General features: G+C 61.9%; 55 protein-coding genes, 1 tRNA gene and 4 pseudogenes. 38 read left to right on the forward strand and 22 right to left on the reverse strand.

Features of this window, described 5'->3' with window-relative positions:
• Window positions 1-232 precede the first annotated feature (232 nt).
• Together rpoH and NKH57_RS22600 are read right to left on the reverse strand one after the other, a co-directional pair.
• Complete coding sequence (gene rpoH, locus NKH57_RS22595; protein ID WP_023757412.1) at window positions 233-1,144, reverse strand: RNA polymerase sigma factor RpoH; 912 nt, start codon at window positions 1,142-1,144, stop codon at window positions 233-235.
• A 189-nt stretch (window positions 1,145-1,333) separates the two neighbouring features.
• On the reverse strand, window positions 1,334-2,374 hold the full coding sequence (locus tag NKH57_RS22600; RefSeq protein WP_352947440.1) for an RluA family pseudouridine synthase: 1,041 nt from the start codon (window positions 2,372-2,374) through the stop codon (window positions 1,334-1,336).
• Window positions 2,375-2,400: 26 nt separating this feature from the next.
• Between NKH57_RS22600 and NKH57_RS22605 the strand changes: the two genes are divergently transcribed.
• The 7 genes from NKH57_RS22605 to tolA all read left to right on the forward strand — a co-directional run bounded on the left by NKH57_RS22605 (window position 2,401) and on the right by tolA (window position 6,228).
• Window positions 2,401-2,778: a fimbrial protein gene (locus NKH57_RS22605; RefSeq protein WP_352947443.1), complete on the forward strand. Its 378-nt coding sequence runs from the start codon at window positions 2,401-2,403 to the stop codon at window positions 2,776-2,778.
• 29 nt (window positions 2,779-2,807) lie between these two features.
• Complete coding sequence (locus tag NKH57_RS22610) at window positions 2,808-3,215, forward strand: VOC family protein (protein WP_352604816.1); 408 nt, start codon at window positions 2,808-2,810, stop codon at window positions 3,213-3,215.
• 91 nt (window positions 3,216-3,306) lie between these two features.
• A tRNA-Glu gene (locus tag NKH57_RS22615) sits at window positions 3,307-3,381 on the forward strand.
• A gap of 211 nt (window positions 3,382-3,592) precedes the next feature.
• Entirely contained in the window at window positions 3,593-3,769 is a 177-nt protein-coding gene (locus NKH57_RS22620) for a Flp family type IVb pilin (RefSeq protein ID WP_023757409.1), read from the forward strand.
• 344 nt (window positions 3,770-4,113) lie between these two features.
• Entirely contained in the window at window positions 4,114-4,695 is a 582-nt protein-coding gene (locus NKH57_RS22625; RefSeq protein ID WP_352947447.1) for a VOC family protein, read from the forward strand.
• Window positions 4,696-4,716: 21 nt separating this feature from the next.
• Complete coding sequence (locus NKH57_RS22630; RefSeq protein ID WP_352828340.1) at window positions 4,717-5,580, forward strand: glutathione S-transferase family protein; 864 nt, start codon at window positions 4,717-4,719, stop codon at window positions 5,578-5,580.
• A gap of 279 nt (window positions 5,581-5,859) precedes the next feature.
• Entirely contained in the window at window positions 5,860-6,228 is a 369-nt protein-coding gene (gene tolA / locus NKH57_RS22635) for a cell envelope integrity protein TolA (protein ID WP_023757406.1), read from the forward strand.
• A 60-nt stretch (window positions 6,229-6,288) separates the two neighbouring features.
• Here the strand turns inward: tolA and NKH57_RS22640 are convergent, their stop codons facing one another.
• On the reverse strand, window positions 6,289-6,492 hold the full coding sequence (locus NKH57_RS22640; protein ID WP_352604765.1) for a hypothetical protein: 204 nt from the start codon (window positions 6,490-6,492) through the stop codon (window positions 6,289-6,291).
• Window positions 6,493-6,821: 329 nt separating this feature from the next.
• Here NKH57_RS22640 and NKH57_RS22645 point away from each other — a divergent pair, with 329 nt between their 5' ends.
• Window positions 6,822-7,058 carry a hypothetical protein gene (locus NKH57_RS22645; RefSeq protein WP_023757403.1) on the forward strand — a complete coding sequence of 79 codons (237 nt, stop codon included), beginning with the start codon at window positions 6,822-6,824 and terminating at the stop codon, window positions 7,056-7,058.
• Between the two features lie 150 nt (window positions 7,059-7,208).
• On the opposite strand, the gene NKH57_RS22650 is transcribed toward NKH57_RS22645, so the two are convergent.
• Window positions 7,209-7,562 carry a hypothetical protein gene (locus NKH57_RS22650; protein ID WP_023757402.1) on the reverse strand — a complete coding sequence of 118 codons (354 nt, stop codon included), beginning with the start codon at window positions 7,560-7,562 and terminating at the stop codon, window positions 7,209-7,211.
• Between the two features lie 190 nt (window positions 7,563-7,752).
• Here NKH57_RS22650 and NKH57_RS22655 point away from each other — a divergent pair, with 190 nt between their 5' ends.
• The 10 genes from NKH57_RS22655 (at window position 7,753) to NKH57_RS22700 (ending at window position 23,104) form a co-directional block, all read left to right on the forward strand.
• Complete coding sequence (locus NKH57_RS22655; RefSeq protein WP_352947453.1) at window positions 7,753-12,318, forward strand: PAS domain-containing protein; 4,566 nt, start codon at window positions 7,753-7,755, stop codon at window positions 12,316-12,318.
• Between the two features lie 509 nt (window positions 12,319-12,827).
• Window positions 12,828-13,883, forward strand: a complete 1,056-nt coding sequence (gene pstS, locus NKH57_RS22660; RefSeq protein WP_352604761.1) for a phosphate ABC transporter substrate-binding protein PstS — start codon at window positions 12,828-12,830, stop codon at window positions 13,881-13,883.
• 64 nt (window positions 13,884-13,947) lie between these two features.
• Entirely contained in the window at window positions 13,948-14,931 is a 984-nt protein-coding gene (gene pstC, locus NKH57_RS22665) for a phosphate ABC transporter permease subunit PstC (RefSeq protein ID WP_023757399.1), read from the forward strand.
• 3 nt (window positions 14,932-14,934) lie between these two features.
• Entirely contained in the window at window positions 14,935-15,786 is an 852-nt protein-coding gene (gene pstA / locus NKH57_RS22670; protein WP_352604759.1) for a phosphate ABC transporter permease PstA, read from the forward strand.
• The gene (gene pstB, locus NKH57_RS22675; RefSeq protein WP_352727549.1) at window positions 15,783-16,586 is read left to right on the forward strand and encodes a phosphate ABC transporter ATP-binding protein PstB; all 804 of its coding nucleotides are present in this window, start codon (window positions 15,783-15,785) and stop codon (window positions 16,584-16,586) included. The genes pstA and pstB overlap by 4 nt, the downstream gene beginning before the upstream one ends.
• A 25-nt stretch (window positions 16,587-16,611) precedes the next feature.
• Window positions 16,612-17,319, forward strand: a complete 708-nt coding sequence (gene phoU / locus NKH57_RS22680; protein WP_023757396.1) for a phosphate signaling complex protein PhoU — start codon at window positions 16,612-16,614, stop codon at window positions 17,317-17,319.
• A gap of 19 nt (window positions 17,320-17,338) precedes the next feature.
• Window positions 17,339-18,028 (forward strand): phosphate regulon transcriptional regulator PhoB, encoded by a 690-nt coding sequence (gene phoB / locus NKH57_RS22685; protein ID WP_352947458.1) that lies wholly within the window; start codon window positions 17,339-17,341, stop codon window positions 18,026-18,028.
• Window positions 18,029-18,564: 536 nt separating this feature from the next.
• A complete protein-coding gene (eglC, locus tag NKH57_RS22690; protein WP_352947461.1) occupies window positions 18,565-19,977 on the forward strand; it encodes an endo-1,3-1,4-beta-glycanase EglC in 1,413 nt (470 codons plus the stop codon).
• A gap of 64 nt (window positions 19,978-20,041) precedes the next feature.
• Window positions 20,042-21,781: a type I secretion system permease/ATPase gene (locus NKH57_RS22695; RefSeq protein ID WP_352947463.1), complete on the forward strand. Its 1,740-nt coding sequence runs from the start codon at window positions 20,042-20,044 to the stop codon at window positions 21,779-21,781.
• 3 nt (window positions 21,782-21,784) lie between these two features.
• Window positions 21,785-23,104 (forward strand): HlyD family type I secretion periplasmic adaptor subunit, encoded by a 1,320-nt coding sequence (locus tag NKH57_RS22700; RefSeq protein ID WP_352947465.1) that lies wholly within the window; start codon window positions 21,785-21,787, stop codon window positions 23,102-23,104.
• 136 nt (window positions 23,105-23,240) lie between these two features.
• Here the strand turns inward: NKH57_RS22700 and NKH57_RS22705 are convergent, their stop codons facing one another.
• Complete coding sequence (locus NKH57_RS22705) at window positions 23,241-24,485, reverse strand: ROK family protein (protein WP_023757391.1); 1,245 nt, start codon at window positions 24,483-24,485, stop codon at window positions 23,241-23,243.
• A gap of 269 nt (window positions 24,486-24,754) precedes the next feature.
• Here NKH57_RS22705 and xylF point away from each other — a divergent pair, with 269 nt between their 5' ends.
• The 4 genes from xylF to NKH57_RS22725 all read left to right on the forward strand — a co-directional run bounded on the left by xylF (window position 24,755) and on the right by NKH57_RS22725 (window position 29,966).
• On the forward strand, window positions 24,755-25,795 hold the full coding sequence (gene xylF, locus NKH57_RS22710) for a D-xylose ABC transporter substrate-binding protein (RefSeq protein ID WP_352486460.1): 1,041 nt from the start codon (window positions 24,755-24,757) through the stop codon (window positions 25,793-25,795).
• 144 nt (window positions 25,796-25,939) lie between these two features.
• Window positions 25,940-27,271, forward strand: coding sequence for a sugar ABC transporter permease (locus NKH57_RS22715; RefSeq protein ID WP_023757390.1), 1,332 nt, complete (start codon window positions 25,940-25,942; stop codon window positions 27,269-27,271).
• Between the two features lie 95 nt (window positions 27,272-27,366).
• The gene (locus NKH57_RS22720) at window positions 27,367-28,167 is read left to right on the forward strand and encodes an ATP-binding cassette domain-containing protein (RefSeq protein ID WP_352828366.1); all 801 of its coding nucleotides are present in this window, start codon (window positions 27,367-27,369) and stop codon (window positions 28,165-28,167) included.
• 152 nt (window positions 28,168-28,319) lie between these two features.
• Window positions 28,320-29,966, forward strand: coding sequence for a CHASE domain-containing protein (locus tag NKH57_RS22725; RefSeq protein WP_352947470.1), 1,647 nt, complete (start codon window positions 28,320-28,322; stop codon window positions 29,964-29,966).
• A 94-nt stretch (window positions 29,967-30,060) separates the two neighbouring features.
• Here the strand turns inward: NKH57_RS22725 and NKH57_RS22730 are convergent, their stop codons facing one another.
• The 5 genes from NKH57_RS22730 to NKH57_RS22750 all read right to left on the reverse strand — a co-directional run bounded on the left by NKH57_RS22730 (window position 30,061) and on the right by NKH57_RS22750 (window position 33,344).
• On the reverse strand, window positions 30,061-30,306 hold the full coding sequence (locus tag NKH57_RS22730) for a YMGG-like glycine zipper-containing protein (RefSeq protein ID WP_352604741.1): 246 nt from the start codon (window positions 30,304-30,306) through the stop codon (window positions 30,061-30,063).
• 132 nt (window positions 30,307-30,438) lie between these two features.
• Window positions 30,439-30,570, reverse strand: a complete 132-nt coding sequence (locus NKH57_RS22735; protein ID WP_352947473.1) for a hypothetical protein — start codon at window positions 30,568-30,570, stop codon at window positions 30,439-30,441.
• A gap of 344 nt (window positions 30,571-30,914) precedes the next feature.
• Window positions 30,915-31,946: a sensor histidine kinase gene (locus NKH57_RS22740; RefSeq protein ID WP_352947476.1), complete on the reverse strand. Its 1,032-nt coding sequence runs from the start codon at window positions 31,944-31,946 to the stop codon at window positions 30,915-30,917.
• A 187-nt stretch (window positions 31,947-32,133) separates the two neighbouring features.
• Window positions 32,134-32,298, reverse strand: coding sequence for a DUF1328 domain-containing protein (locus NKH57_RS22745; RefSeq protein ID WP_006203859.1), 165 nt, complete (start codon window positions 32,296-32,298; stop codon window positions 32,134-32,136).
• A gap of 251 nt (window positions 32,299-32,549) precedes the next feature.
• Window positions 32,550-33,344 carry a response regulator gene (locus NKH57_RS22750; protein ID WP_023757383.1) on the reverse strand — a complete coding sequence of 265 codons (795 nt, stop codon included), beginning with the start codon at window positions 33,342-33,344 and terminating at the stop codon, window positions 32,550-32,552.
• Window positions 33,345-33,566: 222 nt separating this feature from the next.
• On the opposite strand from NKH57_RS22750, the gene NKH57_RS22755 reads away from it, so the two are divergent.
• The gene (locus tag NKH57_RS22755; RefSeq protein ID WP_352947480.1) at window positions 33,567-33,770 is read left to right on the forward strand and encodes a NepR family anti-sigma factor; all 204 of its coding nucleotides are present in this window, start codon (window positions 33,567-33,569) and stop codon (window positions 33,768-33,770) included.
• Window positions 33,771-33,773: 3 nt separating this feature from the next.
• Window positions 33,774-34,325, forward strand: a complete 552-nt coding sequence (locus tag NKH57_RS22760) for a sigma-70 family RNA polymerase sigma factor (RefSeq protein WP_023757381.1) — start codon at window positions 33,774-33,776, stop codon at window positions 34,323-34,325.
• Window positions 34,326-34,367: 42 nt separating this feature from the next.
• Here NKH57_RS22760 and NKH57_RS22765 read toward each other — a convergent pair whose 3' ends face one another.
• Together NKH57_RS22765 and NKH57_RS33860 are read right to left on the reverse strand one after the other, a co-directional pair.
• Window positions 34,368-34,772: a response regulator gene (locus tag NKH57_RS22765; protein WP_050589472.1), complete on the reverse strand. Its 405-nt coding sequence runs from the start codon at window positions 34,770-34,772 to the stop codon at window positions 34,368-34,370.
• Between the two features lie 28 nt (window positions 34,773-34,800).
• Window positions 34,801-35,133, reverse strand: coding sequence for a hypothetical protein (locus NKH57_RS33860; protein ID WP_502907330.1), 333 nt, complete (start codon window positions 35,131-35,133; stop codon window positions 34,801-34,803).
• Here NKH57_RS33860 and NKH57_RS22770 point away from each other — a divergent pair.
• The 3 genes and pseudogenes from NKH57_RS22770 to NKH57_RS22780 form a co-directional block, all read left to right on the forward strand.
• Window positions 35,038-35,274: pseudogene (locus tag NKH57_RS22770) on the forward strand (Crp/Fnr family transcriptional regulator); the annotation flags it as partial. The gene NKH57_RS33860 and the pseudogene NKH57_RS22770 sit on opposite strands and share 96 nt — an antisense overlap.
• A gap of 126 nt (window positions 35,275-35,400) precedes the next feature.
• Window positions 35,401-35,727, forward strand: a complete 327-nt coding sequence (locus NKH57_RS22775; protein WP_352828382.1) for an ElaB/YgaM/YqjD family protein — start codon at window positions 35,401-35,403, stop codon at window positions 35,725-35,727.
• Window positions 35,728-35,739: 12 nt separating this feature from the next.
• Window positions 35,740-36,198: a hypothetical protein gene (locus NKH57_RS22780; RefSeq protein WP_352947484.1), complete on the forward strand. Its 459-nt coding sequence runs from the start codon at window positions 35,740-35,742 to the stop codon at window positions 36,196-36,198.
• Window positions 36,199-36,261: 63 nt separating this feature from the next.
• On the opposite strand, the gene NKH57_RS22785 is transcribed toward NKH57_RS22780, so the two are convergent.
• A complete protein-coding gene (locus NKH57_RS22785; RefSeq protein WP_352604735.1) occupies window positions 36,262-37,794 on the reverse strand; it encodes a sensor histidine kinase in 1,533 nt (510 codons plus the stop codon).
• Window positions 37,795-37,931: 137 nt separating this feature from the next.
• Between NKH57_RS22785 and NKH57_RS22790 the strand changes: the two genes are divergently transcribed.
• On the forward strand, window positions 37,932-38,105 hold the full coding sequence (locus tag NKH57_RS22790; protein ID WP_023757374.1) for a hypothetical protein: 174 nt from the start codon (window positions 37,932-37,934) through the stop codon (window positions 38,103-38,105).
• Window positions 38,106-38,134: 29 nt separating this feature from the next.
• Here NKH57_RS22790 and NKH57_RS22795 read toward each other — a convergent pair whose 3' ends face one another.
• Window positions 38,135-39,055: a diacylglycerol/lipid kinase family protein gene (locus NKH57_RS22795; RefSeq protein WP_352727538.1), complete on the reverse strand. Its 921-nt coding sequence runs from the start codon at window positions 39,053-39,055 to the stop codon at window positions 38,135-38,137.
• Window positions 39,056-39,334: 279 nt separating this feature from the next.
• Between NKH57_RS22795 and NKH57_RS22800 the strand changes: the two genes are divergently transcribed.
• Window positions 39,335-40,582: a PRC-barrel domain-containing protein gene (locus tag NKH57_RS22800; RefSeq protein ID WP_352947489.1), complete on the forward strand. Its 1,248-nt coding sequence runs from the start codon at window positions 39,335-39,337 to the stop codon at window positions 40,580-40,582.
• A 66-nt stretch (window positions 40,583-40,648) separates the two neighbouring features.
• Here NKH57_RS22800 and NKH57_RS22805 read toward each other — a convergent pair whose 3' ends face one another.
• Window positions 40,649-42,199, reverse strand: coding sequence for an alkaline phosphatase family protein (locus tag NKH57_RS22805; protein ID WP_352947492.1), 1,551 nt, complete (start codon window positions 42,197-42,199; stop codon window positions 40,649-40,651).
• A gap of 228 nt (window positions 42,200-42,427) precedes the next feature.
• Between NKH57_RS22805 and NKH57_RS22810 the strand changes: the two genes are divergently transcribed.
• The 4 genes from NKH57_RS22810 to NKH57_RS22825 all read left to right on the forward strand — a co-directional run bounded on the left by NKH57_RS22810 (window position 42,428) and on the right by NKH57_RS22825 (window position 45,490).
• Complete coding sequence (locus NKH57_RS22810; RefSeq protein WP_352947494.1) at window positions 42,428-43,360, forward strand: VOC family protein; 933 nt, start codon at window positions 42,428-42,430, stop codon at window positions 43,358-43,360.
• A gap of 4 nt (window positions 43,361-43,364) precedes the next feature.
• Window positions 43,365-43,985 (forward strand): alpha/beta hydrolase, encoded by a 621-nt coding sequence (locus NKH57_RS22815; RefSeq protein WP_352947497.1) that lies wholly within the window; start codon window positions 43,365-43,367, stop codon window positions 43,983-43,985.
• Between the two features lie 3 nt (window positions 43,986-43,988).
• Entirely contained in the window at window positions 43,989-44,288 is a 300-nt protein-coding gene (locus NKH57_RS22820) for a GNAT family N-acetyltransferase (RefSeq protein WP_023757367.1), read from the forward strand.
• A gap of 143 nt (window positions 44,289-44,431) precedes the next feature.
• Window positions 44,432-45,490 carry a dipeptidase gene (locus NKH57_RS22825; RefSeq protein ID WP_352947499.1) on the forward strand — a complete coding sequence of 353 codons (1,059 nt, stop codon included), beginning with the start codon at window positions 44,432-44,434 and terminating at the stop codon, window positions 45,488-45,490.
• Window positions 45,491-45,496: 6 nt separating this feature from the next.
• Here the strand turns inward: NKH57_RS22825 and NKH57_RS22830 are convergent, their stop codons facing one another.
• Both NKH57_RS22830 and NKH57_RS22835 read right to left on the reverse strand, forming a co-directional pair.
• A complete protein-coding gene (locus tag NKH57_RS22830; RefSeq protein ID WP_352727534.1) occupies window positions 45,497-45,754 on the reverse strand; it encodes a hypothetical protein in 258 nt (85 codons plus the stop codon).
• Window positions 45,755-45,756: 2 nt separating this feature from the next.
• A pseudogene (locus NKH57_RS22835) lies at window positions 45,757-46,019 on the reverse strand (aminomethyl transferase family protein); the annotation flags it as partial.
• Window positions 46,020-46,106: 87 nt separating this feature from the next.
• On the opposite strand from NKH57_RS22835, the gene betI reads away from it, so the two are divergent.
• From betI to NKH57_RS22850, 3 genes are read left to right on the forward strand one after another with little or no spacing between them, the layout of a single operon-like run.
• Window positions 46,107-46,820, forward strand: a complete 714-nt coding sequence (betI, locus tag NKH57_RS22840; RefSeq protein ID WP_352947502.1) for a transcriptional regulator BetI — start codon at window positions 46,107-46,109, stop codon at window positions 46,818-46,820.
• A gap of 24 nt (window positions 46,821-46,844) precedes the next feature.
• Entirely contained in the window at window positions 46,845-47,093 is a 249-nt protein-coding gene (locus NKH57_RS22845; RefSeq protein ID WP_352947504.1) for a hypothetical protein, read from the forward strand.
• On the forward strand, window positions 47,090-48,400 hold the full coding sequence (locus NKH57_RS22850) for a flavin monoamine oxidase family protein (protein ID WP_352947506.1): 1,311 nt from the start codon (window positions 47,090-47,092) through the stop codon (window positions 48,398-48,400). The genes NKH57_RS22845 and NKH57_RS22850 overlap by 4 nt, the downstream gene beginning before the upstream one ends.
• On the opposite strand, the pseudogene NKH57_RS22855 reads toward NKH57_RS22850, so the two are convergent.
• Both NKH57_RS22855 and NKH57_RS22860 read right to left on the reverse strand, forming a co-directional pair.
• Window positions 48,364-48,480: pseudogene (locus tag NKH57_RS22855) on the reverse strand (Fe3+/spermidine/putrescine ABC transporter ATP-binding protein); the annotation flags it as partial. The gene NKH57_RS22850 and the pseudogene NKH57_RS22855 sit on opposite strands and share 37 nt — an antisense overlap.
• Before the next feature lie 108 nt (window positions 48,481-48,588).
• Window positions 48,589-49,792, reverse strand: a pseudogene (locus NKH57_RS22860) (aromatic ring-hydroxylating oxygenase subunit alpha).
• A 430-nt stretch (window positions 49,793-50,222) separates the two neighbouring features.
• On the opposite strand from NKH57_RS22860, the gene NKH57_RS22865 reads away from it, so the two are divergent.
• Complete coding sequence (locus tag NKH57_RS22865; RefSeq protein WP_023757357.1) at window positions 50,223-50,633, forward strand: hypothetical protein; 411 nt, start codon at window positions 50,223-50,225, stop codon at window positions 50,631-50,633.
• A 113-nt stretch (window positions 50,634-50,746) separates the two neighbouring features.
• Here the strand turns inward: NKH57_RS22865 and NKH57_RS22870 are convergent, their stop codons facing one another.
• Together NKH57_RS22870 and NKH57_RS22875 are read right to left on the reverse strand one after the other, a co-directional pair.
• Complete coding sequence (locus tag NKH57_RS22870) at window positions 50,747-52,834, reverse strand: ATP-binding protein (protein WP_352947508.1); 2,088 nt, start codon at window positions 52,832-52,834, stop codon at window positions 50,747-50,749.
• A gap of 79 nt (window positions 52,835-52,913) precedes the next feature.
• On the reverse strand, window positions 52,914-53,687 hold the full coding sequence (locus NKH57_RS22875) for a response regulator (protein WP_198032173.1): 774 nt from the start codon (window positions 53,685-53,687) through the stop codon (window positions 52,914-52,916).
• 45 nt (window positions 53,688-53,732) lie between these two features.
• On the opposite strand from NKH57_RS22875, the gene NKH57_RS22880 reads away from it, so the two are divergent.
• On the forward strand, window positions 53,733-54,434 hold the full coding sequence (locus tag NKH57_RS22880) for a response regulator transcription factor (protein WP_023757354.1): 702 nt from the start codon (window positions 53,733-53,735) through the stop codon (window positions 54,432-54,434).
• Window positions 54,435-54,506: 72 nt separating this feature from the next.
• Here the strand turns inward: NKH57_RS22880 and NKH57_RS22885 are convergent, their stop codons facing one another.
• On the reverse strand, window positions 54,507-54,674 hold the full coding sequence (locus NKH57_RS22885; protein WP_023757353.1) for a hypothetical protein: 168 nt from the start codon (window positions 54,672-54,674) through the stop codon (window positions 54,507-54,509).
• Between the last annotated feature and the right edge of the window lie 189 nt (window positions 54,675-54,863).

Consider the following 54,863-nt stretch of genomic DNA (forward strand, 5'->3'; position numbering starts at 1 on the left):
CCAAAACATCTTGCAAGCCCATCCTCTCGACAAACCCATCGCCAGCAAGATGCGAAGAGCCAGATGGAACAGAGACTTCCTCTTCAAGCTCTTTACTCATATGCGATAGCCCTGCCCGCAAGGGGGATCGGATGTCGCCCTGGTTTTCGCCAATCGCCGGCGCAAACGTTAGACACAAAAAAGGCGGCGCCAGTTTCCTGACGCCGCCGTTGTTTCATTGCCGATATCGGCTTTACGCCGCCGGTTGGGCTTCGATGGTGCGCAGCGCCTGGGTCTGACGCTTGGCGGCGGCCTTGACCGCATCCTGCACCTTCTCAAAGGCGCGCACCTCGATCTGGCGCACGCGCTCGCGGCTGATGTCGAACTCGGACGACAGCTCTTCCAGCGTCAGCGGCTCCTCGGCGAGGCGACGGGCCTCGAAGATGCGCCGCTCGCGCTCGTTGAGCACGGCAAGGGCGCCCGACAGCATGCCGCGCCGGTTCTCCAACTCGTCCTGCTCGATCAGCATCTCTTCCTGGCTTTCGTGGTCGTCGACCAGCCAGTCCTGCCATTCGCCGGACTCACCTTCGCTCGCCCGGATCGGGGCATTGAGCGAGGCGTCGCCCGACAGGCGGCGGTTCATCGACACCACTTCGGCTTCGGAAACGTTCAGCCTGGTGGCGATCTCGGCAATCTGGTCGGGCTTCAAGTCGCCGTCATCGAGCGCCTGGATCTTGCCCTTCACCTTGCGCAGGTTGAAGAACAGGCGCTTCTGGTTGGCGGTCGTGCCCATCTTGACCAGGCTCCACGAGCGCAGGATGTACTCCTGGATCGAGGCCTTGATCCACCACATGGCATAGGTCGCGAGGCGGAAGCCACGCTCCGGTTCGAATTTCTTGACGGCCTGCATCAGGCCGACATTGCCTTCCGAAATCACTTCGCCGATCGGCAGACCGTAGCCGCGATAGCCCATGGCGATCTTGGCGACGAGCCTGAGGTGACTGGTGACGAGCTTGTGCGCAGCGGTGGTGTCCTCATGCTCGGCGTAACGCTTGGCGAGCATGTACTCTTCCTGCGGCTGCAGCATGGGAAAGCGACGGATTTCTTCCAGGTAGCGGCTGAGGCCGCCTTCGCCGGAAACGATACTGGGTAATGATTGGGCCATGATAGCGCCCCCTCTCTATTGGAGTGATGCCCCCGAAACGCGGCGGGCATATGGCGCGAGCACCAAACGGCTCGCTCGCGACGTCAGTGGTTATACAGGAACAAAACCAGAAAAGACAGGCATTTGTTCAACGCGAAACAGTGTGTCACGTTAAAGTGAACAATGTCACTCAAGTTTTCTGGAGCAGGTTCAGAGCGTGCGAAAGCCGCATACGAGTTCCTCCATGTCCCTCGGTATAGGCGCTTCGAACCTCATCGACAGATGGGTACTCGGGTGGCGAAATGCAAGGAGCCAGGCGTGCAAAGCTTGCCGGGGAAAGGTCTTGACCTGACTTTTCAGCGGTTCGGGCAGCCGGTTGGCCTTGGTGCGGAAGGCCTGACCATAGTCTGGATCGCCGATCACGGGATGGCCGATATGCGCCATGTGGACGCGGATCTGGTGGGTGCGGCCGGTTTCGAGCCGGCACTCGACCAGACTTGCCGTGGCGAATTCCTGCTGTGTCTCGCCGAAGCGCTCCTGGACGGCAAAGTGGGTAACCGCATGGCGGGCATCGTCGCGTCCTTCCGGCACCACGGCACGGCGCACGCGATCGGCGGCGCGGCCGAGCGGCGCATCGACCTTTCCGGTCGGCCTCTGCGGTATGCCCCAAACCAGTGCCAGATAGGCACGTTCGAGATCGCCGGTCAGGCCGTGATCGGCGAAGGCTTCGGACAGCGACTTGTGGGCGCGGTCGGTCTTGGCGATCACCATGACGCCGCTGGTCTCCTTGTCGAGGCGGTGCACGATGCCCGGCCGGCGCACGCCGCCGATGCCGGAAAGGCTGTCGCCACAGTGATGGATCAGCGCATTGACCAGCGTGCCGGTCCAGTTGCCGGCGCCGGGATGCACGACAAGCCCCGCCGGCTTGTTGATGACGATCAGTTCGTCGTCCTCATAGAGCACATCAAGCGCGATGTTTTCGCCTTGCGGCTCCGCCGGTTCCGGCTCTGGCATGACGACCGACACGCTTTCACCCGGCGTCATCTTGCGCTTGGTTTCGTCGACCGGTTTGCCGTCGACGCTGACCGCGCCCTGCCTGATCAGCATCTGCACGCGGCTGCGCGACATGTCCCGGCCGAGGCTTGCCGCCAGCCACTGGTCGAGGCGTTGACCCGCCGCATCCGCGCCCGCCACCAGCACGGTGGGTGCCGCCTCTATCAATTCAGGGGCCTCTTCGCTATGAGCGCTCATCGAAAACCGTTCCGGAATGTTCTGCTATGGCCATCGCCGAGGAAGACCAGGAAAAGCCGCTCGACCCCGAGGTCGAAAAGGTGCGCAGGAAACTCGTCCGCTTCGTCGGGATCAATCTCGGCCTGCTGTTCCTCGCCCTTATGGTGGTGATCGGCGCCCTTGTCTACAAAGCGCGCAACGCACCGCCGGCGAACCCGCCGCTGGCTGGCGATGTCCAGACCCCCGCCGGCGAACCGATCAACGGCGATATCGTGCTGCCGGTTGGTGCCAAGGTGATCAGCCAGTCGCTGTCCGGCAATCGAGTCTCCATCGATGCCGAGCTAGCCGACGGCAGCCGCACGATCTTCGTCTACGACATCACCGAGCGCCGCCTGATCGGGCGCTTTGCGATCCGAAACAAATGAGCGGCAGTAACGATCAGCAAGCCTCAGGCATGACCGGGTTCGCTGAACACCGCCGCGTCGCGACCGTTGCCCTGGTCGTCGCCGATTATGACGCGGCGATTGACTGGTATGTCGAGCGGCTGGGCTTTCTGCTCATCGAGGACATCGATCTCGGCGGCGGCAAGCGCTGGGTCACAGTGGCGCCGGCCAACGGACAAGGTGCCAAGCTGCTGCTGGCCGAGGCTTCCGACGAGGCACAGAGTAGAAGCATCGGCAACCAGACCGGCGGGCGGGTCTTCCTGTTCCTCGAAACCGACGATTTTGCCCGCGACCATGCAGCGATGCTGGAGAAGGGCGTCGAATTCCGCGAAGCGCCGCGCGTTGAGGCCTACGGCACGGTGGCCGTTTTCGCCGATCTCCACGGCAATCTCTGGGACCTGATCGAGCCGAAACGATAGCGCTGGGACCGGTTTTTTCTGCAATGCGCTAAAGCGGCCGAACCCCAGTTGCTTTTTCCAAGCCGTCAGCCTATATCGCCGGTTCTTGAACGCGCCCATCGTCTAGCGGTCAGGACACCGCCCTCTCACGGCGGGAACAGGGGTTCGATTCCCCTTGGGCGTACCAAGGATTTCAATAAATTTTGCAGCATGCCGTCGCTCCATCCCGAGCGCCCCACCATGTGGCCGCAACCTTGAAGAGCTGGATGGCACCCGCGGCTCCAGTCTTCATTTCATTTCTCTGGCAAATATTAACGGACTCGCAACCGAGAACCTTAACTGCCCCGCAACTCGCAGGGGGTATATTAGTGTTGCCTTTAGTAGCGCAGGAGATTGAAATGCGGAAAATAATCTACCGTTTCGCCGGGGACGAGTCTGGCGCGACCGCGATCGAGTATGGCCTAATCGCGGCTCTTATCGCGCTGGCGATCATCACCGGCGCCGGCGCGCTGGGCAATTCGCTCAACGGCATGTTCACGAATATCGGCACGACGGTTAACAGCAGCGGTTCGTAAGTCGGGTACACCTTTCCGTTCGACCGCACCGGCTGGATATCCCGATTTCGACCTCCAAATGCGTAGCGTGTAACGCCAATATCCGGTCGCAGCACGCTACTTTCTGTGCTGGCGACGCCGGGCAAGTCCCGCAGCGGGGCCCGCAAATCTTCCTCACCGCGCAAGTGCTGACGGCTAGCCGGCCCGCATTACCCTTTGCGTCGCCACTTTCGTCGCTTCTGGCGCAGCAGGGCCGATTGCTTTAGCATCGCATCATGGATCCTGGGGCACGGCTCCGCCGACGCCGAGAACGCCGGGTGCCGGGCAGATCCGGACGGGCGGTCGATGCCACGGGGAGAAGGCCAATGCAGAAACTGCAATCGCAGGGCGTTCATCACATCACGCTGGTCGGCGCAGGGCGCCAGACCTCGATTGATTTCTGGGAAGGCGTGCTCGGCATGCCGTTCATCTTCGAGCAGCCCAACCTCGACAAGGCGAGCGAAAGCCATCTCTATTTCGATCCGGGCGACGGCCGGCTGATCACTATCTTCACCGATGAGAGCCGCGTGCCGGAGAAACGGCGCACGCCGACCGATCCGGGTTGCGTCCACCACATCGCCTTTTCGGTGTCGCGCGTCACTTTCCTGCAGGCGGTCGCCCGGCTCGACGCGCGCGCCATCAAGCACAGCGGCGTCAAGGACCGCGGCTTCATGGATTCGATCTATTTCGAGGATCCGCTCGGCCTGCTGATCGAACTGGCCGCCTACCGCTTTGAGCCGCCGGCCGGCTTCACCCATGCCGACGTGCTGATGGAAGCGCACAGGCTGCGTGTCGCGCGCGGCGACTACAACATCGCGGAAGTGCACCTCGCCGATGCGATCCAGTCGCTCGTCGAGCGTTCCCGCGCAACCTTGTCGGAAGACCGGGCACCGAAGAACCCATACTGAACAGACCAGAGGGAGGAACATATGGCCAAGACAGCGACGAACAATGCCAGGAAACCCGCGGCCAAAGCGGCCGCCAAGCCGACTGCAAAAGCTGCGGCAAAGCCAGCGGCCAAGCCAACTGCCAAGCCCGCCGTCAAGGCGACGGCAAAAGCCGCCCCAAGAGCCAAAGCGAAGCTAGCGAAGAGGCCTGGCGTGAAGCTCAGCATGCTGAAGCCCAGCGTCAACAACATGACGGTTCGGGTGTTTGCGCGCGCGGCCGGGCTGGATGCCGCCGAGACCGATGCCTGGGGTCAGACCCGCTCACCGGAATTCATGGCGCGAAACCCCGCCCATTTAACGCCGATGATCGAGGACAAGGGCCTCCCCAGGGGCGTGTTGTGGGAAAGCTGCGCGATCATGCAATACCTCTCCAACAAGCACGGGCTGGAGAAGTTCTATCCGAAGGCGCCGGCCAAGCGGGCGATGATCGATAGCGCCATGTTCTACCTGGTTGGTACGCTCTACCCCTATGTGGCGCGCGCCACCTATCCGTTTCTCGGTTTTCCGCAATATGCCGGCGAGGTCGGTCACAGCGATGCCCACCCGGACAAGAAGTCCGAAGCCCAGAAGGCCGCGATGGCCGCGATCGCCGAGCCGCTGGAAGTCTTTCACAGCTTCTTCAGGGACGGCAAGCCGTTCATCGGCGGCAAGAATCCATCCATCGCCGACATCCGCCTGGCGGCGACACTCGAATTCCTGGCCGTCATCGACTACGTCCTGCCCAAATGGGCGAAGGACTACGTGGCGGCGATCGAGAAGAAGCTCGGCAATGCCTATAGCGAGCCGGCCGGCGACGTGCGCGGTTACATCGCCTATGTGAAGTCGCAGGCCAAGGTCCAAGGTTAGGGATTCGTTAACCAAAGCCCTGTCTACTGCCAGCAATTCACCCCGCGACCACGGATGTACTGGCGCCGAGTGGAAGGAAAGGTCGGCGCAACGCCGGCCTTTTTGCTTTCGTGCGCCATCGCCGCGCGATCTAGCCGCGATCAGGCCACACGAGCCTCGGTGTCGCATTTTTGGCGTCAACTTTTTGCCGACAGATATTGTCATCGCTTGCTTTGGCCCTACCATCCATTTTGGCAGTCCGGCATGGATTGTCGGTCAGGCGTGAGATGAGGGCTGGCGATGAATAGCGTTGCGAGGTGGCTTGCCGCTGCGGGCATGATGCTGGCGAGCGCCGTTCATTCTTCAAATGCGGCTGAACTCAACACCATGAACGATGTCGGGACCGCGATCCAGGCATGCTGGACACCACCGGCGGACGCCGGAACCGCCAGCGTAACCTTGAGCTTCAGCTTCAAGCGGGACGGCACGCTGATCGGCCCACCGAGGCCGACGGCCGTCAAGGTGGAAGGCGATGCCAAGGCGAAAAACTCGTTTGTCGACGCCGCAACAACGGCCTTGCAGAACTGTCTGCCGCTGACGCTTTCGCCGAAGCTGGCGCAAGGAATTGCCGGCAAAGTGTTCACGTTGCAGTTCTCTTCTCCCAAGTGAGCCTGCAATCAGCGCACGCCGCTGTGCCGTAGCGGTGCGCACAGTTAATCCCATGCCGGCTTAGTGGTGGCTGCGCCTTGCTTCGGCATGCCGGGCAAGGTCAGGCGTTTCGAAGACATAGTCGTTCCAAGCCGACTCCGGAACCCGGCCGGCCAGATAGCATTCCAGCAACAAGCTTTGCTCGGGGTTGAGAGGCCTTGGCTCCAGCCCCAGCGAGTGAAACAGATTTCTTGTCAGGTCCGAGACCGTGAAGTGGATCGACATCTGCGTTCTCCTTAGGCCATTCAACTCCGAAGACGGGGCAAAGGTTTCAAGACCAACCGGCGGCAACGGCGGTTTATCACGGGCTCCTCGCGCCGCAGGCCTTCGACGATCGTTGCCACCCCTACGCGCTGAGCGAACGCCAGCCTTGAAACCGACCAGATGGCCCCACTCGACACGCGCGAGCCCTACACCGAGGTGCCGGCGGCCATCAGATACCGCGTGAATTTCAAGGCTTGCGACTGTCAAACGCTATTGCAGCGAACCCTGTTGCGATCCGGAACAGAGAGGCGTTCACAGCGTTGTGATCGACATCAGCCAGGAGAAACGCCATGGCCACGTTCAGGGAAATGCGGGTGCTGGAGATCGTCGAAGACGACTCCCTGACCACCGAACAGAAAATCGCTGAACTGCGCGAGATCGAATCCGAGGCGCGCGGGCTGCAGCGGGCGGCCACGGAGAGCCCGATGGACGACGATGATGGCTGGCAGGACGATTTGCGTCAGGTTCGTCTTGCACTCGACAAGCTCGGTGCGAAACAGCCGAAAAAGGGTGCAGCCTCGCTGTGAGGCAGTTCGCCCAAGCTATTTGCCGATCGCTTGTTGTTTGAAAGCGATCTAAAGCGCGTCGCGGTTGAACGGATTCAGGCGACGCGCTTTAGGTATTGTTTTTATGCATGTCGTTTTCCCAAAACCGAGGTCACTTTTGGGCGACATGCATTAGTCGCAGACCATGCGAGCTCTCTTGCCGGGTTCGCTGACGTTCCTGCATACCAGCGGCTTCGCCGGGGTAGACAGGGAGGCTGACGCGGGCAGGCTCGTCTGGTGCCGTCTCGGCGCGGCATGCGTCATCACTTTGCGGTCGGAAAATCGCCTCGACGGTTGTGGCGCCACCGGAAAGGCACTGTTCTCGACCTCGGAAGGCCCGTAGTCGACATTCGGGGGTGGCCGGTCCCAGAATCGCCGGACATCGAGCGGCCTCGGGATGACGACGGTGCCATCATAACTGCGCGAGCAGCCGCTGCCCAAAAGCAGCGCCAGCCCCATGAAAAAAGGCACGATCCATCCAGACATCAGCATTACCCCTGCTAGCGCTTATATAACGGCTTCAGTCCCGCCGACAACCGGATGGAACAACGCACTCGCGTCGACCAATTTGTCCGACGAATCCGTTATGGTTAGCGGATCGTTAATGCTTATCGGGCACATTCCGCCGACGAACCGCGGAGGAGGGTTCGGCCTTGGGTTGTCGGGGTGGGATTGCATGGCGGAAGCGGACGAAACAACCGGCGCGCGCGGCATGCGTGGACCTCGCAAACCCACAGCGCGTGGCGACGATGCATCATCGCCCGCCACTGGTATGGATTCGGTCGACGTGCTTCGCCAACTGGTCGAAGCCGGTTCGGACTGGGTCTGGGAGATCGATGCCGAACTGCGCTTCTCCTGGCTCTCGCAAAACTACCAGGCAGCCACCGGCCTCGATCCGGCAAACGTGCTTGGCCGCTTTCGCTTCGACTTCCTCAACCAGGTTCTGAACGGCGACCGCAGCGGCGCCGCCCATCTGGAGGATCTGCAGGCGCACCGGCCGTTTCGCGACTTCGTCTATGAACTGAAAGGTGGCAGCGCCGACTGCCGCTGGGTTTTGACATCAGGCTTTCCAAGGTTCGACGGCGAGGGTAAATTCATCGGTTATCGCGGCATCGGCCGCAATGTCACGGCACTGGCCGGTGCCTTCCAAACCCCGTGGCAGGGACCATCGGCGAGCGGCGAACTCGAGCAGCATCTGGTCGATCTCGAGCGGACGATGGACGCCATGCACATGGGCGTCGTGCTTCTCGACGCCAGGCTCGACACGTTGATCGTCAACAAGGCCTATCGCGACCTTTCCGGGATTCCCGACGGTGCCTTGACCGTTGACGCTCCGTTCAGCCTGTTGATGGAACTCAACCGCCGCAACGGCATCTACGGCGACATCGACGAACCGCAATGGCGGCGCTACCTCGCCACCCGCATCGAGGAGATTCACGCCGGTTCCGTAGCGCCTCGCGAGTTTTCCCATGCCGACGGCAGGACGATGATGTTCTCGGTGACAGCGCTGTCCGGGGGCAAGCGCCTGTTGACCTACTATGAGGTCACCGAAATCAAGCACCGCGATGCCGAGATCGAGAGCGCCAACGCCAAGGTCGCCGAGACCTTCGCCAATCTCCGCACCATGGTCGATCAGATGCCGATCGGCATCCTCGTCCTCGATACCGATATGCGCGCCGAAGTCATCAACCGTGCCTTCTACGATTTCTGGCAGATCGACGCGCGGCGTGCCGAGATCGGCTGCAGCTTCCGCGACCTGATGGATGCCAGCCGTGACATTGACCCGTTTGGTTCCGAAGACGCGGCATGGCAGCGGCATATCGCCGAGCGCGAGGCGGAAATCAGGGCGGGCACCGCCGGATCGCGGCAGTTCCCGCGCAATGACGGCCGCACGCTGATATCATCGATGGCGCCGCTGGCCGGCGGCAAGCGGCTGATCTCCTATGTCGACGTCACCGACATGAAGAATCGCGAGGCCGAGGTTGCCGACGCTCTGGAGAAAGCGCGACTGGCCGAAGCAGTGATCAATGCCGTCAAGGATCCGATCTTCGTCAAGGACGACCATCTGCGCTTCGTTTTCGTCAACGAGGCGTTCGCCGCTTTGTTTGGCCAGACGCCGCAAGCCATGCTCGGCAGGCCCGGCGGCGATTTCCTGCCGGCGAATGCTGTGGCGCTTTTCGAGCAGAGCGAACGGGACGTGCTTGCCAGCGGACGCCCGTACGAAGTGGAAGAAAATTTCGAGGCCGATGGCGCCAGCCGTTCGCGCATCGTCAGGAAAAGCCGCGTCGGCATGGCCAGCGGCCGCAATTACGTTGCCGGTTTCCTGTTCGACATTTCCGACATGAAGCGCCGCGAGACCGAAGCCGAGGATGCGCGCAAGCATCTCGCCAGCGTGCTGGAATCCTTGCCGGCGGCCGTCATCATCTATGATCGTGACGACAGGTTCGTGTTCGCCAACCGCAAGATTCACGATACGCTTCCGGCCTTGAGGCCGGCATGGCAGCCCGGCTGCACATTGCGCGAGGCGCTCGTCCTCGGCCATGCCAACGGCTATTTCCGCAGCAGCGGCGATCCGCAAGTCGACAAGCTCTACGACGACGATCCCGATCGCTGGCTGGATGCGATCCTCGCCCGCTACCGCTTGCCCAATTCCTCGTTCGAGCGCCACAACCCCGATGGCCGCTGGTATCAGGTCTATGACATGCGGACCGTCGATGGCACATTCATCGGTGTTCGCGTCGACATCTCCGAGATCAAGAGCCGCGAGGCGGCGTTGCGCGATTCGATGCGCCAGATCGATCTGTTCCGGCATGTGCTGGACGAGCTCCCGGTCGCCGCCTTCATCAAGGCGCAGGACCTGAGCATCGAGTTCGTCAACAAGGCCTGGTGCGCGATCACCGGTTTTGCCAAGGAGGATGTCATTGGCCGCACCGACCGCCAGCTGTTCGGAGTGCAGGACGCCGATGGCTACAGCGATGACGACACGCAAGTCGCCGTGACAGGCACCGTCAAGGAGGTCGAGGAACCCGTCACCCATCGCGACGGCACGGTTCGACAATTGATGACGCGCAAGAGCCGGCTGGTGGCGCTGGACGGATCGGTGCATCTGGTCGGTTCCAGCACCGACATCACCGACGTCAAGGCGCGCGAGCGCGCGCTGGAAGAGAGCATGCGCGAGAACGAGGTGTTCCGCAGCCTGATCGACAACGTGCCGGTATCGATCTACGCCAAGCGCTCCGATCTCAGGCAGTTCTACGTCAACAAGGGTTGGAGCGATCTCACCGGCTTCGGCAAGGACGAGGCGATCGGCAAGACCGATATCGAGATATTCGGGTCGGACGGCGAAGCGTTCGTCGATAGCGACCTTGCGGTGCTGCGCACCGGTGAGACCCAGGAGGCCGAGGAGACGGTGACGCTGGCCGACGGCAGCGTCCGGCATCAGTTCGCGCGCAAGGGGGCGATGATCGCGTCCGATGGCTCGCTCTACCTGATCGGCTCGACCACCGATATCACCGAGTTGAAGACGCGCGAGGTCGAACTGCGCGAAGCGCGGCAGCGCGCCGTTCTCGCCGACCGCGCCAAGTCGGAATTTCTCGCCAATATGAGCCACGAGATCCGTACGCCGATGAATGGCGTGCTCGGCATGGCCGAACTCTTGGCCAAATCGGATCTCGACCCGAAGCAGAAGACGTTTACCGACATCATCGTGAAATCGGGCAACGCGCTGCTCACCATCATCAACGACATCCTGGACTTCTCCAAGATCGACGCCGGTCAGTTGGTGCTCGATCCGGCGCCCTTCAATCTTGCCGAGGCGATCGAGGATGTGGCGACACTGGTGTCGACACGCGCCAAGGAGAAGGATCTCGAGCTCATCGTGCGCGTCGAGCCTCGCCTCGAGAGCCTGTTTGTCGGCGATGTCGGCCGCATCAGGCAGATTGTCACCAATTTGCTCGGCAATGCAGTGAAATTCACCGACGAAGGTCATGTGCTGGTCGACGTCACAGGCGAGAGGGTTGCAACCGGAACGAAGCTCACCATCTCGGTCACCGATACGGGCATCGGCATCCCCGAGGAAAAACTGAAACTGGTGTTCGAGAAATTCAGCCAGGTCGACACCTCGTCGACGAGGCGGCACGAGGGAACCGGCCTCGGCCTTGCCATCACTTCGCGGCTCGTCGAGCTGATGGGCGGCGACATCGGTGTCGAGAGCGCCGAAGGCAAGGGCTCGACCTTCTGGTTCACGGTCACGCTGCCGAGTGCCGGACAGCAGAACGGGCAACGCATCATGCCGATCGACGTGACCGGCGCGCGCGTACTGATCGTCGACGACAACGCGGTCAACAGAGCCATCCTGACCGAACAAATGACATCGTGGACGTTCGATTCCTGCGCGGCCGAGAGCGGCGCCGAGGGCCTCAAGGTGCTGATCGCCGCCGCTGCCTATGGCGTGCCGGTCGATTGCGTCGTGCTCGACTACCAGATGCCTGAGATGAGCGGCGCCGAAATGGCGCGGATCGTGCGCAACACCGCCGGCCTTGCCGGCACGCCGATCATCATGCTGACCTCGGTCGACCAGTCGCTCGCCAACACCGGCTATCGCGATCTCGGCATCGATGCCCAACTGATCAAGCCGGCGCGCTCATCGGTGCTGCTGGAAACGCTGGTCGCAACCATCCAGCGGCATCGCCACAACACGACCGGCAGCGACGCCCTGCCGCTCGCAGGCACCGTCCCTTCGGGCGATATGGTGCCACCACAGCCGTCCGCGCCGGCAGAACAGCGGGCGCTGCTGCAGCCTCCCTCGCTACGCCCTCGGCTGCTCGCGACGGGTCGAGACGACAGGCTGGATATCCTGGTGGCAGAAGACAATGAGGTGAACCAGATGGTGTTCACCCAGATTCTCGGCGAGACCGGTTTCGGTTTCGAGATCGTCGGCAATGGCCGCAAGGCGCTCGACGCCTTCGGCCGGCTCAATCCGTGCATGATCCTGATGGATGTCTCGATGCCGGAGATGAACGGGTTGGAGGCGACCGCCGCCATTCGCCGGCTGGAGGAAGAAACCGGCACTCATGTGCCGATCGTCGGCGTCACCGCGCATGCGCTGAAAGGCGATCGCGAACGCTGCCTGGAGGCAGGCATGGACGACTACCTGTCCAAGCCGATCAGCCCCAGGGCCCTGCTCGAGAAGGTCGAGCGCTGGATCGGCGCCAGCCGCCAAGTTCAGCGTAACGCCGGGTAAGGGGTTCTCGCCGTGCCGGTTCGCGAGAACCAGGCAAAGATTCGCGACGCGTCCCACGCGCAGCACTATGGCGCGATCGCACCATATCAAAACTGTGCCTGATCAAGACAATGGCCATATTCGAATTCCGCTCTTCCCAGTTACGGGCGGGAGCAGCGACCGCCAGCATGGAACAGCGTCAACCTACCCCAACGGACCCTGTTTTTCGGCGATGGCCCGGCCACGACATCGTGGCCGCGAGCAACGCGCTCCCGTCCGGCTTTTTTATAAGGCCGGCTAATCCCAAAACGCCGGCCAGCCTCGGGCCAAACGCAGCAAGTCCCTGATTTCGAGGACAAAGCCGGGCTCCATCAGGAGTGCTGGTCAGGCCACAATTTGTTCATCCCGATCATGCGTTACCGGGGTGACATCAAACTGTCATGCGACTGTAATAATCGAAGGCTATTGGCCTCAGCGGGCGCCGAGAGGAATGGCGCCGAGAGACCATCTTCCGAACAGGAGCAGGCCACATGAGACATTTCATCCGCTCGGCGGCCGTTGCGATCGCAATGGCTACGGCGTCCACTTTCACCCTTTCCGCGGCAATGGCAGCTGATCTTTCCGGCGCCGGCTCGACCTTCATCTATCCGGTGTTCGCCAAATGGGCCGACACCTACAAGAAAGACACCGGCGTCGGCCTCAATTACCAGTCGATCGGTTCGGGCGGCGGCATCAAGCAGGTCATCGCCAAGACCGTGACCTTCGGCGCCACCGACAAGCCAATGTCCGACGCCGACCTGGAAAAGAACGGCCTCGTGCAGTTCCCGATGGTGATGGGCGGCATCGTGCCGATCGTCAACCTGACCGGCATCAAGCCGGGCGAACTTGTTCTTGACGGCGCGACCCTGGCCCAGATCTACCTCGGCGCCATCACCACCTGGGATGATGCGGCGATCAAGGCGCTGAACCCGAACCTGACCCTGCCGTCCACCGCGATTGCCGTCGTGCATCGCTCGGACGGCTCGGGCACGACCTTCAACTTCACTAACTATCTGGTCAAGCTGTCGCCTGACTGGAAGGACAAGGTCGGTTCGGACACAGCCGTCGAATGGCCAACTGGCGTCGGCGCCAAGGGCAGCGAAGGCGTTGCCAATACCGTCAAGCAGACCGACGGCGGCATCGGCTACGTCGAGTATGCCTATGCCAAGCAGAATAGCCTTTCCTACTCCAAGCTGGTGAATGCCGCCGGCAAGGTCGTCGAGCCGTCGCTCGAATCCTTCGGCGCGGCTGCTTCGAATGCCGATTTCAAAGGCGCGAAGAACTTCAACGTCATCATCACCAACGAACCCGGCGACACCAGCTGGCCGATCGCTGCTTCGACCTGGGTGCTGATCCACAAGGTTCCCAACGATGCCGCCGCCACCGGCGAAGCGCTGAAGTTCTTCGCCTGGGCCTACAAGGACGGCAAGGATACCGCCAAGGCGCTCGACTATGTCTCGATCCCCGACAGCGTCGTCGACTTGATCAAGACCTCCTGGAAGGCCGACATCCAGGCCGACGGGAAGCCGGTCTTCGCAGGCGAGTAACATCCTTCGAAGGAGCGCCGCGGCGCGGCGCTCCTTTCCCTCAACTCAAAGAGCCGAGCTTCACATGAGCGCTGTCCAGGAAGCCTTGCCAGCCATTCGAGGTTCGCGCGACGCGATCGTCAGACGATTCGCGCTGACCGACGCAATCTTCCACGGGATGACCCGGGCCGCCGCCATATTGGTGCTGGTCCTGCTTGGCGGCGTCGCGATCTCGCTGTTTGCCGGATCCTGGCAAGCCCTGTCGACCTTCGGCTTCTCTTTCCTGACCAGCGAAAGCTGGAATCCGGTGACGGAGAAATTCGGCGCGCTGGCACCGATCTACGGCACCATCATCACGTCGGCCATCGCCATCCTGATCGCCGTGCCGCTCGGCATCGGCATCGCCATCTTTCTCACCGAGCTTTGCCCGCGCCCGCTGCGGCGGCCGATCGGCATGGCGGTGGAACTGCTGGCCGGCATCCCCTCGATCATTTACGGCATCTGGGGCCTGTTCGTGCTGGCGCCGTTCCTGCAGACGACCGTGCAGCCCTTCATCATCGGCGTGTTCCACGGCATTCCCGGCCTCGGCAGCCTGTTTGCCGGTCCGCCCTATGGCATCGGCCTGCTGACCTCGTCGCTGATCCTCGCCATCATGGTGCTGCCCTTCATCACCTCGATCACCAAGGACGTCTTCGACACGGTACCGCCGGTGCTAAAGGAATCGGCCTACGGCATCGGCTGCACGACCTGGGAAGTGACCCGCCGCGTCGTCATTCCCTACACGAGGATCGGCATCATGGGCGGCGTCATGCTCGGCCTTGGCCGCGCGCTGGGCGAAACCATGGCGGTCACCTTCGTCATCGGAAACGCGCACCGCATCTCAACCTCGCTGTTCGCGCCGGCAACGACGATCTCCGCGACCATCGCCAATGAGTTCACCGAAGCCGTCGGCGACCTCTACACCTCTTCGCTGGTGGCGCTCGGCCTGATCCTGTTCGTCATCACCTTCCTGATCCTTGCCATCGCCCGCTACATGCTGATGCGCATCGACGCCCGCACCGGAGCCTGACCGATGTCGACAGCCACATCGCTTCACCAGAGCCGCAAGAGGAAGAATGCCGTGATGATGACGCTGTGTGTCACCGCGGCGGGCATCGGACTTGCCTGGCTGGCGCTCATCCTCGGCGCGCTGGTCTACAAGGGCGCGGCCGGCCTGTCCCTTGACGTCTTCACGCAGATGACGCCGCCTCCCGGCGACGCCGGCGGCCTGCTCAACGCCATCTATGGCAGCGTGGTCATGACGATCATCGCCGTCATCGTCGGTACGCCGATCGGAGTGCTGGCCGGCACTTACATGGCCGAATACGGTCGCTTTTCCAGGCTGACCACCGTGGTGCGCTTCATCAACGACATCCTGCTGTCGGCGCCGTCGATCATCATCGGCCTGTTCGTCTACGAACTTATGGTGCGGCCGATGGGGCATTTCTCGGCAATCGCCGGTGCTGTCGCGCTCGCCATCCTCGTCATTCCGGTGGTGGTACGCACCACCGAAGACATGCTCAATTTGGTGCCGAACGCCTTGCGCGAAGCCGGCACCGCGATCGGCGCACCGCGCTGGGTGGTCATCAAGTCGGTCGCCTACCGCGCCGCGCTATCGGGCATTGTCACCGGCATATTGCTGTCGATCGCCCGTATCTCCGGCGAGACGGCACCACTGCTCTTCACGGCGCTCAACAACCAGTTCTGGTCGAGCAATCTCAACGCGCCGATGGCCAGCCTGCCTGTCACCATCTTCCAGTTCGCTCTCAGCCCCTACGAGGAATGGCAGCAACTGGCCTGGACCGGCGCACTCATCATCACATTGACGGTTCTTGCGCTCAGCATCGTTGCGCGCAGCCTGACCGGACGCAGAGAGGACAAATGAGCCAGATGTTGTCTCCAGACATGACGATCGCCGCCGAGGCCACCGCCAAGGCCAAGATCGAGGTCAAGAACCTCAACTTCTACTACGGCCAGTCGAAGGCGCTGAAGGACATTACGCTGTCCTTGCCGGAGCGCAGCGTCACCGCCTTCATCGGGCCTTCGGGCTGCGGGAAGTCGACGCTGCTGCGCGTCTTCAACCGCATCTACGAGCTCTATCCCAAGCAGACGGCCGAAGGTCAGGTGCTGCTCGACGGCCAGAACGTTCTCGACCGCTCGCAGGACCTCAACCTGCTGCGCACCAAGATCGGCATGGTGTTCCAGAAGCCGACGCCATTTCCGATGTCGATCTATGAAAACATCGCGTTCGGCATCAGGCTCTACGAGAAGCTGAGCAAGTCGGAGATGGACGGCCGCGTCGAGCAGGCGCTGAAGCGCGCGGCACTCTGGACCGAGGTCAAGGACAAGCTCGACGCCAGCGGCCTCAGCCTCTCCGGCGGCCAGCAGCAGCGGCTCTGCATCGCCCGCACCGTGGCGGTGAAGCCGGAAGTCATCCTGCTCGACGAGCCCGCCTCGGCGCTCGACCCGCTGTCGACCGCCAAGATCGAGGAACTGATCGACGAGTTGCAAGCCGACTACACGATCGTCATCGTCACCCACAACATGCAGCAGGCGGCGCGCGTATCGAAGCAGACGGCCTTCATGTATCTGGGCGAGCTGGTCGAGTTCGACCGCACCGAGAAGATCTTCACGTCGCCCCGCGAGAAGCGCACGCAGGACTACATCACCGGCCGCTTCGGCTGAGCTCAGGCATACGAGGAACAGGATCATGAGCGAACACACAGTCGCTTCTTTCGACGAGGATCTCGGTCAGATCAGCAAGCTCATCAGCGACATGGGCGATCTCGCCAGCTCGATGGTCGGCGGTGCGACCAAGGCGCTCTTGAATTCCGACAACGCCTTGGCACAGCGCGTCGTCTCCGATGATGCGATCATGGACGCGCGCCAGCGCGAGCTCGACGACCGCGCAATCACGCTGATCGCCAAGCGGCAGCCGATGGCCGATGATCTGCGCCATGTCGTCGGTTCTATCCGCATGGCCGGCGATCTCGAACGCATCGGCGACCTTGCCAAGAACATCGCCAAGCGTGTCGGCACTGTCGGCCTCAGCGTCACGCCGCGCGACCTTTCGCACTCGATCGATGGAATGGCACAACTGGTGCTGATCCAGGTGCAGGGCGTCATCGAGGAATATGCGGCGCGTGACGCCGCCGCGCTGGCGAAACTGCGTGCCGACGACGAACGCATCGACGTCAAATACACCTCCGTGTTCCGCGAGCTTCTCACCTATATGATGGAAGACCCGCGCAACATCACCGCGTGCACGCATCTTTTGTTCTGCGCCAAGAACCTCGAGCGCATCGGCGACCATGTCACCAACATCGCGGAAAATGCCTATTATGTTTTGACCGGCACGCAGCTGCCGGCCAATCGTCCGAAACAGGACGAGACGACAATGTCCGCGCCCGCGGCATGACGACAGGGGTAACCAGCCGATGATCGCGCCACGCATCATGGTGGTGGAGGACGAGGAGCCGCTAGGCGTGCTGCTCCGTTACAATCTGGAGTCCGAGGGCTATCAGGTCGAGGTCGTGACGCGCGGCGACGAGGCCGAGATCCGGCTGCAGGAGAACGTGCCCGACCTTCTGGTGCTCGACTGGATGGTGCCGGCGGTCTCCGGCATCGAACTCTGCCGGCGCCTGCGAATGCGTCCCGAGACCGAGCGGCTGCCGATCATCATGCTGACCGCGCGCGGCGAGGAGAGCGATCGCGTGCGGGGCCTCTCGACCGGCGCCGACGATTATCTGGTCAAGCCGTTTTCGACACCGGAGTTCATGGCCAGGGTCAAGGCGCTGCTGCGCCGTGCCAAGCCGGAACTGCTGTCCAGCGTGCTGAAGGTCGGCGACATCGTGCTCGATCGAGAATCGCACCGGGTCTATCGCAAGAAGAGCGAGATCCGGCTCGGGCCGACCGAATTCCGCCTGCTCGAATTCATGATGCGCCATCCCGGCCGCGTGTTCTCGCGCAGCCAGCTGCTCGACAACGTCTGGGGCGAAACGATCTACATCGACGAACGCACGGTGGACGTGCATGTCGGGCGGCTGCGCAAAGCCGTCAACAACGGCCGCATGCCCGACGTCATCCGCACCATTCGGGGCGCAGGCTACTCGATCAGGGAAGACTAGCCGATAGATCGGAACCAAGGTTCAAACTTGATCAGCAGGTGGTCGCCAATGGCCACGCGATCCAGACATTCAAGCAGGCGGGATCGAAGTTTTAACTGCCCTTCGCGGTCGCGGGCTCGGCGCGTACCTTGACTGGCTGGCGATTGCCCTCCGATCTCCCAATTCGCTTTTCTGCCAGGCTGGCCGCAGGAAGCACGGCCCGTGACACGCTTTAGTTGGTCACATTGCTATCTTGCCCGCAGAACTCCGATCAAAGTCACGCGCATCAAGAAACAATTTGAACTAATATGGCTATGTGCCCGCTAGAGGATGTGGTTTCGCATAAATGCGCAATTTTATTAAAAATTTTATCCGACTAAGAGCGAGTTTCCCTCTTCTTTATTGATTGTATGTGCTCCGAATAGTCAATACGATCTTGGATCTGATGACGATTCCGCGGGAACGATCTCGTTCTTTGCAACGTTGCTTTGAAAGCGGTCGCCGGACCCTGCGCCGAATGATTTGACCAGGTCGGACACTAAGAGGAAGGATTTCTGATGAGCACGGTCTTAAACGCCAAAGGTATTCCTCTTCCCTACACCGGCGCGTCCAGTCATTGGTTCTCGGCAACCGGAGCCGGGGCCGAACTGCATGGCACCTCAGGCAACGACTCCTTCTGGGGAGACACCGGCGTCAATGTCACGATGTACGGTGGCGCCGGCGACGACTATTATCATCTCTATTCCACCAACAATAAGGCGGTCGAAGATCCCGGGGCAGGGATCGACACGATCGACACCTGGATGAGCTACAAGCTCCCCGACAATTTCGAGAACCTGGTCGTTACCGGCGCCAATCGATATGCGTTCGGAAATGCGTTGGACAACATCATCAAGGGCGGGTCGGGTCATCAGACGCTGGATGGCGGCAAGGGAAATGATGTCCTGATCGGCGGTGACGGCGCCGACACTTTCGCCATCTCCAAAGGAAATGGAAGCGATCTTATCTTCGATTTCGGTGCGACCGATGTGGTGCGCCTTAACGGCTATGACTTCACTTCGTTCGATGCCGTCCGTTCGCAGATGGTTCAGGTGGAATCGAACGTGACGCTGAACGTCGGATCTGACGAGATCCTGGTGTTCAAGAATACGACTATCGACAAGTTGCAGCCGACCCAGTTCGAACTGCCGATAGACAAGTCCGGAATGACGCTGTCCTTCTCCGACGAATTCAACACGCTGAGCCTTCGGGACGGGCAGGACGGCACCTGGAATTCCAATTTCTCGTGGGGAGCGCCGAACGGCAGCACATTGAGCAGCAATGGCGAGTTGCAATGGTATATCGACGCCAATTACGGCCCGACGAGTTCCGTCCACCCGTTCAGCGTTGAAAACGGCGTCCTCACCATCACCGCCGCGCAGGCGCCGGAGGACATCAAGCCTCTGATTAACAACTACGAATACACCTCGGGGATACTGACGACCCACGACACCTTCGCGCAAACCTACGGCTATTTCGAAATGCGGGCGGACCTGCCCGAAACGGCCGGAGCCTGGCCGGCCTTCTGGCTGCTTCCGGAAGACGGATCGTGGCCGCCGGAGCTGGACGTCGTCGAAACGCGCGGTCAGGATCCGAACACGCTTTTCATGACAGCGCACACCAATGAGACGGGAGAGCACACGAAGGTTTCGTCCACCGTGAACGTTGCGGACACTGACGGTTTCCACACCTATGGCCTGCTCTGGACAAAGGATGAGCTTGTCTGGACCTATGACGGTGTGAAGGTCGCCCAAGCGGCGACGCCGTCCGACATGCACGACCCCATGTACATACTGGCCAATCTCGCGGTGGGCGGCATTGCCGGCCAGCCTCCTGACCATCTGGCTACTCCAGCGGAGATGAAAATCGACTATATCCACGCCTATACGCTGGACCAACCCTTGGACATGGCAAGCGACCACTCGGTCTAAGCGGCGGCTTCATGTTTGAGGCCATTAGCCGTCAGGGAGCGCGGGGATGATTGGAGAGTCCAGTTTGCAGGCAGTTTTCAGGCGCGCCATCGCCGATGTCGGTGCTTTCTCGTTCCTCATCAACATCCTGCTGTTGGTGATCCCCCTCTATCTCTTGCAAGTCTATGACCGCGTCCTGCCTTCCTACAGCGTCGAGACGCTGTTCTACCTGTCGGCTATCGCGGTTCTCGCGCTCGCCTTTCTCGGTCTCCTCGATGCGGTCCGCTCCATCTACACGCAGCGCGTTGCAGCCACTGTCGACGACAGACTGGGTGCGAGGACATTCGCCGTCTCGCTTGAAGCCAAGTACGCCGGCGGCGCAGCCATGTCTCCACTGCGCGACCTTGCCTCGATATGCGCCTTCATCAGGTCACGCAGTGTGGCGGTCTTGTTTGACCTGCCGTTTGCTCCCTTCTTCCTCACCCTGCTGTACCTCATCCATCCCTTTCTGTTTTGGCTTACGCTGGCAGGGGTTGCGCTGTTGCTTGCGCTGGTCCTGGCAAATCAGCTCGCCGTCGGCAGGAATGACGCTTTGTCCGCGGAACGTTCGGCTGTCGCCAGCCTGTCGGAGCAGGCCTTTGCCCGCAACGCGGAGACGCTGCTCGCCATGGGCATGGTCCAAAACGCGGCGCGCGTCTGGGGCAGGCACGTGGCGGAGGCGCTAATTCTTCATGACCGTTCGTCCACGGCCAACGCGATCTTCAGCGGAGCATCGCGAGCGGTACGCATGATCCTTCAGCTGGCGATACTGGGCGTTGGAGCATGGCTCGTGCTGCAAGGGAAGATGACGGCAGGGATGATCTTCGCGTCTTCCCTGGTGTCGTCCCGCGCGCTGCAGCCGCTCGACCAACTGATCGGTTCATGGCGGCAGATCGTTGACGCCAGACGATCGTGGAAGCGGTTGGACAAGGCGCTTTGCGCCCATCCGGCACATGCGCGAAAACTGACCTTGCCGGATCCGTCGGGCGAAATTGTCGTGCAGGGCCTGATACTTGTCGCGCCGAACGCCACGCCCGGCACCGAACCCATCATCAAGCGACTGAACTTCCAGATCGGCGCCGGCGAAGCGGTTGCGATAATAGGTCCAAGCGGGGCCGGCAAGTCCACCCTGGCAAGATTGCTTGTCGGTGCGATCCAAGCGACCAGCGGCTGCGTCAGGATCAACGGCGCCGACCTCAGAAACTGGGACGAGAAGCAGCTTGGCCGTCATATCGGATATCTCGCTCAGGAGGTGGAGCTCTTTCCCGGATCAATCGCGGAAAATGTCGCCCGCTTTGAACCTGATGCAAGTGACGCCTCTATCGTCGAAGCGGCAAAACGTGCCCAGGCGCATGAACTGATACTGGCGCTGCGCGATGGCTACCAGACCGGAATAGGTCCGTCGGACAGAACACTGTCGGGCGGCGAACGCCAAAGGATCGGGCTGGCGCGCGCCTTTTACGGCAATCCGCGTATTCTTGTGCTGGATGAGCCCAGCACACATCTCGACGGCAGCGGCGAAGCCGCGCTCGAAGACGTGCTTGCCGCGGCGAAAGGAGCGGGCGTTACGACGATCGTGATAACGCACCGCCCTTCGGTCGCCGCAGCCTGCGACCGCGTGATGCTTCTGCGCAGTGGAGTGATCGAAGCCTTCGGTCCAAGCGGCGACGTGTTGCGGCAGCCGATCGCCGGCATCGGCCTTCCCCCGAAGCGCAGCATGGCGGTGACAGGGTCCTTTGCAACGACGATCCGCAGCACCCCTCATAACGTCCGCTTTGGATCCTAGAAGATGGCAGCACAGAGTCTCGTCTGGGAAGGCAAAGCGCGCACCGACATCCGGCGGGTGGCTTTCGCCGGATATGCGGCAACAGCGATATTGATAGGTTGTTTTGGCTATTGGGCGGTCAGTGCACCGTTGTCCGGCGCGGTCATCACGCAAGGCACAATCTCGGCGACAGGCGGAAACATCCTCATTCAGCATCCTGAGGGCGGTATCATTCAAGAGTTGCTCGCCCATGAAGGCGATCGCGTGCAGCAGGCCCAGGATCTGATCCTGCTGGATAGAACGGCCGCGCAAGCCGAGCTCAACCGGCTGACGAGACAGTCGATCGCGTTGAAGGCGAGCGCCTCGCGGCTGGAGGCGGAACGCGACGGATTGGACCAGCTTGCGCCAATCACGGGGGCCGCGCCAGCACCGTTCCAGGACGATTTCGAGATTCTGGTTCGAGAACAGCAGAAGGAATTCAATGCCAGGCTCGCCCGGTTTCGATCGGAACAATCGATCCTCGCGCAGCGGGTTGCCATGCATCGCCAGTCTGTCGTCGGATTGCAAGCCCAGAAACTGGCCGTCCAGCAACAGGCCGAAGTGGTGAAGAAAGAGCTCGGCATCAAGACCAATCTGCTGGACAAAGGCCTCACCAATCGCACTGAATATTCGCAGCTTTTGCGCAGCGAAGCCGATCTCGTCGGGCAGGCAGGGGCGCTGGAGGCAAATCTTGCAGCGGCCAACACCCAGATCGTCGAAGCCCAGGAGCAAATCGAGCGCCTGACCACGCAACGCGTGGAGGAAGCCCTGACGAAGCTCGACGAGGTACGGTCTTCGCTGGCCGACATCGACGAACAGATGCGGGCGTCCGAGGCAGTGCTGCGGCGGACGACGATCAAGGCACCGGCAGCGGGCATCGTGGTGTCGTCCACCTATAATTCCAAGGGCAGCGTGATTGCCCCCGGCGAGAAGATCATGGAGATTCTGCCTACGACATCGGGTCTGGTCGTCGATGCACGGCTGCCGCCGAAAGACATCGACCAGGTTCGTGTCGGCCAGCCGGCAAGACTGCGACTATCAGCGTTGAACATGCGGCTCACGCCTGAGATTTCAGCCATCGTGACACAGGTTTCCGCAGACCGGCTCATCGACCAGGTTACGCATGAAGCGTATTTCCGCGCGAAGCTGAAAATTGCCTCCGCCTTGCCGCCCGGCGTGAAAGCGGAGCAGCTCTATCCTGGAATGCCGGTAGAAGCGTTCATAAGTACTGGCGACCGGAGCTTTTTCGAGTATCTCGCACGGCCGATGCGCGATTCCTTCGCTCGCGCTTTCACGGAGCGGTAGATGTCGCGGACCGCGCAATCGATCGGCGCAGCAATGACTGCAAGGGACTTGGCTGTGAGAGTTCAACCGAGGACGTGCTAACTTCCGCCTAGCGTCGAACTCGGCTGTTCACAATTATTGGCTTTTGACCCTGGTCTCACGCGACACTCTTTCCGGCGCTCCCTCTCGCCAGCACACCTGGCGCAAAAATCTCCTGGTCGACGAAGGTCAGTGCCCGCATGGCGCAGCCTTCGCGGATCAGCGGCAGTTCGTTCGGCTCGGCCTCGAAGGAAATCCATTCGGAATGCTGGCCGCCGGCGGTCTGGGCGATGGCCTTGCGCAATGCCGGCTCGATCAGGTCGAAGGCGGCGGCGCTGACGCCGACCATGGCGACGGGCGCCGGATCGATCAGCGCGAAAAGGCTGCCGAGACCGTAGCCGAGGGCTTCGCCGGCCTTGCGATAGGCCTCCCGTTCGGGCCCGTCACTTTCGCGGGCCACAGCCGCCAGCGAGCGCATGTCGGCGTCGCTGACATCGGCGACGGGTTCCGCGTCCTCACCCAATTGCCTTGCATTGCGCCAGATGGCGTAGTTGCCGGCATAGGCCTCGACGCAGCCGCGCCGTCCGCAGCGGCAGAGCGCGCCGTTCGGCCGATGGATCATATGACCGAACTCGCCGCCCGACGAGTGGGTGCCGGTGAACAATTCGCCTTTCAGCACCAGGCCCATGCCGATGCCGTGCGACAAAAGGATGGCGATGAAATCGTTGCGGTAGCGATCGGGATCGCGCCAGCGCAGCGCGATCGCCATCATGTTGCAGTCGTTCTCCATGGTGGCGGGGATGCCGAACTCGTCTTCGAGGATGTCGGCGAAGGCGATATCGGTGTGCGGCGTGATTGGCGACCACAGCATGGCGCGAGCACGGGTGTCGGTGATGCCCTGGATCGCCAGCGCGATGCGGGCGATCCTGTGAACGTCAAGATCGGGATCTTCGAAACGACGCCGCACGATTGCCGTGCATTCGCCGATCAGCGCGTCGCGCGCTATGGTCAACGTGTCCAGCCGGCGCTGTTCCTCTGATATCACCTGGCCCGCATAGTCGATGACGGCGACGGAGAGAAAATTCAGCGACAGCACCACGGTCATCACCGCTGCCGCTTCCGGGTTGAGGCTGAGCCCGACCTGGGGCCGGCCACGTTTGAGCGAGCCGGCCTCGCTTGGCTTGCTTTCTGTCAGGATGCCTTCACCGATCAGGTCGGAGGAGATCGCCGATATGGTCGAGTGGCTGAGGCCCGTGGTTGCGGCGATCTCGGTGCGTGAAGGCTGTCTGGCGCGGCGGACAGCGGCGATCACCATCGCCCGGTTGCGCCGGCGCAAATCGTCGTGGCGGATTCCGACCGACATGTCTGTTCAAGTCCTCCCGGTCGCCGCGGTTCTCCGTCCCCTCGAACGCTGTCGGCAACGCTGTCAAATACTGGCAGAAGCCGCCCGGCCTGTCATTTATTTATTCCGGAGCTCGAAAAAAATTCGCAGACACATCAAAATCCCTCAGAATCGATGTTGACAGCGTTCGGGTGTTGGATCAGTATTTTTTCGAGGCTCGAAAAAATAGAGCCTTTGTGCCGGCCTTAGGGTCAGTTTGGTCGCGCCATACGCGGCGCAGGGAGGATAATATGAAAAGATTCACAGCCGCCATCCTGGCGGGTGTCGCCATGTCGCTGACGCTCGCGTCGGTCGCGCAGGCGAAGGACAAGGTCATCGGCGTTTCGTGGTCCAACTTCCAGGAAGAGCGCTGGAAGACCGACGAGGCCGCCATGAAGACGGCGATCGAGGCAGCCGGCGACAAGTACATCTCCGCCGACGCGCAGTCCAATCCCGGCAAGCAGCTTACCGATGTCGAGAGCCTGATCTCGCAGGGCGCCAATTCGCTGATCATCCTGGCGCAGGATGCCTCGGCTATCGGCCCGGCGGTACAGAAGGCGCTGGACGAAGGCATTCCGGTCGTCGGCTATGACCGGCTGATCGAGAACAAGGACGTCTTCTATCTGACCTTCGACAACAAGGAAGTCGGCCGCATGCAGGCCCGCGAAGTGTTCAAGGTCAAGCCGGAAGGCAACTATGTCTTCATCAAGGGCTCGGGTGCCGATCCGAATGCCGACTTCCTGTTCGCGGGCTCGATGGAAGTGCTCAAGGAAGCCATCGACAGCGGCAAGATCAAGAATGTCGGCGAGGCCTATACGGACGGCTGGCTGCCAGCCAATGCCCAGAAGAACATGGAACAGTTCCTGACCGCCAACGACAACAAGGTCGATGCCGTGGTCGCGGCCAATGACGGCACCGCCGGCGGCGTCGTGGCGGCGCTGACGGCTCAAGGGTTGGCCGGCACCGTGCCGGTCTCGGGTCAGGACGGCGACCACGCCGCGCTGAACCGCATCGCCCTCGGCACGCAGACCGTGTCGGTGTGGAAGGATGCGCGCGAACTCGGCAAGAATGCCGCCGAGATCGCCTCGCAACTTGCCGATGGCAAGAAGACGGGCGACATTGCCGGCGCCAAGGACTTCACGACGCCGGGCGGCAATACTGTCAAGTCGCTGTTCCTGACCCCGGTTGCCATCACCAAGGACAATCTCAACGTCGTCATCGACGCCGGCTGGATCAAGAAGGACGAGGTCTGCGCGGGCGTCGCCGCCGGCACCGTCGCAGCCTGCAACTAAAGCTGGGCTCTCTCTGCATTCTCAACGCCGCGGCCCAAAAGCCGCGGCGTTTTCTCAAAAAGATTTGTGTTTCCGCATCACGCGGATAGCTTCTAGGCTGGTTCCGGTATTCGCGTCAGACGGCCCGCCGGTTGGGAGGAAATCATGACCGACACGACGTCCAACCTACCTGCTGCAAATACCCCCGCAGACCAGGCGCGTGCGTCCGAACTGAGCACTGTCGGACGCTTCCTCAAGGCAACCGAACTCGATACGCGCATGCTTGGCATGGTTGGTGCGTTGCTGGTCATCTGGGTTGGCATTCACATCTTGTCGGGCGGACTGTTCCTGACGCCGCGCAATCTCTGGAACCTGTCGGTGCAGACCTCCTCGGTCGCGATCATGGCAACCGGCATGGTGCTGGTCATCGTCATGCGCAACATCGACCTTTCGGTTGGTTCCGTCGAAGGCGTGATCGGTATGATCATGGGCGTGGCGCAAGCCGAATTCCTCATTCGTGTCATCGGCTTCCAACTTGGAAATCCCTGGCTCTGGATCATCGCCCTGGCCGCCGGTGTGGTGCTCGGCCTTGCGATCGGCGCCTTCCAGGGCTTCATCATCGCCTATCTTGAGGTTCCTGCCTTTATCGTGACGCTGGGCGGTCTTTTGGTTTGGCGCGGCATGGCATGGCTGATCACCAACGGGCGCACGGTCGCGCCGCTTGACGCCACGTTCCAGCTGATGGGCGGCGGGCCGCGGGGCTCGGTCGGCGCTACCGCCAGCTGGATCATCGGCGTCGTCGCTTGCGTGGCTGTCGCTTTCGCGCTGCTCAACGGCCGCTCGCAGCGCAAACGGTTCAACTTTCCACTGCGGCCCGTCTGGGCGGAGATCTTCCTCGGCGTGGTCACCTGTGCGGCCATCCTTGGGGCCGTCTGGATCGCTAATTCCTATCCGTGGCCAATCGGCATCGTGCGCCAGTATGCGCAGCAGAACGGCATCACCATTCCCGAAGGTGGGCTGTTCATCGCCCACGGCGTCGCCATACCGGTGCTGATGGCGGTCGCGGTCGGCATCGTCATGACCTTCATCACCAGGCGCACCCGTTTCGGTCGCTACGTCTTTGCCATCGGCGGCAATCCGGAGGCCGCCAATCTCGCCGGCATCAACACGCGCTGGGTGACCATGAAAGTGTTCATGATCATGGGCGTGCTGGCCGCGATCAGCGCGGCGATCTCGTCGGCCCGCCTCAACGCGGCGACCAATGCGCTGGGCACGTTGGATGAGTTGCTGGTGATCGCCGCCGCCGTCATCGGCGGTACCTCGCTTGCCGGTGGCTCCGGAACGGTGCTCGGCGCCATGCTCGGCGCGCTGCTCATGCAGTCACTGCAGTCCGGCATGGTGCTGCTCGGCATCGACTCGCCGCTGCAGAGCATCGTCGTTGGCGCCGTGCTGGTCATCGCCGTCTGGCTCGATACCGTCTATCGCAAGCGGGTCTGAGCATGATCCCGAGAAGTGAAAACGGTTTTCTCGGACAAACGGAAATCGTTTGTCCAGAGATCATGCTCAAGCAGGAACTATCGGGAGAAACGATCATGGCTGACAAAATCGACCCCGCGGACACCGCGCTGATCGACATGCGCAACATCTCAATTGCGTTCGGCGGCATCCGCGCCGTCGACGACGCCTCGATCGATCTTTTCCCCGGCGAGGTCGTGGCGCTGCTCGGCCACAACGGCGCCGGCAAGTCGACATTGATCAAGATCCTGTCCGGCGCTTACAAACGCGATGCGGGCCAGATCTTCGTCAACGGCGAGGAGGCAGCTATCTCCAATCCGCGCGACGCCAAGAAATACGGCATAGAGACGATCTATCAGACACTGGCGTTGGCCGACAATGTCGACGCCGCAGCCAATCTGTTCCTCGGCCGGGAGCTGATGACCGCCTGGGGTACGCTCGACGACGTTGCCATGGAGGCCGAGGCGCGCAAGGTGATGGGCCGGCTCAATCCGCGCTTCCAGCGCTTCAAGGAGCCGGTGATCAAGCTGTCGGGCGGCCAGCGGCAATCGGTGGCGATCGCGCGCGCGATCCTGTTCAACGCGCGCATTCTTATCATGGACGAGCCGACGGCGGCGCTTGGCCCGCAGGAAACGGCCCAGGTCGGCGAACTGGTCAGGCAGCTCAAGTCCGACGGCATCGGCATCTTCCTGATCAGCCACGACATCCACGATGTATTCGACCTTGCCGATCGGGTCTGCGTCATGAAGAACGGCCAGGTCGTCGGCACCGCCCGCACTACGGACGTGACCCAGGATGAGGTGCTCGGCATGATCATTTTGGGCAAATGCCCGCCCGGCGCCATTCCCGGACCGGGCGCGCTGAAGATCGCCGCTTGAGGCTTGCCGGTAGCGATGCCGCCTGACCCGAGGAATGTGCCGGGTCCGGACCATCCGATGTGCCAGCCGTCAGGATGGCTTGGCCTTGCCATTGTATTGGCACGGCGACTTCCCCATAAAAGGCCCGACATGCTCATGGACCGCATCATCCGTTGAAGAAGCTTTTTCCAACCGTCGCGTTCATCGCCGTCGCGCTGATCAGCATGACGATGGCGGGGTTCGCCTATTTCGCGACGCAAGAGGCCGCCCGCATCAAGTTCGAAGCGACGGCCGACGACGCGCTCAACCGGATCGAGAGCCGCATCGACCTGCATTTGTCGCTGCTACGCTCGACACAGGCCCTGTTCGATGCCCGCAACGGCGATATTTCCGGCGCCGAGTTCAACGCGTTCTTCAAAGCGCTCGATGTCGATAGAAATTTTGCCGGCTTGCGCGGCATCGGCTATCTCAGGCTGGCAAAGGCTGGAGCCGAGACGGCGGTCGAACGCGATATGCTGTACGACCATGGCGTCAACCATCCAATCTATCCTGATACCACGCAGCCCTGGCGCACCCCCGTCGTGCTGTTCGAACCGCTGGACCCGTCCAACCAGGCCAGCATCGGCTACGACATGTTCAGTGAACCGGTGCGGCGCGCAGCGATTGAAAAGGCGATGTTGGATGACCGGCAGCACGCCAGCGGGCTGGTGCAACTGGGCCAAGAGACGGGTGCCGCGCAGACGTTCACCGGCTTCCTCGTCTTCGTGCGACTCAATGTCGAAACGGCACCCGATGCCATCGATGCGCCCAGATCCTCCACGGCGGGTTTTCTTTATGCGGCTTTTCGAACCAGCGATCTGTTCCAGACCGCGCTCAGTCGATCGCCGCTGCTGCCGGTCAACACGGAAATCTACGACGGCGACGGCGCGGTGAACGGCGACAATCTGCTGTTCCGGTCGGAAACGCCACCGGCTTCGACATTCGGCGACAGGCTGCTGGTCACCCGCAAGATCGTTGTGGCCGGGCGGCCATGGACTGTTTTGTTCCGGCCGACGAGCGCCTTCTCGCAGCCGTCGTCGCGCGCCATTCCGGTGATGCTGGGGCTGTTCGGCCTGTTGTTGGCGGGCGCCATCGCGCTGGTCGCGCGTTACCAGGAGCGCGCCTATGAGGCGGCGGCGCGCTTGCACGAGACGACGGAAAAGAGCCTGCTCGAAAAAGACCTGATGCTGCAGGAGATGAAGCATCGCATCAAGAATTCGATCACCAGGGTGCTGGCGATCGCGCGCCAGACGGCTTCGCGGGCCACGGACGTCAATGAGTTTTCCGCATCCTTCTCGGCCCGGCTCCAGGCGATGGCGGCGTCCCAGGACATGCTGACGCGCTCGCGCTGGCAAAAGGCAGATCTTGCCGATCTCTTGCGCATCGAGCTTGGCCAGGTGTTCGGCAAGGAGCTGCCCGAAGGGCTGTTGTCAGGGCCGCAGGTGCTGCTCGACGAAAACACGACGCAAGCGCTCGGCTTGATCTTTCACGAACTGGCGACGAATGCGCTGAAATACGGCGAAGCCGGCAATTCGGCCAATTCGCTCAAGGGGGACTGGGCGCTGAAAGTGGACTGGTCGCTCGAAGGACGCGGGCGTGACAGGACGCTGGCTCTCAACTGGCGCGAAACCGGTCAGAAGAAACTCGAAGCGCCTGCCAAGACCGGATTCGGCACCAAGCTGATAGACCTTAACGTCACGCGCGAATTGCGCGGCACGATCCATCGCGATTACCGGGCCAATGGGCTGAACGTGGAAATCAGAATCCCCCTGGCGAACTGAGCGCGATCGCCAGGCGCAGAATCAACCATCCAAACAACGAAAATCCGGAGGCCGGCGGACCGGTCTCCGGACCAACGTTTCGATTATCGCCGAACTAGTTGCAGCGAGCCGTGTAGATCCGGCCGCGATGATCGCGATACTGGCAATAGCCATTGCGCAGGTTGCGCACCAGCAGGCCGGAACCGGCACCCACGGCCGCGCCGATCAGCGCGCCCTTGCTGCCGCCGACCAAGCCGCCGACACCGGCGCCAATCAAGCCGCCGCCAACCACGTCCTGTTCGGTCGAGGTGCAGCCACTGACCGCCACCACCGCAACCATGGCAATAATCATCTTCCGCATAGAGTCACTCCTCACTTTGTGTCCCACTTTAGCAAGCTCCAGCTACCATTTAGCATGAAACGGCGGCCTTTGCTGCTGCAATCTATTGTTGGTGAAGAGAGTCTTTTTCTGGGCGTACCATGTTCGACGCTATCACGACGCTGGAATCGCCAGGGAAGCATCGACAGTGCCGTCGAAACGCACATTCCAGATGATCTGGTCATAATCGTCTTCCGGAGCCGGATCGACCGAAAGCCCCGATATTCCGAGCCTGCTCCTGACCATCGACTCATCGGTCCCAAATCACTCTTGCCACAGTAACGGCCTCATTCGGCAGGGTTCCTGCACGGCAGCTTCGCGACTCATAAGGATGGAGGGCATGGCGCGCGGGGCGCAGACTATCAGTAGGCCAGTTGGAAGAGCACGACTGCGAGTGTGACCGCAGCCAGACCTAGGGCGAGAAGGGCTGTGAGGTCTGAGGGACAGGAGGCTTCAGTACGGACGCCTCGGGCTGCAAGTTCCTGCCGCGGAAATGTCCGGCAATGCAACAGGTTCCAGCGGTATCTGGGAAAAACAGCATCCACTTTTATGGTGAACAGCCAGTTAAGGATCCGGCAAACGCCGGTCGCTCATTCCGTCTCGAAATTGCCATGCGGAACAACAAGGCGGTATTCGAGGCGATCAGCCGCGATTTCGAGCGTCGCCGTGCCGTTCAGCGATGCCGGCACAACCCGTTCGAGTGCGACGCTGCCGAAGCGCTTCTCGCTACGCTGGTTGTCGTTGGCTCCGATCGTCTCGGCCCACGTCAGAGACAGGGAGGTCCCGGTGTCGTCGGGAGTCAGGCTGGCTGTAACCTCGACAAACCCATTCGGCCGCGACAGGGCGCCATAGCTCACCGAGTTGACGGCGAGTTCATGCATGGCGAGGCCGATATGCAGGGCAGCGTTGGGATTGAGATAGGGGTTTGCCCCCTGAAAACGCAGGCTGCGCACCGGATCCCCGCCGTAGCGGCCAACCTGGCCCGACACCAGTTCGCGAAGTGCGGCGCCCCGCCAATTGGAGGAGGTCACGAGATCCTGGGATGAAGCCAGTGATTGCAGCCGGCCGCGGAAGCGTGTCAGGAAATCGCCGATGCCGTCGGAGTAGCGCCCGGTCTGGGTGGCTATGCTTTGAATGATCGCCAGCAGATTCTTCGAGCGATGACTGACTTCACGCAACAGCGTCGTGAGGGTCTGCTCGCGGCGTTTCTGCTCGGTCGTCTCGACCATCGTGGTGACGACGCCTTGCACCGTGCCGCCATCGCCGTGGTCGGCATCGATCCAGACTTGAAACCAGCGGATGCCATCCTCGGCGGGAACGCTGATCTCGAGATGTTGCGGGTTGCCGGATGCAATGACGTCGCGTTTGGCCGCGCCAATGCGGTCTGCCTGCGCCGCCGGCAGGATGCCATTGCTGTCGGCGGTATCGGAAACCCAGGGCGCACGCATGTTGCGCGCCCATACGGTCCTCATCTCGCGATCCTGATAGAGAACGGAAATGCCTGCATTGTGCAAAGCGTGGAGAAGAGCCCGACCAAGCTGCATGCCGTTTTCGGCAGGGTGCAAGGCGATGACTTCATCGCTTTGCACATCGTTCTCTCTATTTCCGATTCTGGAACGCATCGACCAATCTGTCCACCCAACTCAGGCTGAACGGCTCACTCTTGAATGGGTTCCACAGGAGATTTCCCGAAACGAGCTTCCAAAAGCGGTCCGCCGGACGGTGCCCTTTGAAGGATACCGCCCGGCGGTGACTGGAAACCGTTTGAGGGGTGCGGCTTCCAGTGTTCGCTCGATGATCGCTCGGTCCTCACGCCCGTCTGAACAGACCCGCAAGAAGCGAAATGATCAGGAAAGCGAGAAAGATGAAAAACAATATCTGCGCTATGCCAGCAGATGTACCGGCGATACCGCCGAAACCAAGCGCGCCGGCGATGATTGCCACGACGAGAAATACGAGCGCCCAGTAAAGCATGATCCATCTCCTTCGAATGGTGCGATGAAAACGTGGGTAGATGCGGTTTGTTCCACCCTTTGCCGAAAAAGACGATGCTTGCAAATCGTTCGGAGCTGGGGGCGCGGGGAAATTTGCCGTTGCCGCCCGATGCGTGCATCAGGCGGCACGAATTGGAGAATTGATGAATTGAAGATATGGAGAAAATCGGCGAGCGAGGCTATCGCCTCGGGTTCGTCAATTCTTCAATTCATCCACTCCTCAATTCCCGACTATGCGGCGGCTTTCGCCTGGCGATCGAAGAACAGCGCCTGGCTGATCAGCGCCTTGACCATGTCGGGATTGAACGGCTTGGTGACCAGAAAGGCCGGTTCGGGACGCTCGCCGGTCAACAGACGCTCGGGAAAGGCGGTGATGAAGATCACCGGCACCGACGTCGACGACAGGATCTCGTTCACCGCCTCGATACCCGAACTGCCGTCGGCAAGCTGAATGTCGGCCAGCACCATCTTCGGTCGTGTCTTGCCGAACATCGTCACCGCCTCGTCATGGGTACGCGCCGTTCCGACGACGCGGTGCCCGAGGCTCTCGACCATTTCCTCTATGTCCATTGCGATCAGCGGTTCATCCTCGATGATCAGTACGTCGGTGGCCACCTGGCGAGAAATCTCGCTGCTAGCCTGCGCCAGCAGCTCTGAAAATTCCTGGTCGCCGACATCGAGTATCTCTGCCGCCTCGTCCTCGCTGAAACCTTCGACGGCGACGAGCAGGAAGGCCTGACGGGGAAGCGGCGCAATCGCATTCAGATTGGCGGCGGCCCGCTGTTCCCACGCCGATTGCGCGTGCTCCTGCGGGACGCGGATGGCGACCGATGTGAACAGCTTGGCGAAAACCTTGTACAGTGCGATACGGTCGCTCGATGCCTCAGGGAAGATGTCGATATCGGCTATGATGGCTTCGAGCATCGCGGCGACCATGGCGTCGCCACTTTCCTGCGATCCGGAAACGGCCCGCGAGAAGCGGCGCAGGAACGGCAGGTGTGGTGCGATGGTGGCAGATAAGCTCATGATAGTACGTCTCCCTCAGAATGACGTGGTTGCATAGATGGCAGATCGAGCCGATTGCAAGCCCAGTCAAACAACGCCGGTCCTGAGAAAAAGTTCCCGGCCCTGATGGAACTAATGCGGGAAGAGAGCGTTTGGAACGGGGATGGGGCAACCAGACGAAGGGGGCCGCTTGCGTTGTCGAGTCCGTTGTGAGCGGCTTGGTTTCTGGAATATAAGGGCAAAATGAAGGATATGACGAAAGATATTCTGGCTGGCGCCGCGGGCAGGCGCCGGAACGGTTCCGGTGACGCGCTTGGACCGAACTCCGAAATCGGACGCAAACTCAAACAATATTACGACGAACTGGTCTCTGACGATGTGCCGGATCGCTTCGCCCGGTTGCTCAGCCAACTGGAACGGGCCGAACCTGCGCAGAAGAAGGACTGAGGCATGGCAGCGGTCTCCCAAGGCTTCAAGACCGATCTGCTTGGGGCGATCCCGAGCTTGCGCGCTTTTGCCGTGTCGCTGACGCAGAATGCCGACAAAGCGGACGATCTTGTCCAGGAAACGCTGGTCAAGGCGTGGGACAAGCATGAGAGCTTCCAGCCCGGTACCAACCTCAAAGCATGGCTTTTCACCATCTTGCGCAATGAATTCTATTCGCAGATGCGCAAACGCGGGCGCGAGGTGCAAGACAGCGACGGTATCATGACGGCCAGGCTTTCCGTTCATCCGGCCCAGCATGGCCAGCTCGACCTGAAGGATTTTCGCGGCGCCCTCGAACAATTGCCAGAGGACCAGCGCGAAGCCATCATCCTTATCGGTGCGTCGGGTTTCTCCTACGAAGAGGCCGCCGAGATCTGCGGATGCGCGGTCGGGACGATCAAGAGCCGGGTCAGCCGGGCCCGCACACGCTTGCAGGAGATTCTGAAAATATCAGGCGAAGACGAGTATGGTCCGGATGCGATTTCTGCCCAGGTCACGGGCACGCCGGCCAGTTGACCTGCGATCGCCAGCCGCAATCCGCAAGGTCGGGATATTGTTTCAATCGGAAAAGGCACGTCCGCAGGCCGCCGCCACCGCTTGCACCAGGTCTTCACCCGAATAGGGTTTGCCGACCAGCCTGACGCCAGGAAAGGCTGCCTTGATTTCATCGGCATCCGAATAGCCCGTCGCAAATACGAAAGGTACGCCTGCCGCGCGCAGCCCCGAAGCGAAATCGAGTGTCGAGGCACCGGCCACCATGAGATCAACAATGGCTGCATCGAACTGTGTGGCGACCTCGCGGCCATCGACCTCGGTCAGATCGCGGGCGATCACCACTTCACCGGCGCCGTGGTCACGGCAAAGCTGCTCGACATCCATGGCGATGAGAAATTCATCCTCCAGAACGAGAATCCGCAATCCGTCAAGCAATGTGGGCACAGGCGATGTCTCCTTGAAACGCATTAAGTCATGATCACTAATTGGCGTGCTGTCATTTAAAAAAGACATGTGGCCGGCGGCGGAACCTCAATCCTTGCAACGCGTTGAAATGCAGTTCGTCCGAAGAGCGGCTTTTCAGCGCAAAGCAGCCCCCCTCTACCCGCCAATATAGCTGCGAGAACTGCCCGTTGCGGCCGTTGCCGGTTTTCCGCGAGTTCGAAAAACAGGACCTGGCCTTCGTCAGCAAATTCAAAAAGGGCAACTCGCCGTCGATAACGGTGCCACGGTCCGGGCCAAGGTCGTCGGGCTGAACGGCAAGCACTCCATCCAGATACCGATCACTCAACAACACATCGCCGACACGCTCGGCCTGTCGCTGGTTCATACCAACAAGACGATCCGCAAGCTGATGGATCGCAAACTGATCGCCTGGCGCGACGGCGGCTGCGAAATCATCGACGCTGAAGGGCTAAAGCGACTGGCCAGCTGGGAAGGGTTGGGCGAGGCGCGCCGGCCGCTGATCTGACGAGGCGCCTTTTGCCTTGTCGGCGGACGGGTGCGCGCCGATGAGTTTTCGGCTAGTTTGTCCCCGGTGTCGGAACCTTGAGACATGCGGCGCGTTTGAAATCGAGCAATCACAGGGAGTTAAGCGATGGCAACTGCCGCAGGAAAGACCGCAAGCGAGGCCCGTGCAAATGCGGACCTCGAAGCCGATATCAGGCAGCTGAAGGCCGATATCGACAAGCTCACCAAGCAGTTGGCCAAGACCGGCGAGCATGGCTATGGCACCGCGCGTCGTGCAGCCACGGAAGGCGTCGAGCAGTTGCGTGCGCAAGGCGAAGCAGCCTTTGACAGCCTGCGCAGCAACGCCAAGGATATCGAAGCACAAATGATGGCAAGCGTGCGTGAGAAACCGGTGACGTCATTGGCGATCGCTGCCGGCGTCGGTTTCCTTTTCGCGCTCCTCGCGCGTCGCTAGTCGCATCCCCTGATGGGAATGCTCGCATCCCTGATTTCCGGCTTGGCGTCGGGCGAAGCCGTTGCCGCCGGGCGCCGGGCGCGCAGGGCGGCAATCGTCTATGGGCTGGCTCTGACGGCCGCGCTCTGTGGTCTCGGTTTTCTGGTCGGCGCAGCCTATATCTGGGCGGCGACGCGCTACGGGTCGCTTGCCGCCGCGCTGGGCTTTGGCGCCGCTTTCTTGGTGCTTGCCGGGCTGATTCTGCTGATTTACCAGCTATCCGCAGGCTCGCGCGCCCGACGCCGGGCGCAACGCCGCAACGCCGACATGAAAGCAGTTGGCATCGCCGCTGCGCTCGCCGTGCTGCCGACGCTGCTCAAGGGAAAAGGCGGTCTCGGTGTCATTCTCGGTCCGGCTGTAGCGCTCGCGGCTTACGCGATCTACCGCGAGAATGTGAAACCTGATGATCCGGACGAGAGCGAGCGGAAATAGGGTCTTTTTTGTCGAGTATGATCTTTTCCGAAATCGGCTTCCACTTTTCGGGATTATGGCCTGTTACTTCGACAGATCCTCCAGCGGCATCGATATCTCGGCAAACACGCCTTCCGGTCGGAATTCGTGGGTCACTTCGCTGGCAATGACCTTGGCAAGGCTGCGGCGGATGAGGATCGAGCCGAAGCCATGCCGCTCAGGCGGGACGACTTGCGGGCCGCCGCTTTCGCGCCAGGTCAGCACAAGGCGCTGGGCGCCCTTTCTGCCTTGCTTCCTCCAGCCGAGATCAATCCTGCCTGATACGACCGACAGCGATCCGTACTGCAGTGCATTGCTACCCAGTTCATGCAGGATCAGGCCGAGCCCTACGGCCTGGTCGGGCGACAGCAGCAAATCGTCGCCGGAGATCGTCAGGCGCGCCTGTTTGGCCGTGTCGAAGGGCCTGACCTCGATCTGGACGAGTTCACGGATGCCGATGCCGCGCCACTCGCGGTCCGATAGCAGGCTGTGAGCGATGCCCAAGGCCTGAAGCCGGGCGCCAAAGGCCTCGAGGAATTCGCTCGGCTGGCGGGCGTGACGCACGGTCTGCGTCGCCAGTGCCTGGACCGTCGCCAGCGTGTTCTTGACGCGGTGGTTGAGCTCACGCAGCAGCAGCCGTTGACGTTCGTCGCCAAGCTTGCGCTCCGATATGTCGTAGTTGACGCCGAAGATCAGCGTCGGCTTGCCGTCGCCGTCTCGCTCGATGACGCGGCCACGCGTGGCGAGCCAGCGTGGCGGATGAATGCCCTTCACCCGGTATTCGCCGAAATAGTCGTCGCTGCCAGTCAAGGCATCGCGAAAACGGGTCTCGGTCTGGTAGACGTCGCGCGGATCGATGGCGGTGAGGATGTCGCGTGCCCGCAGCCGGTTTGAGCGCGGCAGGTTGAACAGCTCCGTCAGCAACGTGTCGCATTCGATGACGTCGGTACGGATGTCCCACGCCCAGCTGGCGAGCGATGCCGCGTCGAGCGCGATGGCGCGTCGTTTTTCCTCGCGCACGAGCGCAGCCTCGGCGATGGCGCCGCTGCGGGTCGCGTCCTTCAAGATGAACAGGCTGGCGGCGAGGTCGGCGAGCGCCTTCAACTGGTCGAGCTCGGCGCGGGATGGAAAGGGATGAGGCTTGCTGTCGAGCACGCACAGCGCGCCGATGCGCGCACCCGCCACGATTATCGGCGCGCCGGCATAGAAGCGTACATGGTGCTTGCCAGTGACCAGCGGGTTGGTCTTGAAACGGGGATCCGTCGTTGCATCCGCGACCACCATCGGTTCGTGGCCGGCGGCAATCGCATGGGCGCAGAAGGACGTGTCGGCCGCGGCCGCGGTCTCGTCCAAACCGAAGCAGGATTTGAACCATTGCCGCCCATGGTCAACAAGGGTGACAGTGGCGATCGGCACCTGCATCACCGCCGCGGCAAGACTGCTGATGCGGTCGAAATCCGGGTCGGCCGCAGTATCCAGTATCTCCAGCCCATGCAGCACGGCCAGCCGGTCCTCGTCCTCGACCGCGCACGCAACTTCGGCCGGCAAATCCGGCACTATCTTGGCCTTGCTATTCACCCAAGTCCCCAATGCCCGGTCTTCGTCCTCGCCCGCGCGCCGTCTTCGTCGGCCCGGAACCATCCTAGCGAGGAACCGTTACCTGACCATATTGTGCCAGACGCGTCACCTGGTGCAAAACGAGATAAGGACCGACCATGCCCAAGATCATTCCCGAAAATAAGGCGCGTCAGGGGCGATGGGGCTGGCACGGCCTGCGCATTTTGATTGCCGCGCTGTTGCTGGCCTTCGCTGCCTGGGGCATCGCCGAGATCTATGGTGAAATTGTCAAGACGCCGGCGACAGAGCAAGGAAGTGCGCCGAGCGGCTAGATTTTCGGGCTTCATCGCTAGAGATCGCATCAGGCAGCCTTTGCCTCGGCGACGCTGGCCGGCACCAGGACATTCAGTGCGCCAGGGTGGATTTCGATCGTCGTTTCACGGTCGAGACGAACCAGTTCTCCATCCATCACGGCACGAAACTTGCTGCTCCCCGAATGGATTTTCAGGACCGTCTTGTTCGCCTGATGAATTTCGACATGTTCGTTGTCGCGCCATTTGCCGCGCGCCATATTGAAGAAGAATTTGACCAGTTCGGCGCGCTGTTGCGCCACCGTGATATAGACGCCAAGCACGCCGCCTGCTGGGTTGTCGGCATAGGGCAAGTGGCCTTCGCCGAACAGATTGTTGGTGATGCCGATGCCGGTAATGCGGGCCGCCATCTCGGCGTCGCCGATGCTGAGCGTCACGTTCATCGCCGGTGGATTGTTGATCGTGGCCCAGGCCGCCTTGGCCGAGGCGCGGATTTTTCCCAGGCGTGAACCAAACTCCATCTTTTGGCGCAGTTGCACCAGCTTCGCATGTATGCCGATCGAGAACTGGTGGATGAAGGGCCTGCCGTTGGCAGTCGCCATGTCGACCGCAATGATTTCGCCGTCGGCGAAAGATTCAAGCGCGGCATCGAGCGTCTGGGGAATACCGAGCCCGCGCGCGAACAGGTTCATGGTACCTGCCGGCAATATGGCGAGCGCCTTCTTCGTGCCCATTAGCCGGGCAGCCGCGGCGGAAATGGTCCCGTCGCCGCCACCGGCCAGCACGACATCGATAGTGCGACGTGAAGCCACGCTGTCGAGCGTTTCCACTACATCCTTGCCGGCGACAATCTCGATGCTGAGAGAGTGACCTGCCGTCTCCAGCGTCCGATGCATCCTATCGGAGAAAGCGGCAATGTCGGTTGTGCGCAAGGTGCCACCTTCCCGGTTCAGCACCGCTGCAAATTTCATGCCCCGCTCCGTTATTCGACCATGGTTGGACCGGGACAGACCCAGCCGCAGGCAGAAACGCGGCGAAGCGGGAAAGGTTCCGCTCGAGAGCAATCGACATTCGCTCGGCTCGCTCTGCGGCCAAGGCACTCGTCCGGTGCTTTCGGGCACGGATGCCCGCGCTTTTTGTCGGAACAACAGCATGCTCACGACGTTGTGAAGCTGTAAAAGACGCCGCGTCCGATCGCCTTTAGCGACGATGCGTGGCGAGCACGAAATCAGGCACGAGGAGAGAACATCATGACCCGCAACCTCTTAGCCACGACCGCACTCGCAGCGCTGGTCGCGACCGGGGCCTACGCGCAGAGCACGACAGCCCCGGCGCCAGCGACCGGTCCTGCCGTTCAGCAGCCAGGCGCCGCTCCAGTGCGCGCAGAGGGCAGCATCGTCACCAACATCATCGGCGAATCCGTCTACAACGGCACCGCCGATGATGCCGAGAATATCGGCAAAGTCACTGACGTCGTCTTCGACAAGGATGGGCAGGCGAAATCCGTCATCATAGGCGTGGGCGGCTTTCTGGGTGTAGGCACGAAAAATGTCGCGTTCGACTATGACAAACTGCAATGGGCCGAAAAGAACGGCGACCGCTGGCTGGTTGCCCGGACCACCAAGGAAGAGTTGACTGCGCAGGCTGAATTCGACACGAAACCCTACGCTCCTGCGCCTGCCGCTCCGACTGCGGCGCCAACAGCACCTGCGACGACGGATACCGCGCAAAAGCCTGTCGACATGAACGCCGCTCCGACGGAACCCGTGAAGCGCGCCGACGGCAATCTTGCCACCAACATCATTGGCGAAACCGTCTACAACGGCACCGGCGATGACGCGCAGAACATTGGCAGTGTCAACGACATCGTTCTGACCAAGGAAGGCAAAGCGCAGTCCCTGATCATCGGCGTTGGCGGATTCCTTGGTATAGGGGCCAAGAACGTCCCCTATGATTTCAACAAGGCCAAATGGGCCGAGAGGAACGGCGATCGCTGGCTGGTGGCCCAGACCACCAAGGAAGAGCTGCAGGCGCAGCCGGATTTCAACCGCAAGGCCTATGATCCGCTGCCGGCAACGACGGCTTCCAATGCGCCTCCAGCAACCGCACCGGCCGCCGCGACGGCACCTGACCAGACAAAGACCGCAGCCATCGACAAGTCTGCGCTGACGGAAATGCCGGTTGGTGAGATCCGCGTCAACGATCTGAAGGGCACCACCGTCTACGGTGCCAACGACGCCAAGGTAGGCGTGATCGGCGACGTCGTCTTGACCCCCGACAAAAAACCCGATGCCGTGATCGTCGATGTCGGCGGCTTCCTCGGCATTGGCGCGAAGGAAGTCGCGGTCGGCATGGACAATCTCAAATTCATGACCGACAAGAACGGCAAGAAGTATCTCTACACGACCTTCACCAAGCAACAGCTTGAGGCTCAAACCGCCTATGACAAAGGCAGCTATGCCCAAAAGCGCGATCAGCAGCGCATGATCATGAGGTAGGCAACAGGCAGTAGGGCTGGACCGTCGACGTACCGGTTCGCCTTACTGCCCTATTCCCTTGCCACTCTAGGCTATGTGACCAACCACGCCGTGCTCGGTCAGTTCTGCCAGTGCCAGCGACTGGTCGAGATGTTCGGCTCGCCAGGCAAGCAGCCGTTCGGCGAACTCCAGCCGCACGACGAGATAGGCTGGATCGGCGGCCAGATTGTTCAACTCGCCCCTATCATTTTCCAGATCGAACAGCAGCGGCGGCAGGCCGCCACCGAAATGCACATATTTGAATTTTTCTGTGCGGATGACGGCGAGGTTGCACTGGCGTGAGGCGATGCCGAAATGCCGTTCAGCCTCACCATCGGCGATCGAACGGAAATCGAACTCCCAGTGCGCGGCATCGCGCCAGTCCGGAGGGCTTCCGCCGTCCAGGAACGGCTTCACCGAGTATCCGTCGAGATGCGGCGCGGGTGCTTCGCCGAGCAGATCGAGAAGCGTCGGCAAAATGTCCACCGCTTCGGTGAAGCGATCGACGCTGCCGCCGGCAGCCGTGGCGTGGAGCGGGTCGCGGATGATCAGCGGAATGTGGTAGCTGCCGTCGAAGTAGCCGCCCTTGCCCAGCATGAAATGGTCGCCCATCATCTCGGCATGGTCCGATGTCAGCACGATGATGGTGTCGTCCCACGCGCCCCCGGCCTTGACCGATTGCCAGATGCGACCGAGCTGCGCGTCGACCTCGGAGATCATGCCGTAATAGATGGCGCGGATGCGGCGAAAGTCGTCCTCGTTCCAGTCGTGCACCTTGCCCTTGGCGTCGGGACGGAATTTCATCTGCTTCTGCCGGCCTAGATCAAAGGCGAGATAGGGATGGCTTTCGGCCTCTGTCTGCCAGTTTGCCGCACGCTGGAAGGAAGGTCCGTCGCGCGGATCATACATCGTGTTGTAGGGCTCCGGGACGATGAAGGGCGGATGCGGGCTGATGAAGGAAAGATGCGCGAACCAAGGCGCCGCGTCCTCCTGCTCGCCGAGCCAGCGCGTGAATTCGCCGGTCAGGAAGGCGGCCGGGGTTTCGTTTCTGGTGTAAACAGGCGGCGCGTTGCTGACGGATGCGATGGCCTTGCCTTGGGCCACCGGGCGGTGGATGTCGGGAGATCCGGCGCTGATGTCGACGCCCCGCTGCTTCAGCCAGGAAAGCCACTGTTTCTGATGTTCGGGCAGCAACTGGCGCACCGCAAAGCCCGGCAGCACGCCTTCATAGCTTTGCAGCCGCGGGTCGCCCGGCGCCAGCAAGCGCGGATCGAGTGAGACGTCGGTGTAGCCGAACAGCGTCGGATCGTAGCCCAGACCGCGCGCATGCAGCGCGATATTGCCGTGACGGGCGTCGAGCGGCGTACCGTTGCGGCAGACGCGGTTGTTCATCTGGTAGAGGCCAGTGTAGAAGCAGGCGCGGGCCGGCGAGCAGGGCGCCGCGCCGCCATAGTGCCGCTTGAACAGCACACCCTCCGCGGCCAGCGCATCGGCATTCGGCGTCTTCACGAGCGGGTGGCCCGCGGCCGACAGGCAATCGCCGCGCCACTGGTCGCATGTGATCAGCAGAATGTTAGGCCGCCTGGTTTTCCCAGTCACTCGCGATACCCCCTGTCCGGATGCTCGAAAACGCCGCTCATGGAACCGAATTCTGCCGACGGCGCAAGTCTGTCTTGTAAGTCGTTTGGTGAACGGTTCCGCATCAATTGTTCACTTGTACAACACAGTCCATTCTGTGTTTGCCGCCTTTGCCTTAAGCGCCCGCATCCTCATATTGGCGTGGACAGCGGCGAGGGCCGCACAAGCATCAAGGGAAGGAGCAAGACAATGCTCGACCAGATCAAGGGCCTGCATCACGTCACCTCGATGGCCAGGGATGCCCGGCAGAACAATGAGTTCTTCACCCAGAAGCTCGGCCAGCGCCGAGTCAAGAAGACCGTCAACTTCGACGCGCCCGATGTCTACCATCTCTATTATGGCGACGAGACAGGCACGCCCGGTTCGGTGATGACCTATTTCCCGTTCCCCAATATCGGAAAGGGCCGGCATGGCGTCGGCGAAGTCGGTACCACGGTTTATTCGGTGCCGGAGGGTACGCTTGGCTATTGGGAAAAGCGTTTTGCCGACGAAGGCGTCGCCGGCGTGTCGCGCGAAGTGACGTTCGGCGAGAAGCGTCTGGCCTTTGCAGGCCCCGATGGCGATGGTTTCGCGCTGGTCGAAGACAAGGCGGACAGCAGAGCGCCATGGGCGAAAGGCGGCATTCCCGTTGATGAGGCGATCCGCGGCTTCCACTCGGTGTCGCTGCAGCTGAAGGATGGCGGCGCTACCGAGGAGCTTCTGAAATTCATGGGCTACGAGGAGATCGAGAGATCAGGCAATGTCAGGCGGCTCGCTTTGAAGAACGGCAACGGCGCCGATGTCGTCGACATCGAATCGCTGCCGACCGCGGCCTTTGCCGATCTGGGCGCCGGCTCCGTCCACCATGTCGCCTTCGCGGTCGAGAACCGCGCCAAGCAGCTCGAAGTGCGCAAGGCGTTGATGGACACCGGCTATGGAGTGACGCCGGTGATCGATCGCGATTATTTCTGGGCGATCTACTTCCGCACGCCGGGTGGCGTGCTGTTCGAAGTCGCCACCAACGAGCCAGGCTTCGATCGCGACGAGGATACCGCTCATCTCGGCGAGGCGTTGAAGCTGCCGACGCAGCATCAGCACCTGCGATCCCATCTCGAACAGCATCTGCAGAAACTGGAAGGCTGAGCTCATGAGCAAGGACGCGTACATCCACAAGCTGCTGCCCGGTTCGCCGGGCGGCCCGCTACTGTTCGTCCTCCATGGCACGGGAGCCGATGAGAACCAGCTTCTGTCGCTGGGGCGCGATCTCGCGCCGCAGGCGACCATCATTTCGCCGCGGGGCGATGTGTCGGAACAAGGCGCCGCGCGCTTCTTTCGCCGCACCGGCGAGGGCGTCTACGACATGGACGATCTGGCACGGGCGACGGACAAGATGGCGGGCTTCGTCAAGGCGCATGTCGAGGCGGCAAAGCCGTCGGCCGTGCTCGGCCTGGGCTACTCCAATGGCGCCAACATCCTGGCCTCCGTTATTTTTGCCAGACCGGCGCAGTTCGACGCCTCAGTGCTGATGCATCCGCTCATCCCGTTCGAACCGAAGGTCAAGGGTAGCCTCGCGGGCCGTCATATTCTGTTGACCGCCGGCAAGCGCGATCCGATATGCCCGCCGAACCTGACGACGCGGCTCGAAGCCTATTTGCGTGCCGATGGTGCCGATGTCACTGTGGAGTGGCATGAAGGCGGGCACGAGGTGCGGCCAAACGAGATCGAAGCGGCGCGGCGGCTCTTCGCCGGCGCCACCCAAGGAGTGTAAGCGATGCCTGACCAACTGCCTGAGATCGAACTGGAGGATCGCGGTTCCAAGGGGCGCTATGTCCTGCGCGGGCCCGGTGGCGCCGAGGCCGAGATGACCTTCACCAAGATTGGCGAGCACCAGATCATCATCGACCACACCGAGGTGCCGGACGCGTTTCGCGGCCAGGGTGCCGGGCTTCGGCTCGTCACCCGCGCCGTCGAGGATGCGCGTGCAGCGGGCAAGAAAATCATTCCTCTCTGCCCGTTCGCCAACGCCCAGTTCCGCCGCCACCAGGAATGGGCCGACGTGCTGAAGAAGTAGCGATATCGTTGTTCGCAAACGGCGTGGCAAGCGGCTGCAGTCTCACCGGGGTGGCTTTGGCATTTGCCCGGGTGGCGCATCCTGCCTAAGTAGATATGATCTACAGCAGCCACATCGCCGACAAACGAACCGAATGATCCCCCATGACCGAAACCGACCTCGTTCCCGTCTTCGACGGCCATAACGATACGTTGCTCAGACTTTATCAGTCGAAAGACGCGGATGTCGAAAAGCTGTTCATAGAGGGAAAATCGGGCGGCCATATCGACCTGCCGCGTGCCAAGGTCGGCGGCTTTGCCGGCGGCATGTTCGCCATCTTTCCGCCGCCCGTCGAGAAATCCAGGCGCAGCCCCGTGCCCCTGGCTCCGAGCGATGCGGAGCCGCTGCCGCCCGAGGTTCCGCGTAGTGATGCGCTGACCTCGACGATCGCGATGGCCTCGATCCTGTTCCGGCTGGAACGGGCCGGAGCTCTCACCGTCTGCCGCAGCGCGGGCGACGTGCGCAATGCCATGGCGCAAGGTTCGATCGCAGCTGTGTTCCATATCGAAGGGGTCGAAGCGATCGATCCCGAGCTTACCATGCTCGACGTGCTGCATCAGGCCGGCCTGCGCTCGCTCGGCATCGTCTGGAGCAGGCCTAATGCTTTCGGTCACGGCGTGCCGTTCCGCTTCCCCTCCTCGCCCGACACAGGGCCCGGCCTGACCGATGCCGGCAAGGCGCTGGTCAAGGCCTGCAACCAGCTGAAGATCATGATCGATCTCTCGCATCTCAATGAAAAAGGTTTTCGCGATGTTGCCGCACTCAGCGATGCGCCGCTGGTCGCCACCCATTCCAACGTGCATGCGATCAGCGGCCATTCGCGCAACCTCATCGACTGGCAACTCGGTGCGATCCGCGAATCCGGCGGTATGGTCGGACTGAATTTCGCCACCGGCTTCCTGCGCGAGGACGGCCGGATGAATGCCGACACCAGCCTCGACATCATGGTGCGCCATGTCGATTCACTGCTGCAGGCTTTGGGTGAGGACGGCGTCGGCCTCGGCTCGGACTTCGACGGTGCCATGATCCCGGCGGTCATCGGCGACGTCGCCGGCCTGCCGAAGTTGATCGATGCTTTGGCAGCGCGTGGCTTCGGCCGCGCGCTGATCGAGAAGATCGCTTATCGCAACTGGCTCAACATGCTCGAGAAGACGATCGGTTAGAACGACCTATTGGAAGCCCATGCGCTTCAGCCAATCGCTGCCGATCCCGCGATCACGGATGATCGGCAGCGGATTTTCGGAATCGAGCCGTGCGCAAATGCGGTAGACTTCAAGCGTCTCGGCGCTCATCTCGTTGCGCTTGTAGAAGAACATGGCGGCGGCATAGCGCGTGCGGCCAGACCACTTTTCGCCGAGGGGCGTGTTGATGAGCGCCCACTGCTCGGCGGCTTCCCCATCTTCTCCAGGCTTGTCGGCGTCGTCCATGATCAGAAATCCGCCGGCGGACTGGCGGCGCGGCGGTCGAGCTTGATGAACGGCCGTGCCACCACCTTGGCCCGCTTCATCAATTTCTCGTACTGCAGCTCGCGCATGGCATAGATCTCGACCCAGTGGTCGCCAACCATAGTATCACCACATGGCCGCGCCAGCGATGGCGATGTTGCCCTTGGCCATCGTGGTAGACGATGGCGTGTTCGGCCGGGGTGTTGTCTTCGATCTCCAACCCGACAAGGACGTGGCGCAGCCTGCGAACCTGGAAAGTCATGCAGAAGGTGCTTGACAGCGGTGAGCACCGTCCCACTGACTTTGCGGTCGAAAGCCGGTTGAATAGCCGGCGATGCTGGAGACCATCAGACCCATGAAGACAGCAGTCGCCAAGAAGGCCCTCGTTGAATCGGCGCGGAAAGGCGAATCCGAAAAGCGCGGGCGCAAGGCCTCGAAGGAAGTCAGGCAGCATCAGCTCATCGAGGCGACGATCGATTCCCTGGCCAAGCGCGGCTACTCGGAAACCACGATGGCCGATGTCGCGGATGGCGCCGGCCTGTCGCGCGGCATCGTCAATTTCCATTTCGAGAGCAAGGAAAAGCTGCTCATCGCGACCTTGCAACATATGTATGACGAGTATTCGGCGCACTGGCGCAATGCCTTGCAGAAGGCAGGCGATGACCCCGCCGATCAGCTTCATGCCCTGGTCTCCGCCGATTTCGACCGTTCGATCTGCAACAAGCGCAAGCTCGCCGCCTGGTGCGCCTTTTGGGGCGAGGCCAAGTCGCGGCCGAACTACCAGGCGCTGAGCAATGCGCGCGATGCCGTCTATCAGACCATATTCATCGACCTGTGCGCGACGCTCAAGCAGAGCGGCGATTATGCGTATGAGCCGCAGGTCATGGCCCTGGCACTCAGCGCCATGCTGGAGGGGCTGTGGCTGCGGTTGACGATGGGAACCGAGGACACCACCAGGGAGATCGCGTTGCAGGCGGCCAATGAATTCCTGTCGGCCGCATTCCCCAGGCACTTTCCGTGGAAGGCCGCCGGCGCGACGGAACCATAGAAAACGACAGAGGATGGAACGGCGATGAAGATACTGACCCGAGGCCTGACGGTGAGCTTGGCGCCCGGCGTGTCGGACCACTTGGTCAAGACCTTCGGCTATGGCCATGGCAACTGCGCCGGCATGGCGGCGATCGACCACACAGTGCTGGTCGAGCGTGGCTTCGACAATCTCGATAAGTTTTTCGACAACACGCAGTTCCAGCAGCCGGTGGCGCCGGAGCTCAAGCAGCGCAGGGTGGCAGAGTTCGAGAAGATCGAGGCCGGCTATTGAAGAACGAACAGGAAGGACCCGATGTCGTCATCGTCGGCGCAGGCTTCACCGGCCTGTCGGCAGCGCTTGCGCTCAAGGCAGCCGGCATCGATTTCGTTCTGCTCGAAGCCCGCGATCGCGTCGGCGGGCGGGTCGAGTCCATGGCGATCGGCGACGGCGAGCGTGTCGACAGCGGCGGTCAGTTCCTGTGCGAGGATATGCCGGCGCTGATGGCGTTGGTCGAGGAGCACGGCAAGACGCTGGTCGAGACCTATGTAGACGGCGAATTCGTCGCCCAGCCGGCTATGTCTGCGGGGGAGGCGGAACGAACCTATGTCGGCTCGATGGCGATCCGCGATCGCATGAACGCGATCGCGCCTGGTGATACTGATATCGCCGGCTTGTCAGTCGCCGCCTGGCTCGATCGCCAGGACGACCCCAAGGACGCCAAGGCAGCGTTTCGCTCAATGATCGAAGGTCTGTGGTGCCAGGCGCTGGAGAAGCTGCCGCTTTGGCATCTCATCGACAATGATCGCCGTATCACCAACGAGGTGTCGGAGCTGCAATATTTTCTCGCAGAGACCATGCATTCGCTGGCGGAGGATTTGGCTCAAGAACTGGGCGCCCGGGTGCGGCTTGGCGCGCATGTCACGCGCATCGAGCAAGGCGCAAATGGCGTGTCCACCCATACCAGCGCGGGTTCGATAGAGGCTCGTTGTCTGCTCGTCGCCGTGCCGCCGGTCATGGCCTCGAGGATAGATTATTCGCCGCCACTGCCGGCGGCTCTGGAGAAAGCACTTGGCGTCTGGCGCAGCGGGACGGTGATCAAGATGCTGCTGCGCTATCCCACCACCTTCTGGCGAGCCAAGGGCCTGAGCGGCATGGTGATGTGGCGTGACCAGCCAGGTTTGTTTGCCTGCGACGCCAGCAAGGATGACGATCATCCGGCGCTGGCGGTTTTCATCGGCGGTCCATCGGCCATCGAATGGCGTGGCTTTGGACAGGAAGGCCTCCGCACCAGAATTGCGGCGCGTCTCGTTGCAGCGCTCGGTCCGGAAGCTGCAAAGTGGATCGGCCTTGCCGTCCGATACTGGTTCGACGACCTCGGCGGCGTCGGCGGCTACAGCGACCTCATCGTCGACATGGATGCGACCGACGCCGAGCGCATCATCCTGGCCGGCGCGCCACCCGTGCATTTCGCCAGTTCGGAACTGTCGCCGTCATTTCCGGGCTATGTCGAAGGCGCCATCATTGCCGGACGGATCGCTGCGCGAAGGGTGATCGCCGAGCTTCAGTCGGAAATCGCTACCAAAGCCTCGGGATCGTAGGCGAGGCGGATCGAGGTCCCGACCGGGGTGTCGTCGGCGCCGAAATCGTTGGTTTCGGTCACCGATAGCGGTCGCAGGAGCTCGCATGAGCTCGGCCTGCTGGTCCGGCCGCTGATCAACATGTGCTTGATGGGGATAGCTCCCCTCTCCCGTTCTACAGGGAGAGGAGCGCTCATCGTCGTCTGCCCTTACGACCTCGACCTCAGCGCGTCATTCAAATTCCACATGTCCTTCTCCTCGGGCGCGGTCTCCAGGCCCAGCACCGGCAGCATCTTTGCGCAGATGGTCGTGGTGGGTGCGCACGCCGTATTCGAGGTCGGAGAGATAAAAACCCTCGAAGGCTTCGGACAGCATGGATTCGTTCGACCACACCGAGAGTTGCACATCTTCCGACATGGTGTCGCGGTCGATGCGGAAAGAGAGGTAGCGGGCGGCGGCCTGCTTGCGGCTTTCGTCGCGGTAGCGGTAGACGGCGCCGCGCAGCAGCGTCTCGCCCGTCGACAGCGGAAACTCCTGATAGAACTGCACCGATTCCGGCATCATCGAAATGACCGCGTTGGGGAAGATGCCGTAATAGACCCAGGCCTTCTTCAGGTAGTCGGGCAGATGCGCCGGCTCCGGCGCGATCTTGACGTAGTTCTTGACGCTCCAGCGCCGCCCGGCATGCGGGTTGTAAGTGGCGAATGAGCGCGACACGCCGTTGATGAAGGGCTCGTCGAAATAGGTGGCGCCATAGAGGTCCTGCAACGCAGGATGCGCCATGGCGACGTGATAGCCTTCATTGTCGACATCGCGTACCGACTTCCAGTTGACCGGGCTCTTCTGCGTCCAGATGCCCCAGGAGGGCACCATGTCGGCGGCGCTGTAGTGCGCGAATTCGGGCTCGATCGGCTTCATCAGTTCGGCAACCGAGGGCTGCGGCCCGCCATTGCGGAAACGGATGAAGATGAAGCCCATCCAGACTTCCAGATCGAGCGGCATGAGGCCGAATTCGGTCTTGTCGAGGTCGGGGAAGGAGCGCGGGCGTGCGGCACCGCGCAGCGTGCCGTCGAGATTGTAGACCCAGCCATGGAACGGGCAGACCAGCGCATTCTTGCAATTGCCTTGGCTTTCGGCGACGACGCGGCTGCCGCGGTGGCGGCACATATTGTTGAAACCGCGCACGACGCCATCCTTGCCGCGCACGATCAGGGCACGCTCACCGACGACGTCCATGGTCAGATAGTCGCCGGCGAGAGGTACGTCCGATAAATGCCCGACGATTTGCCAATGATTCCGAAAGACATGTTCCTTCTCAAGCTCGAGAAGGGCATCGGAATGGTAGCTCCAGCCCGGTAGTCCCCGCCGGTCCCAATCGTTGGGGATCGCCAGGTCGCGGAGGAGCGGGTTCATAAAACGTCTCTTCTTTTTATTGAATACTTGTTCAATACAAGCATATTTTGCATTGAAATGCAATGGTTTGTGCAAAACGGGCTGGATTCCCAGCAGAATCCGCGAGGCCTCCGGCGGCAAAATCCGCGCTGCTGGCGGCCCGGAAAGTCCCGAAGAATCCGGGTGTTAGTCGGGGTTTCAGGGCGCGGTCTGGACCCGACTTCGTGAACCATCGGAGCGGAGCCCGAGGGCGCTTTTCAGAGGAATCGGCTGGAATCGGTCGAAAGTCGCTGTCGGAATGGGGCGGATGAGTGCCCGACTTTGCCCGGTTTTGCCCGAAATGCCGTTTCAAACTCGTTACATTGCTGGTCTTGCGTCCACCTTGCCTTGTTACAAAGCGCGGCTAAGTTCGTTTCATCACCAAAAAAGAAACTCAGCGAAAGGGAAGGCAATGTATGCGAAAATCCAGACGATCCGCGGCGGACGCCGCCTCCAGGCTCCAGAGCGCAATGACCGCCGTCCGAAACTGGCGCTGCGCCAGCGGGCCAGCGACCATCCCATGGCGATGTTCATGGTGCTGGCTGCTTGCGCCTTCGTCGGCATGGCGTTCACGCCGACAATCGGGCCAGCCTTCGCTTCGTTAAACCCGCCGGCCAACCTGATCGAGGGCGCGCAGACGACGACCAAGACCGCACGTCTGCCGATCCCGGTGACCGACTTCGCCTGCAAGGGCCAAGCCTGGGGCGCCGAGAGCATCGATTGCCTCCGCGCCATCGCCGAGCAGTCCGGAGTGCACAAGACCCGCGCGATCCGCATGATCGCCAACGCGGCGCCATTGACCGACACGCCGAACATTTTCTGATTTCTGTCGAAGCATGATTCCGAAACAGGTTCCCGTTTGGGGATCATGCTCTGACCTCCCCGAGCGCTCCTCAGCGCTCCCTTCGGCTCCCGCCGCAAGTCGGGGGCCCCTTTTTATCCTTTTGTCATCGCCTGCTCGGCAATGGCCGACAGTACGCTGCGCACATCCAGCGTGCTGAATGGCTTTTCGAGGATCTCCGGCCGCTGATGTGCCGGCAAGGCCTCGATTTCGGCTTTCGCGCCGATAAGGTCGCCGGTGACCAGCACGAAACGCCGTGCCAGGTCAGTCTTTTCGGCAAGCAACTCGCGATAGATCGATATGCCGCTGATGCCGGGCATGCGCAGGTCCGAAAAGACGATGTCAGGCGGCATGTGGCCGCTCAAGGTGGCCGCACCCGATTCCCAGACTGGAACGATCCGCGACTTGATGCCCATCAGTTCGAGAATATCGGAGAGCGAGCCGGCGACATCCGGCTCATCGTCGATGATCAGGGCATGGCGCAGGCCGCTGGATCGCGGCTGGTTGTCGCCTGTAGTGGCGAGGCCGGCCACAATGGCCGGCAACTGGACGACGAAACGCGCGCCTCTCGGGATCACTTCCTCGAACCAGACATTGCCATTGTGCCGCTCGATGATGGATTTCGAGATCGACAGGCCGATGCCCGTGCCGACGCCAACCGGCTTGGTGGTGAAATAAGATTCGAAAATGCGGCTGCGGATCGCTTCCGGCACGCCGGGCCCATTGTCTTCGACCGAGAAGCAGGGATGACCCCGGTCGCTGCGGAACGTCCTCACCTTGATCAGCCGATCGCCGGCAATGCCAGCCAAGGCATGCTGGCTGTTGATAAGGAAATTGGCGGCCACCTGCGTCACATGGTCGGCGTCGGCCATGGCCAGCAGCGGGCCGGCGGCGAAGTCGGTGTCGATGATGATGCCGCTTGAGCGCGCGCCATAGGCGGTCACTTCCAGCGCCGCCCGGATCACCTGGTTGAGGTCGGTCTCGGCTTGTGCCGCGGGATGAAGCCGGACCATCGACAGGAAGCTCTTGACGATGCGGCCGCAGCGCTCGGCGGCGGCACGTACTTTCTCGGCGCGCACCTTGGTCTGCGGATCGGAGGCGAATTCGTGCAGCAGCGTCGATTGCGCCACCACCACGGCCAAAGGGTTGTTGAGCTCGTGCGACACGCCGGCCAGCAACGAACCCATCGCCGCCATCTTTTCGTTCTGGTGCAGCTTCTCGCGCTGACGGCCGATCTCCTCCTCGGCGCGCAATTTATCGCGCAGGTCGCGGATGGAGCCGAAAATCAGGCGACGGTCGGCGACCCGCATCTCGGTCGCCGTCAGCTCGATCGGGAACACTTCGCCGGCTGAGTTCTGGGTCACCGTCTCAAGCCGTTGGCCGACCATTGGCGCGCCGCGGCCGGTCATGTATTCGGCCCCCGAAGCATAGCCCTTTCGGTAGTAGATAGGCACGATGGTATCGAGCAAGTCCTTGCCGAGGATGTCGCCGCGCTGGAAGCCGAACATCTTCTCGGCGGCCGGATTGAATTCGATGATCGAGCCGGTCTCGTCGATGACGACGATGGCATCGAGGGAGGCCTGCAGCATGGTGCGGCGGATGACCTCGCTGGCATGGGCTTCGGAGGGCGAGCGTTCGATGGCGTCTCCGATGGCGAGCGCGATGATGTGCAGCGTCGCCTCTTCCTCATCGGTCCATTTACGCTCGTTGACGCAATCGTTGACCGCCAGCGTGCCCCACAGATGGCCGTGCGCGAAGACCGACACCGACAGGAAAGACTTGATGTTCTGCTTTTCGAAATCGGCTCTCAGAAAGCCCTCGAGATCGCGCGTATGCCCGGCGAAGATCTTGCCTTGCCGTTCGTCCTCGGCCAGTCGCTCCAGCAGCGGATCCGAATTGACGATCGACTGCACGATGACGGTCGGCGACGCCAGTTCGCCACCAAAGAGAGGGTCGATCCAGTAGGCGGCGACGGACTGGGCGAAACCCTGGCCAGGCAGCTCGCGCAAGCGAAACAGGATGCCACGCTGGCAATCTATCGCCCGGCAGAGCGTTTCCAGGATGCCGTCCATCTCGCGCTGCCAGTCTCCGGCCTCACGCAGTCGGCGAACGACGCGGACTGCCGCCATTGCCGCGCCCTGCCTGAACCCCTGCATATCCGTGCTTGCTGCTTCAGCGATCATCTTCTGCCGCCATTCCGGAACCGTGCCAATTCGATCAGCGAGCAACAGCTGCGAATCCGAACCCCACTGGCCTCGGAGCTCAGTTGCCGTCGCCGGTCGGCAGCGAGAAGATATAACCCTCTCCGCGCACCGTGCGCAGGAATTTCGGGTTGGCCGGATCGGTCTCGATCTTCTTGCGCAGCCGCATGATGCGAATGTCGACCGCGCGCGATGAATCCGGATCTTCGGTGAAGCCGATCGCCTCGGAGATCGCGGCGCGGGTCAGCAGCCGGTTGGCGCGGGTCAGGAAAACCTCCAGCACGTCGAATTCGCTTTTGGCCATGTCGACCACCGTGCCGTTGGCGCCGGTGACCAGCCTGCCGTCGAGATCGGCCTGGAAAGGGCCGAATGCAACGGAACGACGATCCGTCCTGGCCTTCTTGTCCTGAAGCTCCTGCGGCTGGGGAACCCGGCGCAACACGCTGCGGACCCTCGCCAGCACTTCGCGCAATTCGTAGGGTTTGACGATGTAGTCGTCGGCGCCGAGTTCCAGCCCGACGATACGGTCGAGCGCGGTGCCGGCGGCGGTCGCGTAGATGATGCCGATCGGCAGTTTCGAGCGCAGCCAGCGGCCGAGCGAGAGGCCGTCCTCGCCGGGCATGGCGATGTCGAGGATGGCGAGATGGAACGACTGCGTTTCAACGAGGCTGCGTGCGGCGGCAGCGCTTTCGGCGGTGACCACGTCATAGCCCGCGGCGCCAAGATATTCGGCGACCGCATCCCTCAAGTCGGGCTCATCCTCGACGATGACAATTCTTGCCCGCACGATGTTTTCGCTCCCACTTTCAGTGGAAAGTAGATTGGGTATAAACATGATGTCCAGCACTCATATCCGGTTGCCAGGGAACGGTTTGAAAACATGGCCGCACGATCGAACATCGCGCTTGTCTCTGTTGCCGAAGTGATCGCGACCGAGCTCGCCGACCATCTCGAGCGGCGCGGACATGATGTGCATCAGGCGCGCCAGCCCTGGGAGGCCGAATCGCTGCTGTCGGGAAAGGGCATCGACGTCGTCGTCGTCGGCGACAGTCTCAGCCAGGCCGAGGGGCGGGACCTGCTTCGGCGTTATGGCGGCCAAGGCGGGGGCGGCGAGGGCGGACCGGATTTCATCCTGATCTGCCGGCCGGCCGATCTTGTCGACAAGGTACTGGCGCTGGAGCTTGGGGCGGCCGACGTCGTCGAGAGCCCGCTCAATGTCAGGGAGCTCGCCGCCCGTGTTGGCGGCCTGCTTTCGCGACGCGGCAGGGGCACCCCGGAACTGATCGTGCTGGAGAACGCGACCGTCGATCTGAGGTCGGCCATGGTCATGCATCGCTCCGGCACGGAAGAACAGCTCTCGCCGGGTCAGGTGGCGCTGCTCCGGCTGTTCCTGGCCAGTCCGCGCAAGGTGCTGACGCGCGACGATATCATCGCCGCAGCGCCGGCAGAAAACGCCGACGCGTTCGATCGCTCGATCGATTCGCGCATCGTGCGGCTGCGCCGCAAGCTCGATACCGAAACCATTACCACCATACGCGGCGCCGGTTACCGGTTCGATCCGCCGCGGCAATTCGCCGACTGACTGCCGGGCGCTGACGCTCGCTCTTTTGTCGGGCATCGGATTTTCCATCTCTGGGCCCGATGCTCCCGGCGCTCAGCGTACCAGCAGAAGTGATGGGCCCACCGGCATGTCGCCGCCCATGGTGAGCTCACTGGCATGGGCGCGGTCCCTCAGGAGCACGGTGGCAAGCCCGGCAAAGCCGAGCAGACCCTGTGCGTAGAGCAGTGCGGACAGCACCGAAGCGGCAAATTTCGTGTTCATCGTAGCAGTTTCCCAAAATTGAAATGTATTGCGGATCGCTTCAGGACACCCCCGAAGTGGCCCCCCCCCCCCGCCCCCCCCCGCGGCGGGCCGGGGGGGGGGGGCGCGCGGGCCCCGGGTGGGGGGGGGGGGCGGCCACCCCCCCCCCGCACGACCCCCCCCCCCCCCGGCGGGGGGCGCGACCACGCG

The sequence above is a fragment of the Mesorhizobium sp. M1050 genome (assembly GCF_040318715.1).
In the GTDB taxonomy this organism is placed as follows: Bacteria; Pseudomonadota; Alphaproteobacteria; order Rhizobiales; family Rhizobiaceae; genus Mesorhizobium.

What these genes read in the sequence shown, in the direction of transcription:
- pstC (WP_023757399.1), top strand. Translation starts at nt 13,948, where the DNA reads ATGAGCGCTGTCCAGGAAGCCTTGCCAGCCATTCGAGGTTCGCGCGAC.
- NKH57_RS22875 (WP_198032173.1), bottom strand. Translation starts at nt 53,687, where the DNA reads ATGTTTATACCCAATCTACTTTCCACTGAAAGTGGGAGCGAAAACATC.
- NKH57_RS22730 (WP_352604741.1), bottom strand. Translation starts at nt 30,306, where the DNA reads ATGCGGAAGATGATTATTGCCATGGTTGCGGTGGTGGCGGTCAGTGGC.
- NKH57_RS22605 (WP_352947443.1), top strand. Translation starts at nt 2,401, where the DNA reads ATGGCCATCGCCGAGGAAGACCAGGAAAAGCCGCTCGACCCCGAGGTC.
- NKH57_RS22845 (WP_352947504.1), top strand. Translation starts at nt 46,845, where the DNA reads ATGAAGATACTGACCCGAGGCCTGACGGTGAGCTTGGCGCCCGGCGTG.
- NKH57_RS22600 (WP_352947440.1), bottom strand. Translation starts at nt 2,374, where the DNA reads ATGAGCGCTCATAGCGAAGAGGCCCCTGAATTGATAGAGGCGGCACCC.
- NKH57_RS22700 (WP_352947465.1), top strand. Translation starts at nt 21,785, where the DNA reads ATGGCAGCACAGAGTCTCGTCTGGGAAGGCAAAGCGCGCACCGACATC.
- NKH57_RS22735 (WP_352947473.1), bottom strand. Translation starts at nt 30,570, where the DNA reads ATGGTCAGGAGCAGGCTCGGAATATCGGGGCTTTCGGTCGATCCGGCT.
- NKH57_RS33860 (WP_502907330.1), bottom strand. Translation starts at nt 35,133, where the DNA reads ATGAACCAGCGACAGGCCGAGCGTGTCGGCGATGTGTTGTTGAGTGAT.
- eglC (WP_352947461.1), top strand. Translation starts at nt 18,565, where the DNA reads ATGAGCACGGTCTTAAACGCCAAAGGTATTCCTCTTCCCTACACCGGC.
- betI (WP_352947502.1), top strand. Translation starts at nt 46,107, where the DNA reads ATGCTGGAGACCATCAGACCCATGAAGACAGCAGTCGCCAAGAAGGCC.
- phoB (WP_352947458.1), top strand. Translation starts at nt 17,339, where the DNA reads ATGATCGCGCCACGCATCATGGTGGTGGAGGACGAGGAGCCGCTAGGC.
- NKH57_RS22820 (WP_023757367.1), top strand. Translation starts at nt 43,989, where the DNA reads ATGCCTGACCAACTGCCTGAGATCGAACTGGAGGATCGCGGTTCCAAG.
- NKH57_RS22620 (WP_023757409.1), top strand. Translation starts at nt 3,593, where the DNA reads ATGCGGAAAATAATCTACCGTTTCGCCGGGGACGAGTCTGGCGCGACC.
- NKH57_RS22650 (WP_023757402.1), bottom strand. Translation starts at nt 7,562, where the DNA reads ATGTCTGGATGGATCGTGCCTTTTTTCATGGGGCTGGCGCTGCTTTTG.
- NKH57_RS22750 (WP_023757383.1), bottom strand. Translation starts at nt 33,344, where the DNA reads ATGAGCTTATCTGCCACCATCGCACCACACCTGCCGTTCCTGCGCCGC.
- NKH57_RS22745 (WP_006203859.1), bottom strand. Translation starts at nt 32,298, where the DNA reads ATGCTTTACTGGGCGCTCGTATTTCTCGTCGTGGCAATCATCGCCGGC.
- NKH57_RS22795 (WP_352727538.1), bottom strand. Translation starts at nt 39,055, where the DNA reads ATGAAATTTGCAGCGGTGCTGAACCGGGAAGGTGGCACCTTGCGCACA.
- NKH57_RS22830 (WP_352727534.1), bottom strand. Translation starts at nt 45,754, where the DNA reads ATGGACGACGCCGACAAGCCTGGAGAAGATGGGGAAGCCGCCGAGCAG.
- NKH57_RS22760 (WP_023757381.1), top strand. Translation starts at nt 33,774, where the DNA reads ATGGCAGCGGTCTCCCAAGGCTTCAAGACCGATCTGCTTGGGGCGATC.
- NKH57_RS22755 (WP_352947480.1), top strand. Translation starts at nt 33,567, where the DNA reads ATGAAGGATATGACGAAAGATATTCTGGCTGGCGCCGCGGGCAGGCGC.
- NKH57_RS22865 (WP_023757357.1), top strand. Translation starts at nt 50,223, where the DNA reads ATGTATGCGAAAATCCAGACGATCCGCGGCGGACGCCGCCTCCAGGCT.
- rpoH (WP_023757412.1), bottom strand. Translation starts at nt 1,144, where the DNA reads ATGGCCCAATCATTACCCAGTATCGTTTCCGGCGAAGGCGGCCTCAGC.
- NKH57_RS22765 (WP_050589472.1), bottom strand. Translation starts at nt 34,772, where the DNA reads ATGCGTTTCAAGGAGACATCGCCTGTGCCCACATTGCTTGACGGATTG.
- pstB (WP_352727549.1), top strand. Translation starts at nt 15,783, where the DNA reads ATGAGCCAGATGTTGTCTCCAGACATGACGATCGCCGCCGAGGCCACC.
- NKH57_RS22610 (WP_352604816.1), top strand. Translation starts at nt 2,808, where the DNA reads ATGACCGGGTTCGCTGAACACCGCCGCGTCGCGACCGTTGCCCTGGTC.
- NKH57_RS22625 (WP_352947447.1), top strand. Translation starts at nt 4,114, where the DNA reads ATGCAGAAACTGCAATCGCAGGGCGTTCATCACATCACGCTGGTCGGC.
- NKH57_RS22640 (WP_352604765.1), bottom strand. Translation starts at nt 6,492, where the DNA reads ATGTCGATCCACTTCACGGTCTCGGACCTGACAAGAAATCTGTTTCAC.
- NKH57_RS22645 (WP_023757403.1), top strand. Translation starts at nt 6,822, where the DNA reads ATGGCCACGTTCAGGGAAATGCGGGTGCTGGAGATCGTCGAAGACGAC.
- NKH57_RS22825 (WP_352947499.1), top strand. Translation starts at nt 44,432, where the DNA reads ATGACCGAAACCGACCTCGTTCCCGTCTTCGACGGCCATAACGATACG.
- phoU (WP_023757396.1), top strand. Translation starts at nt 16,612, where the DNA reads ATGAGCGAACACACAGTCGCTTCTTTCGACGAGGATCTCGGTCAGATC.
- NKH57_RS22810 (WP_352947494.1), top strand. Translation starts at nt 42,428, where the DNA reads ATGCTCGACCAGATCAAGGGCCTGCATCACGTCACCTCGATGGCCAGG.
- NKH57_RS22815 (WP_352947497.1), top strand. Translation starts at nt 43,365, where the DNA reads ATGAGCAAGGACGCGTACATCCACAAGCTGCTGCCCGGTTCGCCGGGC.
- NKH57_RS22870 (WP_352947508.1), bottom strand. Translation starts at nt 52,834, where the DNA reads ATGATCGCTGAAGCAGCAAGCACGGATATGCAGGGGTTCAGGCAGGGC.
- NKH57_RS22705 (WP_023757391.1), bottom strand. Translation starts at nt 24,485, where the DNA reads ATGTCGGTCGGAATCCGCCACGACGATTTGCGCCGGCGCAACCGGGCG.
- NKH57_RS22740 (WP_352947476.1), bottom strand. Translation starts at nt 31,946, where the DNA reads ATGCGTTCCAGAATCGGAAATAGAGAGAACGATGTGCAAAGCGATGAA.
- pstS (WP_352604761.1), top strand. Translation starts at nt 12,828, where the DNA reads ATGAGACATTTCATCCGCTCGGCGGCCGTTGCGATCGCAATGGCTACG.
- NKH57_RS22790 (WP_023757374.1), top strand. Translation starts at nt 37,932, where the DNA reads ATGCCCAAGATCATTCCCGAAAATAAGGCGCGTCAGGGGCGATGGGGC.
- NKH57_RS22720 (WP_352828366.1), top strand. Translation starts at nt 27,367, where the DNA reads ATGGCTGACAAAATCGACCCCGCGGACACCGCGCTGATCGACATGCGC.
- tolA (WP_023757406.1), top strand. Translation starts at nt 5,860, where the DNA reads ATGAATAGCGTTGCGAGGTGGCTTGCCGCTGCGGGCATGATGCTGGCG.
- pstA (WP_352604759.1), top strand. Translation starts at nt 14,935, where the DNA reads ATGTCGACAGCCACATCGCTTCACCAGAGCCGCAAGAGGAAGAATGCC.
- NKH57_RS22775 (WP_352828382.1), top strand. Translation starts at nt 35,401, where the DNA reads ATGGCAACTGCCGCAGGAAAGACCGCAAGCGAGGCCCGTGCAAATGCG.
- NKH57_RS22630 (WP_352828340.1), top strand. Translation starts at nt 4,717, where the DNA reads ATGGCCAAGACAGCGACGAACAATGCCAGGAAACCCGCGGCCAAAGCG.
- NKH57_RS22885 (WP_023757353.1), bottom strand. Translation starts at nt 54,674, where the DNA reads ATGAACACGAAATTTGCCGCTTCGGTGCTGTCCGCACTGCTCTACGCA.
- NKH57_RS22880 (WP_023757354.1), top strand. Translation starts at nt 53,733, where the DNA reads ATGGCCGCACGATCGAACATCGCGCTTGTCTCTGTTGCCGAAGTGATC.
- NKH57_RS22780 (WP_352947484.1), top strand. Translation starts at nt 35,740, where the DNA reads ATGGGAATGCTCGCATCCCTGATTTCCGGCTTGGCGTCGGGCGAAGCC.
- NKH57_RS22800 (WP_352947489.1), top strand. Translation starts at nt 39,335, where the DNA reads ATGACCCGCAACCTCTTAGCCACGACCGCACTCGCAGCGCTGGTCGCG.
- NKH57_RS22715 (WP_023757390.1), top strand. Translation starts at nt 25,940, where the DNA reads ATGACCGACACGACGTCCAACCTACCTGCTGCAAATACCCCCGCAGAC.
- xylF (WP_352486460.1), top strand. Translation starts at nt 24,755, where the DNA reads ATGAAAAGATTCACAGCCGCCATCCTGGCGGGTGTCGCCATGTCGCTG.
- NKH57_RS22655 (WP_352947453.1), top strand. Translation starts at nt 7,753, where the DNA reads ATGGCGGAAGCGGACGAAACAACCGGCGCGCGCGGCATGCGTGGACCT.